Origin of the sequence: Serratia sp. CY74737, from assembly GCF_052166775.1 — a bacterium.
Taxonomy (GTDB): domain Bacteria; phylum Pseudomonadota; class Gammaproteobacteria; order Enterobacterales; family Enterobacteriaceae; genus Serratia; species Serratia ureilytica.
In genome coordinates this window covers 57148-102808 of record NZ_JBJNOF010000019.1, presented here as the reverse complement: position 1 = coordinate 102808, position 45661 = coordinate 57148, and the positions used below count along the sequence as shown (strand labels likewise).

The 45661-nt window shown below is 56.2% G+C and carries 43 protein-coding genes, 1 tRNA gene and 1 pseudogene (1 of these 45 cut by a window edge); 13 read left to right on the top strand and 32 right to left on the bottom strand.

The window, feature by feature from the left end; genetic code table 11:
• The coding region (locus tag ACJ8PE_RS22905; protein WP_442536885.1) for a colicin E3/pyocin S6 family cytotoxin at window positions 1–1848 on the top strand (1848 nt) is incomplete at its 5' end.
• Window positions 1849–1859: 11 nt separating this feature from the next.
• Entirely contained in the window at window positions 1860–2117 is a 258-nt protein-coding gene (locus ACJ8PE_RS22900) for a colicin E3-like toxin immunity protein (protein ID WP_025304809.1), read from the top strand.
• 191 nt (window positions 2118–2308) lie between these two features.
• Here ACJ8PE_RS22900 and ACJ8PE_RS22895 read toward each other — a convergent pair whose 3' ends face one another.
• The 9 genes from ACJ8PE_RS22895 to ACJ8PE_RS22855 form a co-directional block, all read right to left on the bottom strand.
• Window positions 2309–3352 carry a virulence RhuM family protein gene (locus ACJ8PE_RS22895; protein ID WP_442536884.1) on the bottom strand — a complete coding sequence of 348 codons (1044 nt, stop codon included), beginning with the start codon at window positions 3350–3352 and terminating at the stop codon, window positions 2309–2311.
• An 87-nt stretch (window positions 3353–3439) separates the two neighbouring features.
• Window positions 3440–4273: a DUF4942 domain-containing protein gene (locus ACJ8PE_RS22890; RefSeq protein WP_442536883.1), complete on the bottom strand. Its 834-nt coding sequence runs from the start codon at window positions 4271–4273 to the stop codon at window positions 3440–3442.
• 132 nt (window positions 4274–4405) lie between these two features.
• Complete coding sequence (locus tag ACJ8PE_RS22885; protein WP_442536882.1) at window positions 4406–4774, bottom strand: TA system toxin CbtA family protein; 369 nt, start codon at window positions 4772–4774, stop codon at window positions 4406–4408.
• Between the two features lie 61 nt (window positions 4775–4835).
• The gene (locus ACJ8PE_RS22880; RefSeq protein ID WP_308324109.1) at window positions 4836–5171 is read right to left on the bottom strand and encodes a type IV toxin-antitoxin system YeeU family antitoxin; all 336 of its coding nucleotides are present in this window, start codon (window positions 5169–5171) and stop codon (window positions 4836–4838) included.
• Window positions 5172–5182: 11 nt separating this feature from the next.
• A complete protein-coding gene (gene radC / locus ACJ8PE_RS22875; protein WP_442536881.1) occupies window positions 5183–5662 on the bottom strand; it encodes a RadC family protein in 480 nt (159 codons plus the stop codon).
• 181 nt (window positions 5663–5843) lie between these two features.
• Window positions 5844–6491, bottom strand: coding sequence for a hypothetical protein (locus tag ACJ8PE_RS22870; protein WP_442536880.1), 648 nt, complete (start codon window positions 6489–6491; stop codon window positions 5844–5846).
• On the bottom strand, window positions 6492–7046 hold the full coding sequence (locus ACJ8PE_RS22865) for a hypothetical protein (RefSeq protein WP_442536879.1): 555 nt from the start codon (window positions 7044–7046) through the stop codon (window positions 6492–6494).
• Window positions 7047–7293: 247 nt separating this feature from the next.
• Window positions 7294–8178 carry a GTPase family protein gene (locus tag ACJ8PE_RS22860; RefSeq protein WP_442536878.1) on the bottom strand — a complete coding sequence of 295 codons (885 nt, stop codon included), beginning with the start codon at window positions 8176–8178 and terminating at the stop codon, window positions 7294–7296.
• 121 nt (window positions 8179–8299) lie between these two features.
• Window positions 8300–9181 (bottom strand): hypothetical protein, encoded by an 882-nt coding sequence (locus ACJ8PE_RS22855; protein WP_442536877.1) that lies wholly within the window; start codon window positions 9179–9181, stop codon window positions 8300–8302.
• A 386-nt stretch (window positions 9182–9567) separates the two neighbouring features.
• Here ACJ8PE_RS22855 and ACJ8PE_RS22850 point away from each other — a divergent pair, with 386 nt between their 5' ends.
• The 4 genes from ACJ8PE_RS22850 (at window position 9568) to ACJ8PE_RS22835 (ending at window position 11654) form a co-directional block, all read left to right on the top strand.
• On the top strand, window positions 9568–9777 hold the full coding sequence (locus tag ACJ8PE_RS22850; protein WP_442536876.1) for a helix-turn-helix transcriptional regulator: 210 nt from the start codon (window positions 9568–9570) through the stop codon (window positions 9775–9777).
• 657 nt (window positions 9778–10434) lie between these two features.
• The gene (locus tag ACJ8PE_RS22845) at window positions 10435–11055 is read left to right on the top strand and encodes an inovirus Gp2 family protein (protein WP_442536875.1); all 621 of its coding nucleotides are present in this window, start codon (window positions 10435–10437) and stop codon (window positions 11053–11055) included.
• A gap of 37 nt (window positions 11056–11092) precedes the next feature.
• A complete protein-coding gene (locus tag ACJ8PE_RS22840; protein WP_442536874.1) occupies window positions 11093–11260 on the top strand; it encodes a helix-turn-helix transcriptional regulator in 168 nt (55 codons plus the stop codon).
• A gap of 187 nt (window positions 11261–11447) precedes the next feature.
• The gene (locus ACJ8PE_RS22835) at window positions 11448–11654 is read left to right on the top strand and encodes a DUF7828 domain-containing protein (RefSeq protein WP_442536889.1); all 207 of its coding nucleotides are present in this window, start codon (window positions 11448–11450) and stop codon (window positions 11652–11654) included.
• A 76-nt stretch (window positions 11655–11730) separates the two neighbouring features.
• On the opposite strand, the gene ACJ8PE_RS22830 is transcribed toward ACJ8PE_RS22835, so the two are convergent.
• The 12 genes and pseudogenes from ACJ8PE_RS22830 to ACJ8PE_RS22775 all read right to left on the bottom strand — a co-directional run bounded on the left by ACJ8PE_RS22830 (window position 11731) and on the right by ACJ8PE_RS22775 (window position 26242).
• Complete coding sequence (locus ACJ8PE_RS22830) at window positions 11731–12447, bottom strand: M48 family metallopeptidase (RefSeq protein WP_442536873.1); 717 nt, start codon at window positions 12445–12447, stop codon at window positions 11731–11733.
• Window positions 12447–15542: a type I restriction endonuclease subunit R gene (locus tag ACJ8PE_RS22825; protein WP_442536872.1), complete on the bottom strand. Its 3096-nt coding sequence runs from the start codon at window positions 15540–15542 to the stop codon at window positions 12447–12449. The genes ACJ8PE_RS22830 and ACJ8PE_RS22825 overlap by 1 nt, the downstream gene beginning before the upstream one ends.
• A gap of 20 nt (window positions 15543–15562) precedes the next feature.
• Window positions 15563–16630, bottom strand: a complete 1068-nt coding sequence (gene darG / locus ACJ8PE_RS22820; RefSeq protein WP_442536888.1) for a type II toxin-antitoxin system antitoxin DNA ADP-ribosyl glycohydrolase DarG — start codon at window positions 16628–16630, stop codon at window positions 15563–15565.
• Entirely contained in the window at window positions 16627–17283 is a 657-nt protein-coding gene (darT, locus tag ACJ8PE_RS22815) for a type II toxin-antitoxin system toxin DNA ADP-ribosyl transferase DarT (RefSeq protein WP_442536871.1), read from the bottom strand. The genes darG and darT overlap by 4 nt, the downstream gene beginning before the upstream one ends.
• Window positions 17284–17295: 12 nt before the next feature.
• The gene (locus ACJ8PE_RS22810; RefSeq protein WP_442536887.1) at window positions 17296–18657 is read right to left on the bottom strand and encodes a restriction endonuclease subunit S; all 1362 of its coding nucleotides are present in this window, start codon (window positions 18655–18657) and stop codon (window positions 17296–17298) included.
• Window positions 18657–21095, bottom strand: coding sequence for a type I restriction-modification system subunit M (locus ACJ8PE_RS22805; protein WP_442536870.1), 2439 nt, complete (start codon window positions 21093–21095; stop codon window positions 18657–18659). Before ACJ8PE_RS22805 ends, ACJ8PE_RS22810 begins: the two co-directional genes overlap by 1 nt.
• Window positions 21096–21133: 38 nt before the next feature.
• Entirely contained in the window at window positions 21134–21373 is a 240-nt protein-coding gene (locus ACJ8PE_RS22800; RefSeq protein ID WP_442536869.1) for an HTH-like domain-containing protein, read from the bottom strand.
• 185 nt (window positions 21374–21558) lie between these two features.
• A pseudogene (locus ACJ8PE_RS22795) lies at window positions 21559–21795 on the bottom strand (integrase); the annotation flags it as partial.
• A 256-nt stretch (window positions 21796–22051) separates the two neighbouring features.
• Window positions 22052–23266 carry a tyrosine-type recombinase/integrase gene (locus ACJ8PE_RS22790; protein WP_442536886.1) on the bottom strand — a complete coding sequence of 405 codons (1215 nt, stop codon included), beginning with the start codon at window positions 23264–23266 and terminating at the stop codon, window positions 22052–22054.
• Between the two features lie 163 nt (window positions 23267–23429).
• Window positions 23430–23524: transfer RNA gene (locus ACJ8PE_RS22785), tRNA-Sec, on the bottom strand.
• Between the two features lie 99 nt (window positions 23525–23623).
• The gene (locus tag ACJ8PE_RS22780; RefSeq protein ID WP_042783417.1) at window positions 23624–24967 is read right to left on the bottom strand and encodes an esterase-like activity of phytase family protein; all 1344 of its coding nucleotides are present in this window, start codon (window positions 24965–24967) and stop codon (window positions 23624–23626) included.
• Between the two features lie 75 nt (window positions 24968–25042).
• The gene (locus ACJ8PE_RS22775) at window positions 25043–26242 is read right to left on the bottom strand and encodes a cyanate transporter (protein WP_197796203.1); all 1200 of its coding nucleotides are present in this window, start codon (window positions 26240–26242) and stop codon (window positions 25043–25045) included.
• Between the two features lie 126 nt (window positions 26243–26368).
• On the opposite strand from ACJ8PE_RS22775, the gene ACJ8PE_RS22770 reads away from it, so the two are divergent.
• From ACJ8PE_RS22770 to ACJ8PE_RS22755, 4 genes are all read left to right on the top strand, one after another.
• Complete coding sequence (locus tag ACJ8PE_RS22770) at window positions 26369–27223, top strand: LysR family transcriptional regulator (RefSeq protein WP_197760392.1); 855 nt, start codon at window positions 26369–26371, stop codon at window positions 27221–27223.
• 130 nt (window positions 27224–27353) lie between these two features.
• Window positions 27354–28742 carry an amidohydrolase family protein gene (locus tag ACJ8PE_RS22765; protein ID WP_197796766.1) on the top strand — a complete coding sequence of 463 codons (1389 nt, stop codon included), beginning with the start codon at window positions 27354–27356 and terminating at the stop codon, window positions 28740–28742.
• Between the two features lie 100 nt (window positions 28743–28842).
• On the top strand, window positions 28843–29394 hold the full coding sequence (locus ACJ8PE_RS22760; protein WP_197666728.1) for an isochorismatase family protein: 552 nt from the start codon (window positions 28843–28845) through the stop codon (window positions 29392–29394).
• Between the two features lie 2 nt (window positions 29395–29396).
• Window positions 29397–30320: a GlxA family transcriptional regulator gene (locus ACJ8PE_RS22755; RefSeq protein ID WP_101452792.1), complete on the top strand. Its 924-nt coding sequence runs from the start codon at window positions 29397–29399 to the stop codon at window positions 30318–30320.
• Here the strand turns inward: ACJ8PE_RS22755 and ACJ8PE_RS22750 are convergent.
• On the bottom strand, window positions 30315–31307 hold the full coding sequence (locus ACJ8PE_RS22750; protein ID WP_033652295.1) for an acyltransferase: 993 nt from the start codon (window positions 31305–31307) through the stop codon (window positions 30315–30317). The two genes, ACJ8PE_RS22755 and ACJ8PE_RS22750, sit on opposite strands and share 6 nt — an antisense overlap.
• Before the next feature lie 217 nt (window positions 31308–31524).
• On the opposite strand from ACJ8PE_RS22750, the gene ACJ8PE_RS22745 reads away from it, so the two are divergent.
• Window positions 31525–32772 (top strand): MFS transporter, encoded by a 1248-nt coding sequence (locus ACJ8PE_RS22745; RefSeq protein ID WP_033633516.1) that lies wholly within the window; start codon window positions 31525–31527, stop codon window positions 32770–32772.
• Window positions 32773–32952: 180 nt separating this feature from the next.
• On the opposite strand, the gene ACJ8PE_RS22740 is transcribed toward ACJ8PE_RS22745, so the two are convergent.
• From ACJ8PE_RS22740 to fdnG, 10 genes are all read right to left on the bottom strand, one after another.
• Window positions 32953–33228, bottom strand: coding sequence for a type II toxin-antitoxin system RelE/ParE family toxin (locus ACJ8PE_RS22740; protein WP_033636570.1), 276 nt, complete (start codon window positions 33226–33228; stop codon window positions 32953–32955).
• On the bottom strand, window positions 33228–33488 hold the full coding sequence (locus tag ACJ8PE_RS22735) for a CopG family ribbon-helix-helix protein (RefSeq protein WP_033639076.1): 261 nt from the start codon (window positions 33486–33488) through the stop codon (window positions 33228–33230). Before ACJ8PE_RS22735 ends, ACJ8PE_RS22740 begins: the two co-directional genes overlap by 1 nt.
• Window positions 33489–33570: 82 nt before the next feature.
• A complete protein-coding gene (gene selB / locus ACJ8PE_RS22730) occupies window positions 33571–35412 on the bottom strand; it encodes a selenocysteine-specific translation elongation factor (RefSeq protein ID WP_197796770.1) in 1842 nt (613 codons plus the stop codon).
• Window positions 35409–36803, bottom strand: a complete 1395-nt coding sequence (selA, locus tag ACJ8PE_RS22725) for an L-seryl-tRNA(Sec) selenium transferase (protein WP_197760396.1) — start codon at window positions 36801–36803, stop codon at window positions 35409–35411. The genes selB and selA overlap by 4 nt, the downstream gene beginning before the upstream one ends.
• Window positions 36804–36872: 69 nt before the next feature.
• Entirely contained in the window at window positions 36873–37478 is a 606-nt protein-coding gene (locus ACJ8PE_RS22720; RefSeq protein ID WP_033645111.1) for a glutathione S-transferase, read from the bottom strand.
• A gap of 40 nt (window positions 37479–37518) precedes the next feature.
• Complete coding sequence (locus tag ACJ8PE_RS22715; protein WP_033645112.1) at window positions 37519–38169, bottom strand: DcrB-related protein; 651 nt, start codon at window positions 38167–38169, stop codon at window positions 37519–37521.
• Window positions 38170–38283: 114 nt separating this feature from the next.
• Window positions 38284–39213 (bottom strand): formate dehydrogenase accessory protein FdhE, encoded by a 930-nt coding sequence (gene fdhE, locus ACJ8PE_RS22710; RefSeq protein ID WP_033645113.1) that lies wholly within the window; start codon window positions 39211–39213, stop codon window positions 38284–38286.
• The gene (gene fdoI, locus ACJ8PE_RS22705) at window positions 39213–39848 is read right to left on the bottom strand and encodes a formate dehydrogenase cytochrome b556 subunit (protein WP_197792990.1); all 636 of its coding nucleotides are present in this window, start codon (window positions 39846–39848) and stop codon (window positions 39213–39215) included. The genes fdhE and fdoI overlap by 1 nt, the downstream gene beginning before the upstream one ends.
• Window positions 39845–40747 carry a formate dehydrogenase subunit beta gene (gene fdxH / locus ACJ8PE_RS22700; protein WP_004934014.1) on the bottom strand — a complete coding sequence of 301 codons (903 nt, stop codon included), beginning with the start codon at window positions 40745–40747 and terminating at the stop codon, window positions 39845–39847. Before fdxH ends, fdoI begins: the two co-directional genes overlap by 4 nt.
• 12 nt (window positions 40748–40759) lie before the next feature.
• Window positions 40760–43807 carry a formate dehydrogenase-N subunit alpha gene (gene fdnG / locus ACJ8PE_RS22695; RefSeq protein ID WP_197792991.1) on the bottom strand — a complete coding sequence of 1016 codons (3048 nt, stop codon included), beginning with the start codon at window positions 43805–43807 and terminating at the stop codon, window positions 40760–40762.
• 427 nt (window positions 43808–44234) lie between these two features.
• Here fdnG and sodA point away from each other — a divergent pair, with 427 nt between their 5' ends.
• Window positions 44235–44855, top strand: a complete 621-nt coding sequence (gene sodA / locus ACJ8PE_RS22690) for a superoxide dismutase [Mn] (RefSeq protein WP_004934003.1) — start codon at window positions 44235–44237, stop codon at window positions 44853–44855.
• 125 nt (window positions 44856–44980) lie between these two features.
• On the top strand, window positions 44981–45661 hold the 5' end (the start) of the coding sequence (locus ACJ8PE_RS22685; protein WP_047025983.1) for a methyl-accepting chemotaxis protein. 1248 nt of this gene lie beyond the right edge of the window; 681 of the gene's 1929 nt are visible here — the first part of the coding sequence; the start codon lies at window positions 44981–44983; its stop codon lies off the right edge, out of view.

Below are 45661 nucleotides of genomic sequence, written 5' to 3'. Positions count from 1 at the left end.
GGAATTGTACCGGGCATGCCTGATATTCATATTCGCGTCAATGCGCCGGCGCCGCCAACCACGGCGAAACCTGTGGACGGTGTTACCGAGATAAATAATGCTGAAGCCAAACCGTTGCCAGCGACGCAACCGGGTGGCAATACGCACGATGGTATCGTGGTGTTCCCTCCAGGCAGTAATCTGCCGCCGGCTTATGTGGCCGTGGTGGAGATCATTCCGCAAAATGAAGTCAATGCACGCGAAGCCGAACGCAAGGCATTTCTGACTTATCAGGATGCACGCCAACGTCGTGAGTCAGTTCAAACGGATGAGTACCGAAAGTCACACAGTTATCAATGGTTGCTGCCTGAACGGACTATCAACCAGCGACAGATTGAGGAAAAGCAGGCTCAAATCACCCTCAATCAGCGAATTGCTGAACGTCAATCTATCCAGGAAGCCAATGCGCGCGCTCGCCGTCAGGCGGGACGAGCCGAACAATTTCATCGTGACGTGGAAAGAACCAATGGCACCATTGCTGCATTAAACGAAGATCTTTCCCGGCTGCGTAAGGAAGAAAAGGATCTAGCGGCTCAGGTTGCTGAATTTGATCGCATTGCCAAAGACAATATGAGCAAAATTCGCGCACGGCAGCCGACCGATCCGGATATTGCTTCGTTGTCACCGCAAGCGCAAGCGGCGTTCTGGCGCAACCAGGCGAAGAAAGAATTCGTTCTGACGGTTGGCGATGGCGATTTGCCCAAATATCCGCCGGTCATGGGCAGCAAACCCAGTCCGCTGTTTCTGGAGCAGACTGCCTACTTCTGGCGTGAAAGCGGGTTTGCTATCAGCAACTATAATTCGGTGGCGACGACGGAGACACTGGAAGCCGGTATCCGTGGCGCGTTTACCCGGGCCTCGGCGGCGTTGACGAGGACACCTGCGGAAAAACTGTATGCCAACGGGCAGGTCACCACGGCTGAGTTTGCTCAGCTCTCTTTTGTTTTTTCCGAGAGTTTGGACGTGCCGGCATTGACCGTCATGTCATCCCTGGGTGTTGGTCGGTTCGGATTGACGCGAGACGATGTGAGGAATGCGCTCGGCAACTATAATTCGGTGCGGTTACCTTATCGGCTGGTTTCTCGTGAGACGGGGGATGTCGGGGAAGAGAAAATCCACATCAACATCGTTCGCCCTGATGAGCGGAACGTAAAAGGTGCGGTGCCACTAAGGCCACTATCATGGGATGCGGTGAAAAGGGAGTTACGCTTTACCACTGATGACGGTGCTATCTCTCTGACCTGGACACCGGCGAATGACAAGAGCGTATCCGGTTATATTATTACCGTCACGCCGGTTGGTGCGCCTGCAGGCAAGCTTTCGACGGGGGGCAGTGTCGATGTGTCAGGGAAAGGAACGCTGACTGCATTGCCCAATGGTGATGTTCAGCAGATCCATGACTATATTTTGGTTCCACCGGTTGAAAGTGGTCTTGATCCGATTTATGTCATGTTCAACAAACCACGAAAAAAACCGGCCAAGGAGGATAAGCCTGAGCTTGTCAAACCCCGCAAAGGGCTAACAGAATTTGGGCATGATTATCATCGGCCTCCAAAAACAGAGGATATACACGGGCTGGGTGAACTCAAAAAAGGTGAGTCGAAGAATCCAGTTCAGGGGGGAGGAGGCCTTCGAGCACGCTGGTATGGCGACAAGGGCCGTAAATTCTATGAATGGGATTCACGGCACGGCGAGCTGGAGGGATATCGAGCCAGCGACGGTACGCACCTAGGTGCATTTGATCCCACCACCGGCGTACGTACTAAAGAGCCGAGACCTGAACGCAACATTAAAAAGAAATATCTGTAAGGAGAGTTATCATGGGACTAAAATTAAATCTTGTTTGGTTTGAAATTGATTCACGTCAATTTGTAGGGGAAGAATACTCTAAGGACTTTGGGGATGATGGCTCAGTTATCGAAGGCTTAGGGTTGCCATTGGAAGATAATATTAATAATGGTGGGTTCAATGTTGAACGTGGTTGGATTCCATTGCTTCAACCGTATTTCAAGACAAAAATTTCCCCTGAAAAATTTGCCTACCAGATCTCGTTCGATTATCAGGATGGCAATTGGTAATCTGACATTTTACCCATAACAAATAACGCCCAACAATTGCAATATTGTTGGGTTTTTTTGTTATTAAGATCAATCCCCTAAGAATACCGTATAGTGCAGGAGTGACCCTATTGCGATGACGGATTATGTTTAAAAAACATCCTTACCGTACAATAATTTCCGATCTCCAAACTCCCCCCCTTTAAGGGGCTTTATGGACGTTTTTTGGTATCGGTTTTCCACTGCAGTAAACCGGCAATATCCTGTTCCCCCGCCGCTTCTTTTAAGCGGCGCTGCTGCTCGGCATACTGGACGTATTCAGCCTGCGCTTTTTCATCTGCCGCTTTCTTACTGACTGTGCCAGCCCCTTGCAGAACGTCACGGTCGTTAAATTGCAGAAACTGATCCAGCTTTTCCTGCCAATCACGCAGGAACACCTGTTGACGGCGCCGCGCCTGATCTTCAGCGAAATCCAACCACATGTTGACCACGCGATTGAGTTCGCTGACTTCGTCCTGATTGAGGTAATTTTTCGCCACCGTCACGTCGCTTTTGCGTACCTCCTCACCTTTATAGCTGCTCAAACCCATATGGGGCTGGCTGGCGTCAGCCCGCTGATGGATGAGTTCGGCAGCGGTGTGGCCGGTGCAGGCAAAATGCAGCTTGTTTTGGATAGTTTGGAAAAACAACGTTGTCTCTTTAAGTGACGGCTGATAATCGGCAGCTAATGCGAAGATCTCCCTAACCCGCAAGTAAACCCGACGCTCACTGGCACGGATATCACGGATGCGCTCCAGCATCTCATCAAAGTAATCAGGCACAGCGGATGAACCCACGGGCGGATTTTTAAGCCGCTCGTCATCCATCACGAAGCCTTTGATCAGGTATTCCTGGAGCGTTTGGGTCGCCCACTGCCGGAATTGAGTTCCTCGGGGTGAACGAACACGATAACCTACGGCAAGAATAACGGGCAGACTATAGTGCAGGATATTGCGACTTACCTGACGGCCCCCTTCCTGCTGAACCTGTAAGTAAGACTTACAGGTTGCGTTTTGTTCAAGTTCCGCTTCTTCGTAGATCGCTTTGATGTGCTGCGTAATCGCCTGGGGAGTCACTTGATAAAGATTCGCGATGGTCGCCTGGGGCAGCCACAGCGTTTCTTGCTCAAAACGACATTCAACGCGCACTTCGCCGTCATCGCTGGCAAACATAACAAACTCACCTGCCGGTGATTGGGTTAAGTGCTTGTCTGTCATGTCGCCTCCGCTTTAATCTGACTTACCGTGCAGTAAAGCACCTAGTATGCCAGAGATCCATGTAGGAGCTCATTACGCGTATGGCGTTTATTTTGCAGGTAACATGCCTGGATAATGCTTAGCGATAATGTCGTTCATCTTCTCCACCAGATCTAACCGTTTGAACATCAGATGCGCGGTTCCCTTCTGGAAATAACGAATACTGAAGAACTCATCTTCGTAAACGTCTTTTGCCGGGTTGTCCCGAATGTGCGCCATTAACCGGGTACTGATATCACCACGATTGTCAGGAATGGGTTTGCCAGCCAGCAGAAAGAGCATCCGTTCCAAATCTGTCAGTTGGTCACGACGCCAGCCCCAGTTCAGGCTAAAGCCCCAACGATTGTAAGTGACCAGGTTGTTAATGATGATCTTTTTGCCAAAACTGCATGGGCTGTTAGTTTTGTAATCCCATGAGAGTCCTTTGAAGACATTGATCACTCCACGTTCAAAGACTTCACCTTTGCTGTGATGTAATTGTTCAAAGGTTGCCAGAATATTTTCCTCACTGATTTCCGGCAGCTCCCCCTCATCCAGATTTTTATACCACTCATCGCGGGACTGCGCGTCCATCAGAGAAATCATTCCAGACTTCAGCATCAGATCTCGCCAGATACTTCGGTCGATATTACGTGTAATGACCGAAATGGCCGTATCAACCTTTTCAGTCAACCAAGAGTCGTAACAGTGTCCCTGACGCATGGCCCAATCCTTTGCCGTTCCCCCTCCGATACGACTGGTCAGCGCAGATATCTCATCCAACTGGCGGATTAGGGCTGCAATCTGCGCCAGCGCGGTATTACGTCCAGATACGATGCGTTCGATGCTGGTGGAACAAATCAACTCTGTATGGTCAGTTAAAACTTCGGGTTCAATCTGCATATATCTTTCTCCCTAAACGCCAACACCCGCCGGTTCAAGGGCGGGTGTTGGGTAGTGATGGTATTAAAAACATGGTGGGCTGAACTGCACTGGATGCCGGTAATCAGCATGCCAGCAGTAAACTGGTCAGACTCATGTCTGCTTTTCTCCCCGGATAACTGAGGTGATGATCTGGTAACCCATACGGGTCATCAGGCCGGTGGCTCGACGGGCGCGGAGAATATCGATAGCAGTGATAAAGGGCGATTGCTCCTGACAGGAGAACCCCCGGCAATCGATGCGAACCAGGTCGAACTTTTCCACCGTGAAATTCAACGCATCAGCCAGAGAGATCCCGGCGTCAATGTGTTCATGGATAACGGTGTCATCACTGAACTCGGTATCGTTAAGCGCCAAGCCGTAATGCTGTTCCAGCAAATACGTGAGCATGGATTGCCAGACAACAACGGGTGATGGGCAACCGTAGGCCGCCCGTTTCGGGGTGACAGGTAAGGTCTGCATGTCGGTTATCTCGTAGTTAGCTAAATGAAAGGGGGAAATCGATAGATATAAAGGCGTAGATTTATGCCGTTGATTGGGGAGTAGGATAAATGGCGAGATACACATAACCGTGCGATCCCAGACTATCGGCTTCACAGGTCAAGCCATTGCAATACAACGTGACGCAATGCTGATAACGGGGATTGAGCTCACCAGAAAGCAGCATCAGTTCCAAATGGTTGATGAACTGCGGAAAGGCGTTATCTACATCACGCAGCTGCTCGTCGCTGAAGGTACCGCTGATATCGGCACGGTCAGCCAGGAAGTGCAGTCGCCCGCCTTCTTGTACTAGGCGGGCGCCAAACTGCGGAGTGACGTTGCGTTTGAGTCCCCAGGCCGGGGCAATGATTGATGGCATCGTATCGCCCCCTATAACAAGCCGTGTTCAGCAAACGAATACACCGACATGCCGCCGACAATACAGTGATCCAGTACCCTGACCTCAACCAGTGCCAGTGCATCTTTAATCCTGCCGGTGATTTGCCGATCGGCAACACTGGGCTCAGCGTGGCCGGAAGGATGGCAATGCGCGAGAAGTACCGCTGCAGCATTGTGCTTCAGTGCCGCCTTCACGATTTCGCGGGGGTGGACTTCGGTGCTGTTGATACTGCCGGTGAACAACGTTTCGTGGGCCAATAGCCGGTGTTGATTGTCGAGCCAGAGCACCATAAATATTTCACGCTCCAGCCTAGCCATGCGCAATCGAAGCCAATCGCTGACGGTACCAGGTGAAGTGAATGAGGCTCCCGGTTCACGCAAATGGGCCTCCAGCAAGAACAGGGCGCGTTTGATAGTACGTTGTGTACTTAATGGCAGTTCAGTGACTGCCGGGGATAAGGTTAAGTTCATGAGGTTATTCCGTTGTTTTCAGTCGTTCATAGGCATGATGTCACTGCATTCAGGGTTCATTGAGCGGTAGCGCAGGAGACGACTTGAAATAGGTCATCTCAGCGCCTAAAAACCAAAAACCCCGTCGCGATCGGCGACAGGGCTCTAAGTCAGTAGCAAACTGATAGCGGTAATCAATCAGCTAGAGATGATCAACAAGACGCTTGAGTGGTGATAGCTGACTATCGCCTGATTTGATGTCGCATGATGTGGTCTTGGCATTAACCAATGCCTTGCCCAGAGCGGGTGTCAACAATTTCGCCGGGTATTGGAAGCTGTACGCCAGAGGGACATGATCGAAGCTGCTGTCGTTGTGGTAAAAGTGAAAAACAAAGGTCCCTTCCTTACGCTTCTGCATGGCAGAAACCGCCAGTGCCAAATTAGCCGTCAGAAGGCTGTCCATCAACGTATCAGGATGATCGATACTGATGTTCATTTGATGGACCCCGGCCGGGTAATACTGCAGAGTCATTCCCGTTGCCCCCTCGGCCTTATCGCCATAGATATCTTTCAAGTAATACATGATGCCCAGACGTGCTTCATCGGCGTTGCAGGTGAGCCTGAATTTCTCAGTAACCTTTCCCTTCTTCCCCGTGATGATAAATTCATCAACGCCATCCATAATACGGTCATGCTCAACCTGTACGCTGTCAGCCACCACATTCCGGTATTCTATCGGCTTGGGATCGTATGCCGCTGCGCATACGGCCTGGCTCAACAGAGCGCTGACCAACAGGGTAAACATCATTATCATTTTTTTCATGTTCATCATCTCATTGATAAAAATCACTTATTCCTGCTCCGTTAGCGTGACGTAGATATTCCCGCCTGAGCGCACCTCTATCGTCAGCGGCTCTTTTGAGCCGGTATTCAGCAAAGCCTGAGCCTGATAAAAACGCCCTGCCACCTCCTCCTTGATATCTGTGATACGGATACAGTGCTCCTCTATGCCCTGACGCTGCAGGATTTTAGTGACTACCGGGCAAGCGCTTTGCGCCAGCCGTTCGGTACCCGATTGCGTTTTAAAATGATTACCGACCACGGCTGATAACACGGTGCAAATCAGCCATACCTGTAACAAGCGCCAGGGTTTCCCCTGACGCTCGTCACGTTGCCGCAGGTAAACCATCGGTAGCAGGAACCCCCCTAGTGAAGGCGCAGTTTTCTCCTGTTTAAACAGGCTCAATCGGTCGAGGAGTACCCAGACCAGGGAGCAAAGCATATAAAGACCCAGCGCAACTTTCTGTGGGAGGAAGATAGCGGAGAGACCCCAGATAACAGGAAGGCCAATGGATAAACACCAGGCGTAGGTGTCCTGTTTGAGAAACGGATAAGATTTCAACATAGTGAAATAGTCCTTTATTAATAATTAATTAGAAAACAGTGGGATTGAACGACCTCCCCCGCGAGGGGATCGTATCGGGATGTAAAGAGGAGGGATAATCGTTAGTGAAGATCAATAAACCGAAACCGATCGTTGAAAACTATCGCTATTAACGATCATTACAAACAAAACAATAGATAAAAACTATTATAAACCTATGTTTGATCGGCGAAACAGATCGAACGTATGGTAGGTTTTTAAATATGCGTTAAAAGAAACGATGCCAGAGCAATTTGGCCAGCGAGAGCAGTCGATAGCGGATCTGTTTTAACCAATTTCTTAATGTGTGCGACTCCAGAAGGGCTTCCACGCTTTTGTCAAAGATGTCACCTACAACGCGGCTAAAGCCCTCCTGCGCCGTGGTGGTCACCTTCTCTGTCCGATACTCAGGCTCAAACTGACGGGCAACCGCACTGCTGGCTTTGTCGGGTAAAACGGTGATGAGGGTTTCGACCCACCCAGGTATATTGAAACCTTCAGAGGCGGAAACCGCCAAAACAGGATGTACGGGAGAAAATACGGTATTCACTTGGGTCACTTTCTCCTGCAGGTTCTGCTGCTGCCGCAGAGAAGGTTGGCAAGTTGCAATATCCCATTCCCGGCAAGGCTCAATTTTATCGGCCTGGTTGAGGACGAACAGAAACCGGGCGGGATCTGCCCCCTGAGAAACCAACTGCCGATAACACCGGATATCATCATTCCAGGCCCGTTCGTCGGCTTTAAGCACCCAGACAATCAGGTCCAGCCTGCCGGACCACGTCTGATACAGACGCTGGTAAAGACTGTCCAACTCCGGGGTTTCGCCGATGCCCGGAAAATCAACAAGAGTCAGGATATGTGTGCCGTGAGTGACCTGATAGCGCTGAACGGTGCGGGTACAGCCGCTGACGGCATCAACCCTGGCGGGCGGTGGACTGAACAGGGTATTGCACAGGCTGGATTTCCCGGCACCACTTTTACCCATCAGCCCGATGCAGGGTTCATAAGTAATCATCTCATCAAGATGGAAACAAAGGTTTCGGTAAATATCCTCAGGTAATGCTGAAAGAATTTTCTTAAGTAGTAAGGTTTTATCGCGAGAGTTATTTGTCATGATTTACCTTTATTATCAGAAGCATGCAGTTTTATTAGATATAAAAATCAGTCATTTCCCATGGCAGGTTTTAAATATACACTGCAGGCAAGACACAAAGCGATAATATACCTCTGTATTTTTATAGAAATAAAAAGCTTTTCTGTTTTTTGATTTTCATATCTCTGTGGTGGATGTGTATCATAAAATTTAATGAATACGGTTCCGCTCCATAAGTAATTTGTGCAGGTGTGAAATCTTTATACTCAGCCATGGTATAATCAACGTCATAAGGCGACAACCCGACAAAATACCCTCCAGAACGGGAACTGGACGCCTGTTCTATAAAGACAAGTTGTTCATACTTTTTCTTATCCCAGCCATTCACAGCTACATGTCTGAACTGTTTAAATTTTATATTAAAAAAATCAAGCCTGCTCTTCTTCGCATCATCAATGAAAAGAGGCTGCAGATGTAATACGATGCGTGACCGAAATTCCCAAAAACCATTATCATTCATGACATATCTTATTTTCGCATTTTTAACAAACAGATGAAGAATATCTGGTACACCACCTGACCTGCCAACAATTGCAGGAACCTTCTCTGCTATATGGGCTTTAAGCTTAGTCTTTACCAGCTCATTCAGGGCATTGCCTGATTTTCCCATCAGTTTATGTTGTTGCTCAAATTGCGTTACCTCATTAAATGAAAGGATGAAATTATAGTCTGCAAGAGGTAGTTCGCGAGCGTTCAGGACAAGTTGCTGTTCCGCTCCCTGCTGTTTTCTGGTGTTCCGAAGAATACGGGTTATATCCTCCTCGCTGTTATTATTAATGACATTTTTACCCCCCCTTATTTCATCCATAAACTGTGCCGCTTCAGCATTATCCGACAGTGATGCGCTGATAAGGTCCCGGATAAGTCCCGAGCAGGTAAGGCCTCTGCTCAGGGCCAGCTTTTCGATATGTCGGCGGAGTTCGTTTGTTGGCAGATTGACGGTGATGCGGTTCCGGCTTGTCATATATCTTTCTTCTGTGGTGACGGTGTTTTTATCATACTACACCGTTGCAAAGTGCAGCACCTTTCATTCTTAAAATAGTGCTGCACTATTAGTATCATATTGATGTTTAACGTTTCAGTCTGACACTTACCCGGCGAGTCGGACTGGTGGGCGACGCGTTGTCAAAGACGACAGTAGCAAAGCATACACGCCGGGTGCTCACTCCGGGCAGACAGGCCGTGCCTGAAAACATCATCGCGGGATAGTCAGTAATGCCGGGGCGTTAGCATTGTGATGATCAACACCTTAATTACTTTTTTACCAGGTCTTCCATCCACTGAGGAAGGCTGCAACACAATACTGAGAACAGTCATTCCTCCTTCACTTTTAACGTAAAGGAGATTCCCATGAACACACTACCTGCACTGCTGAACGACCAGCTTGTCGATATGGTATTCATCACCACCTACACCAACTGCAGTGATAAATGGTTTTACAAACTTATCAGCGAAGGACGCTTCCCGAAACCTATCAAGCTGGGCCGCAGTTCCCGCTGGCTAAGGAGCGAAGTGGAAACCTGGATGCAGCAGCGTATAACTGACTCGCGTGGTAACTGAGTATGTCTGTAAAAAAGAAAGGATGTACCATCACCAGTGATGGTCTGGCAGAAGCCAAAAATGGATTGAGCAGGAGTGGTTTTATAAGCGCTCCCGGTCTTTCAGAAAACAAGGTTTTATTTTATGTTCTGAATTGATAACCCTGGAGTAAAAGCTAAGCCACGAAAATATATCAGAGTGCCCCCTACAAGGCACTACAAAGTAATTGGCACCAATTCAAATACAGTATATATATTATATAAAATATATAGGAATGGGTAGTCAAAGACAATCAATAAAAGAGTAATAAATTAAATCCAATCATAATCACCATATTGATTATAATATTGCATACCAATTATAATAGACACGGTGAAAATATAATTAACGGGCCACTATAAACACCGTAAACAGTAAAACAACAGCCTACACTTCATAATAAGGCATTAAAGCGTGATGAGCACCAATCACTAAAGCTACCTCTATTCAGTATCAAATAAATATCAACCAGCAAGAGCATTCATTGTCAAATTTCACATTAGCGACAGTTGATACAGATCCTACGGCACCATGCCTTTCGACCTAATGACACCTTAACTCTCATTCGTGCATCCATCACTGCCATTTACTTTGGCAGGGCCTGCGCACGCCTGAAATATGCCCACAGGAGCAATCTTCATGACCAACAGTAAATTCGGCCCCCTGAACTCTGACTATATGAATCGTATGACTGAAATCATCAACAAAGCAACAAAATCCCACGCCAGAACATCCGTTTTCACCTTCGTACTCAGACTGCCTGAGTACCGCGATACAGGTGACAGTATTGCCTGTGCTCCTAATCTGAAGACCGGTTTAATGGAACGCTTCACAGGGGCGCTGAGGGCGCGTATAGCAGCCCATCAGCAACGACGTAAACGGGAAAAGTCCCAAGTATGTCCAACGGATCTGAGATACGTATGGGTACGTGAGGTGGGGAGCAGCGGTAAATCTCACTATCACGCAGCGATATTCGTTAACAAAGATACTTTCAATGGATTAGGGGATTATTCGAAGGAAGAGCATAACCTAGGGAGCTACATCAGCGAGGCCTGGCTAAGTGCATTAGGCCTACTCAATTTCCCTGAGTACAGAACGCTGGTTTCCTTTAACAACACGCCACACTATCTGGAGATTCTTCGGGTGGACCGCTTTGGGCAACAGTACCTAGGATTACGGAGCCACCTGAGCTACTTTGCCAAAGAACACACCAAGGTTTACGACAAAGAAGAACGCTCATTCGGGGGAAGTGTCAGATAACACAGTCACATCCCTGCTAAACGATCAGCTTGTCGATATGGCATTTATCACTGGCTTTACGCAGCTTACAGACCAGTGGTTCTACAAACTGATTGGGGACGGTCTGTTCCCGAAACCCATCAAGCTGGGGCGCAGTTCCCGCTGGAGTAAAATCGAGGTGGAGAGCTGGATGCAGCAGCGTATCGCAGATTCACGCGGGGAATGACGATGTGTTACGCACAACACACATTCCATCTCGCGTTGCTAACCTGTAGTAGTCGTAAACGCAACTGAGTCAACAGCTATCCTCCTGACACGCATTACAACGACTCTCAACGCCTTATCTGAATCCAACCTATCAGATGTTCCGAATCAGTCTCCCCATCAATGGATAGACCACACCTACGTGCTTCCTGGCACCAAGGAGCCTATCTTTTGTACGTCAAATCTTTCTTGCCCTTGAGGGTACCGGTCAGATGACCGGTACCAGAACCGCGGGGAACACACCTTACAACCGTTATACCTGTAACCTCTGCTGTAACAAGCGTCGATACCATCCGAAGTATGGCACTCAACGACCGTGGATTGAATATACTCACAGCAATCCCACGGAGAATTAGCAGCAGCACTGTCCGTCTGTGAAACCTGTGACAGAAATTCAAATAGCAACAAACGCCTGAACTCAGCAAGAACTAATCAATATTCCCACGCCTCAAACGCCAGCGGCATCTTATTTAACAAATCCCGGCGATCGCGCCAGTTGGGGATAAACCGGTCCATATGCAGACGAAAGCGCTCGTTATGATGACGCTCCAGTAGATGAACCAGTTCATGCACCAGGATGTACTCCAAACACTCCGGCGGCTTCTTGACCAATTCCAGATTGAGCCAGACTCGCTTTGTGGTGGTATTACAAGTGCCCCAAAAGGTTTTCATCTTTTTTATGCCCCAGAACGTCGGGGAAACACCGGTTCTGTCCTGCCATTCGGGCAGTAATTTAGCGACCTGCCGTTTCAGCTCATGCCGATAAAAGTCGGTTAATACCAGCACCTTATTTTCATTGCTGGTTCCCGGCTGAACATAAAGCTGGAGTTTATTATTTCCCGCAATTTTGACCTCATGACGCCCCTGACGCTCGATCACAAACAAGCGATATTTACGACCCCAAAGATAGTGGCATTCTCCGCTGACCATCTCCCGCTCGGACTGGCGTGGCTGTCTGGCGAAATCCTGCTGTTGTTTTCGGATCCAGCGAAAGCGGGAAGCGACCGCCATCCGTATCGCCGTTTCTGTCATGTGTTCCGGGGCTGAAACGCGGACTTTGCCATCAGGCGGCAGGACGCTGACATGCAAGTTCTTAATCGCCTTACGATTGATCTGTAAGCGCAGCGTGCCTATCTGCATGACCGGCATCAGTGGTATTCCTTTTGCTTGCGGGCAAGCTCAAGAACGTCATCAATATTGACGTTATAACTGGCGGTTTCTTCGCGCAGTGCACGGGCAAGCTCTCGTTCCTTAAAACGATCGCCAATCCACTCAGCTTTTTTGGTATAGCGGATTGTCGTATCAATACGGGTTGCCAGCACCTCGTCATGACCGAAGTTATCATAAAACGCACGCTTTGCCTGCGTATCCATTGTTTCAGGATAGGATGCTCCGTTGGTTTGTTCTGGGCGGATGACCTGCTTGCTCAAATCCCGGATACGCTCCAGGTACTGCTGATAATCAAGCGCATTCTGGCGGCGAAGGGTAATCAGTTCATCCAGCAAAAGCGACATGCGCCCGTAGTATTTTGGGTTCACCGGGTTTTCATCCACGATGGTTTTACGCACGTTGTTTTCGATGGTTTCCGCCATCGCATCCTGATTGTTGCGGATCTCGTCCGGCAGAGCAGCGGTTGCTGCTGCGCCTTTTTCAACAATCAGCTCAATCAGGCTTAACTCTTCGAAATCCATCAGCACTTCGCTACCGTCGGCGCGAACGTACATATCCAGCAGGTGGCGCATGGCGGGTTCAAAGCGCTTCATGTCCAGCAGATCGCCGCTGGTCAGTTTAATGTCGTAGCGCAGTCTCTCGAATTTAGCGACTTCGGCGCGAATGCTTTCCACTTCCTCATCGGTATACCCCGCTTCCTGCATTTCATTCGCCAGGCTGGCGTAAGCGCGCAGCAGGCGGGCGACATTCTGATAGAACGAAAGGCGCAGCGCCTCTTTTTCGCCTAATATCGTCTGGTTTTCCCCCGACTGACCACAGAAATAGTGCTGATAGTCCTGCAATTCGCGCGGAGCCTTGACAGGTTCACATAGGCTGCGAACTACCTCTAGCGCGCTGTCGAGATCCAGCTTTGCCTGCTCCAGACGATTTTTTAACAGCCCATCAACATCATCGCGATCGTAATCGTCAAACGCACCCGTGGTGTAATCGGTTATCGCTTTATCCAGAGAGCGGAACAGATCTTTATAATCGATAATATAGCCGTATTCTTTATCTTCCCCGTCCAGCCGGTTTACCCGACAAATCGCCTGAAACAGCGTATGGTCTGTCATGGTTTTATCAATATAAAGATAGGTCGCAGACGGTGCATCAAAGCCGGTTAGCAGCTTATCCACCACGATAAGCAGACGCATTTGCCCCGGTTCATTTATAAAGCGTTGCTTAACGTCTCGCTCGAATTCGGCGATACGACCAGCAATCTTCTCTTCGCTTTGTTCAAAATAGTCAGCCAGCATTTTGCGATAGGTCGAGAATTTGTAAAGTTTCTCGGTCAGGCCCGCGCCGGTTTCTTCACCTTTGATACTGGTCGCATCGGGGCGAAAGCTGGTCACAATCGCCACTTTTCCCGCCAGATCGGTCTGGCTGAACATTTCGTAAACCTTACAGGCCTGATACACGCTGCTGCACACCAGCATGGCGTTGCCACGTCCGTCCATCAGGCGCGGGCGGGTGTCCATATCCAGCAGAATATCGTTAACGATCTGCTCCAACCGCGACTTGCTGGACAGCAGTTTCTGCATTGAACCCCATTTCTGCTTAAGCTGGGTTTTGGCTAAATTCGACAGGCCGCGCGTTTTGGCTTCAAACCAGTCATCGACCTTTTTCTCAGACGTCAGATACTGGTCAATATCGCGGGCCTCATAACGCAGATCCAGCACCACGCCGTCGGCCACCGCCTCATCAAACTTGTAGGTATGGATATAAGGGCCGAACACCTCCACCGATTTCTTTTTATCTTTCTTCATCAGCGGCGTCCCGGTAAAACCGATAAACAGGGCTTCCGGCAGAATAGCGGTCATCGCGTTATGCAATTTGCCGGACTGCGTACGGTGGCACTCATCGACGAAGACAAACAGATCGCCTTTGGCGCGAAACGTTTTGGTCAGGGATTGTTGCAACTCGGTGATGAAGTCGTCGGTTGCCGCAGCGTCTTCCGCTTCGCTACGACGACCAAACTTATGCACCAGCGAGCAAATGAGCCACGGGTTAGGATGATTGAGCGTTGCGATAAGATCGTTGCCGCTGGAGGTGCGATAAATCTCTTCATCTACACCCATAAATACGCTTTCGATCTGTTCATCCAGCTCGGTGCGGTCGGTCACAATCAGCACACGTGAATTTGACACGTTTTCACGGATCCACTTCGCCAGCCAGACCATCGTCAGGCTTTTACCCGATCCCTGCGTGTGCCAGATAATCCCGCCTTCACGACGAGCAATATGCTGTTTAGCCGCCTCGACGCCGAAGAACTGATTATGGCGACAGAGTTTTTTCACTCCAACGTCAAAGGCTATGTAGTTATGGACGATATCCAGCAGCCTTGACTTGTTGCAAAGACGGCTTAAATGAAAGTCGAGTTTATGCGTATATGCATCGGTATGCTCTTCTTTCCATTCCAAATAATATTTTTCCGGCGTTTCGATGGTGCCGTAACGCAGCCCCTGCGTATCGTTACCCGCCATCACCAATTGCATGGTGGTAAAGAAATTGCGGATAAAGGTTTTCTTCTGATTGTCGAGATTCTGCCGGATGCCTTCGCTAACGTGGACTGACGAGCGTTTAAGTTCAATCACGCCCAGCGCGATGCCGTTAACGTACAGCACCAGGTCCGGGCGCTTGCTGTATTCACCTTTTACCGTCACCTCGTCGGCGATGGCGAAATCATTGGCTTCAGGATTTGCCCAGTCAATCAGCCACACGGTCTGATTCTGCTCGCCCGCGCCTTCCTTTTCCTTTACGCCGTAACGCAGCAGGCGATAGACCTCTTTATTGGCGTAATACAGCTTCTTGCCTTCGCCCAGCGCGGCGGCGGAATCCAGTTGCCGAAGCACGCGTGTAATCAGCGTATCGCTGACGCCACGCCGTTTCAGCCATGCGCTCAGTATGTCCGTGTCGATATTGCTGTCACCGGCATATCCAGCGCTCCGCCTCAAATAGCGGTATCCTAAATCCTTAACAAAAAACTGAATCAGACGCTGCTGTGTGGCGCGTTCGCGCTGGCCTATGGTACTCAAAGGGCGCTCTCCCTAAATGTTCAGCAATGGAACTCCATCACGCGGTTTATGGCGAATTGAAGATGATTATCATCAAACAGCTTCATCTTACGGCTGGCCCAGCGTTCACCCGCAGGCCACTGGTGCAGCCCCTCTTTTACGGAATCCAGCGTGGGCAGGCATTCTCCTCGGGTCAGCAGCCAGTCAACAGTCGCCAGCAGCTCCAGACCAAACGGTGATTCAAAGCCGTCAATCAACTGACTGACCTGCTCAAGTGCCGGTAGCCACTCTTTGGCCTCGTTGTTCAGCCAGAGGTTGACGTGTTCTTTTTCCCGATCGTTAAACCAGATCACGTCCAGCGGCTGGCTGTCCGGGATGCGTTTCTCGGCTTTCAGATAGGTGCCGTCCAGCGCGTTAAGCAGATGGTTCAGGTTGGGGGAGAAGGGACCATAATTGTGCGCCTCAAAGCGCAGCTTTAGCACGTCCTCCTGCTGGTGCAGTTCAATAGCGCGTTGTAACAGCCATGCCAGTTTCTGGATTTCCAACAGGCTGCACTCCATGCCCAGCACCCAGTAGCGGCGCACTAGTTCAGCAATCATCGCTCTGGCGGGTGTGAGCTTTTTTACGCCGGTGCTTTTGGAGACGTTCTGGTATTTTTCGGTAGGCTCAAAAATCAGGATTTCAGTGCCCGTAAGATCGCCCAGCGCAGATTCAATCCGCGCCCGAACGTCCGGCCAGTTCAGGCCGCCGTTGCCTGCGCCCAGCGGGGGAATGGCGATGGACTGCACTTTCTCTTCGATCAAAAAGCGGCGCAGGTCCTGCAAACCGTCTTCAATCCACTCCATGCGGGAGTCGGCGCGCCAGTGCTGCTTGGTAGGGAAGTTGACGATCCAGCGCGGCCCCATCAGTTCGCCGGTTTCGGTGATAAACATTTTGCCGGTCGTCAGTTGCTTCTGTTTGCAGGCGAGGGCATAGGCTTTCATATTATCGGGGAAGCGCTCTTTGAACATCAGCGCGATGCCTTTACCCATGACACCGACGGTATTAACCGTATTCACCAGTGCTTCCACGGGCGCGTCCAGTAAATTGCCTTGTGTATATGTCATCATGAGAAGTACCACCCGGCCCGTGCGTGAACGGGCATTGACAGATTGCGTTGCGACAGCCACTGCTCTAATTGTAACCTGACGCCATCGTTGTAACAAATCATCCCGCCCAGCAGTGAGATTGGGCAGTGCTTCCAGATTAATGCCTCAGCTTGATAGCGTTCAAACTTGCCAAGATCATCCTGATCGCGACGGAAATCCCGTGCTTGTAAGATTGGCCAGTCGATCCGATGCAGATTGTTTAGATCGGTATAGTAATTCGCCAGATTATAGTAGGCGTGGCTGTCGGTAAACACGAAGGGAATTTTCTGCGCCGCCACGTGTCGCAGGCTGCTGACCAGAATAACGATTTCCTCATTGGGGCGCTGCTTAATGCCGCCACGCCCGCTGCGAATATTCATCAGCATCGGCGAGAAAGGAGTAAAGTAAAACGGCACATAGTCATGCAGCGTCCCGCCCGTCGCGGCAGGCACCGGATGCCCGGCGCGTTTGTCGATAAGCTCAGGGTTGCCGATATTGATCCAGCTTGCAGCCTGCACCGGGCTGTTGCCGCAGTGCAGGCCGTGGTCCAGTATCCACGGGATATTGTCCCGATGGACAATGCGCCAAATCAGGGCTTTTTCCGGGTTGAGATTTGTGCTGTAATCATAAGCCATGTGCGTTCCCTTCTATACTAAGCGGGTTTTCCCGGTTAACAGTTCCTGCATCATCCCCTGTTTAAGCTGACGGGTTTTGTCCAAACGCTGTTGCAGGGTCTGAATTTCTTTGTCCATCTTGGAGAGGATGGCAGCGATGGCGGTTTGTTCTTCAGGATGTGGTGCATAATATCCAAAGTGTACAAAGTCTTTTTGGTACAAATGCACAATTGTTGAACCCGCAGTAATTCCGTTTATAAAATCATCAAATATTCTTGAAGTTAGAATAAAAAATAAATACTCAGGAACTATTTTGTCGTTCTTAGGCCTTATTAGAAACACCCCACTATTAAGTGTTGCGGGTAAAGGTAAAGTATTAATATATCCAGCCTTACCAATTGTTCCATCTTTGGTAATAAGGACATCATTAACTTTTAATTGGATATTGCTATCTTGTTTATAACGCCATTCGCTTACGAAACAACAGGAATTCCAATCAACGAGACCTGCATTAAAGTCTGTTCCAGTAACCAGATAGTATGTACCAGAACTTAAATATTCTTTTGTAGTAAGTGCTTGCCAACCTATTCTAGCTCTCAAAGAGCAATCCTTTCCGATATTAATATAGTTCCAATCCTCAGGAATCTCCCCCAACTCACTATTTTTATGACCCTTAACAATACCATCATCCCGCAATGCAAACTGCGGCAAGCGGATTTTTCCTGTCAATAGTTGCTGCATGGTTGCTGTTTTGATAGCTTGTTTTTTTGCGATTAGCTTCTCTAGTTTAAGAAGAAAATCATCACAATCCGATAGCGTATCTGCTATTTTTTTCTGCTCTTGCTCATTTGGAAAAGGTACAGGAATAAGTCTAATCAAATCGGTATTAAGATTAGGTTGTCCATTCCCCGTTGCAATATTGTCGTGAAGACTTTTTGTTATTGTATTAATATAATGGATCAAAAATGATTTATTGCCGATTCGTTGATTAATAATCGCAGCAACACCATCATTTGCACAGCACTTCATACCTAAGAGTTTTGCAACACCAAGTGTTGCGCCACTATTAGAAATAATAAGAGTACCTTTTTCTAAGGTCCGACTATGCTTAGAACCTAATTCGGTTAACATTGAGGATGTCGTCATAACGACCTGTTGAGCATCCGGAATTGTCGTCAATGAAGCAACCGTAAGCCAAGGGATAAAATCACCCTCAAAATATTTAGGATCACCTGCTGGGCGAGGAGATCCCCCCCGAACAATATCGCCAAGTTCTCCAAGGTATTTGCAATCCCAATCCTCAGGAATAACCCCCACCTCAGTCATTTTAAACCCTGCAGGCACATTTTCCTCCGTGGTACCCGACTGCTGCTCACTCACCATTAAATCCACCATCACCACACCAGCCCCATCGCCCGCAAATGCCCGGCCACCTTCTCGCTCAACGCTTCAACAGAGGCTTCCAGCGCCGGTAACGGCTCGGCATAGCGCTCTTCCAACTCCTTCACGCGCTCCGCCAGTTGCTGAGTGATGCGCTCAATCTCCGCCTTAATCCCGGCCTGCAACGTCGCCAGCCATTTGTCCTCTACCACCAGCGCTTTGATCGCCGCGTCATCCAGCGTGGGATAATGTTTATACACTGCGCGATCCAGCGCTTCCTGCGCAATTTTCAGCGTTTTTTTCGCATTCGCCTCTGCTTTAATCAGCGCCAGGCAGCGAGTCAGCGCCGCCAGCTCATCGGGGTCGGCGGTGGTTTTCTTCAGTTGAGTCAGGCGGGCATTGACCAGCTTTTGCGTCACCTTATCCTTATCGTTCTTCGCCTCGGCCAGCAGATCGTCTTCCCCGGCCTGCTCCTCGACATACTCGGCTAACTGACGGCTGGCTTCTTCACTGCGTTCCTGTGCGCGGTTCAGCGCATCCAGCAGATCCGGGAAACAGCGAATTTCCACCAGTGAACGGGGCAGCACGTCGGCCTTGTAGCGCCGCTTGTCAAACTCAAAATCGTGCGCTTCTTTCCAAACGTTTTTGCCGTCCTTGCCTTTCACCGGCTGGAGTTCGCGAATTTGCGCGGCGGCTTGCCAGCCCTCCTGCGTGATCACATAGACATCGTCCTGCATGGCATCGGCCCAGTAGTCCATCAGGATCTGGTACACACTGTATTTATTCAGCAACTCACTGTTGGCATACTGCGCCAGCAGCATCTCGCTGATATCGTGGATCAGTTCCTTCGGTTTATCGCCTTTGCCAATATCTGCCAACGCCGCCTCTTTCACCCACGCCTTAAATGGCAGCAGGCTGCGGGTGGCAAAATCCTTAAATTCCTGATGCGCCAGAATGGTCGGTTTAACCTGCTGGGCTTCGACCTGCGCCTGACAGTAGCCGGGGCGATCGTCAGCAAACAACACGTCGCGCAGGGCAGGGAAAACTCGCCAGTAATCCTGTAAAGCATCAACATCGCGCGCCGGAATACCCCCCTGTAAGTGCGCGGCCAGATCGTGCAGATCTTCCGGTTCGCCGCCGTCGATATAGCGGGGGATATTCAGGTTGTAATCATTCCCGGCGATGTCGCTTAACGGCACCATCCTACTGTAGCCTGGCACCGTGCGCTGATGGTTAAACACGTCCACGATGCGGTGAATATCCCGGCTGCGCAAGCGGTTCTTATTGCCGTCCTTGATAAAACCCCGGCTGGCGTCGATCATAAAAATGCCTTTGCGGCTGTGGGCGTGTTCCTTATCAATTACGATAATGCACGCCGGGATGCTGGTGCCGTAAAACAGGTTGGCCGGTAAGCCGATAATGCCCTTGATATAGCCCTGCTTGATCAGGTTTTCACGGATATTCGCCTCGGCGTTGCCGCGGAACAGCACGCCATGCGGCAGGATCACCGCCCCTTTGCCGGTGCTTTTCAGGCTCTTGATGATGTGCAGCAGAAAAGCATAATCCCCGTTCTTCTCCGGTGGAACGCCCCAGACGAAGCGCTCAAACGGATCTTTTTTCGGATCAAGTCCGCTGGTCCAGTTTTTATTAGAAAATGGCGGGTTGGCTACGGCGAAATCAAAGGCTTTCAGCTTGCCGTTGGCTTCTTTCCATTGCGGATCGCTCAGGGTATTGCCCTGCCAGATTTTCGCGGTGGCATTGTTGTGCAGGATCATGTTCATACGCGCCAGTGCACTGGTGGCGTTGTCCATCTCCTGCCCGAAGATCGACAGACCGCGTCGCGTTTCGTCGCTGACTTTGAGCAGCAGCGAGCCGGAACCGCAGGTGGGGTCATACACCGTGGCATCCTGCGGCGTATCGGGCGTAATGCCGATCACCTTCGCCAGAATGCGCGACACCTCTGCCGGAGTATAAAATTGTCCCTTGCTTTTACCGGATTCGGTGGCGAAGTGGCGCATCAGGTACTCATAGGCATCGCCCAGCAGATCATCGCCATCGGCCCGGTTGCCGGACAGATCCAGCCCCTCGAATATACCGACCAGCTTCGTTAGGCGGTCAATCATCTCCTTGCCTTTACCAAGCTTGTCTTCGTCGTTAAAGTCGGCCTCGTCAATAACGCCTTTCAAATCGTTTTCTTCCGCCAGCTTGCGGATGATTTTGTTAATTTTATCGCCGATTTCTTTATCGTTCTTCAGCGCGACCATATCGTCAAAGCTGGCCCCTTTCGGGATGACGATCAATCCGTAAGGGTCGCCTTTATATTTGTCGGACACATACTTCATAAATAGCAGGGTCAGCACATAGTCTTTGTACTGGCTGGCGTCCATCCCGCCGCGCAGTTCGTCGCAGCTTGCCCACAGGGAGGAATAGAGTTCGGTTTTTTTGATAGCCATTAAATATCTCGTTTCGCGCGATGATGTACCGTAAGCAGTTACAGCAGATCGGTGTTCAGACCGGCGGCTTTCAGCCGACGGGTTAAGTTACGCATTTTGCTGAATTCGGTGCCAAAGCTCTGGCTCAGACCGGTACCTTCGCAAAAGGCTTTTGCTGTAATGTGTTCCAGTTCGTCGGCATATTTGATCATTTGCAGATGTAGCTCGGCGGTATACTGGTTACGCGGCGCGCTGGACAGCGCCTGCTGGATACTGTGATAAATCTCATTTTCGTTCATAAAGACGGGTAACCGTAGATGCACTTGATAATTTAGCTAAATTAGCTAAATGTGACATCAGGTTCAAGAATTACGGCGATCGGCGGTGCTGTTTGCATAGTTTATGAGCGAAGGAAATTTCCTGCAGTAAATTAACCCTCGCGATATTTCTTACCAGTACCTGCAAAATCAGGTAGTTGCTTCTTCTATCGGAGTGGGCTATTGATTTTTGCATAATCAAAAGGAACGATAATCTTCTCCCGATTCGCATCCAGAAAATCAGCCCACCACTGCAGCATTAGCCTCCGCTCATCCAAATGCTCCGCCTTATGAAGGTAAGACGCACGCACAGAGTTACGTTCCTGGTGGCTCATCTGCCGCTCTACTGCATCCTTCGACCACATCCCCGACTCGATCAATGAACTACATGCCATGGTTCTGAAATCCGGCCAAAAACCTTGGCGTTGACAATTCGTCACCTAATTTCAACCTAGGTATGATAGTCCATCATACGCATTACTTTATTGACGGTGTTCGCGATCATCGGTTCCGGCCGGGATACGGTCCCCAACCCAGAGCAAATATTCCATTATCTCACCGAAACAAAAAAACAAGTGGCGGCTGAAACCAACAGTGCCAACACTTTCGCTAGCACCGCCGATCTATTTTATTGATATGATTATGAAAAATTAAGTTAGCTTAAGCACGACATCCAAATTCCCCATGAACCACATTCCCACCGCGCTGAAGGTTGTCCATATAGTCGGCATACCACTGCAGCATTTCGCGCCGTCCATCCAGGTACTTAGCGTGGTTGTAAGTGCCACGTATACTGTTCTTATCCACGTGAGCAAGCTGCGTCTCAATCCAAGCCGAGTTATAGCCTTGCTCATGCAAGATGGTGCTCATCGTGTGGCGGAAACCGTGCCCCGTCAGCCGTCCCTTGTAACCCAGTAGCTCGATAACCTGATTCACGCTTTCCTTGCTGATTGGCTTACGGTGATCGTTTCTCCCAATGAATACCAAGGGATAAGCACCCGTAATTGGCTTAAGAGAACCGAACAGATCGACAACTTGCGTTGATAGAGGGACGACGTGTGGTCGCTTCATTTTCATCACTTCCGGCGGTATGTTCCACATGCCTTTATCGAGATCGATATCCTGCCAGCGTGCAAATCTCAGTTCTTGGGTTCTGACGCCCGTCAGCATGATAATGCGGGTAGCCGTTTTGGTGATGATGCTACCGGTATAGCCCGCTAGATCGTTGAGAAAATAAGGTAACTCCTGAGCCGTCAGGAAAGGGAAGTGTTGTTTCTTCGGCGGGGTTAGGGCTGAGGCCAGATCGGGTGCAGGGTTATACTCGGCCCGACCGGTGATAATGGCATAACGGAACACCTCGCCACAGCGCTGGCGTACTTTGCGCATCTTCTCCAACGCACCGCGTTTTTCCATACGCTTCAGTGTTTCCAATAGCTCCATCGGTTTGATTTCTGCAATAGGTCGCTTACCGATAAAGGGGAAAATATCCTTCTCGAAGGTATCAATAATTTCATCACGATAGCGCAGTGACCAACGATCAGCCTTGGATTTATGCCACTCTCTGGCAATTGCCTCGAAGGTATTCTCGATAGAGAGTTTCTGAGCCAATTTCCCGGCTTTCTTTACTTCCCCTGGATCACCACCGGTAGCGAGTACCCTCTTTGCTTTTTCTCTTTCATCTCGTGCAACCGCCAACGAAATAATGGGGTAAACGCCAAAGGAGAGACGCTTCTCTTTACCGTTGATGCGGTATTTCATGCGCCAATAGCGAGAGCCATTAGGTGCAACTTCCAGATACAGACCGCCACCATCAGAGAGCTTATAAGGTTTCTCTTTTGGCTTGGCGGTATCTACTTGCCGTGCTGTTAACTTCATTGGGGGCATCTCCAAAATAGCATCCATTCCATGCCCCCCATTATGCCCCCAAAATCGCATTAATTCCAGTTGACGCCGGTTGACACCCGTGGATAGTAATGGTTTGTTTTTCTAGGTTTGATAAGGGATTTATGGAGTTTAGGAGACTTCAGGAGAACTCGATTGGCGGAAGATCACAGGAGTCGAACCTGCCCAGGACCGCTGGCGGCCCCAACCGGATTTGAAGTCCGGCCGCCCCACCGGGGACGAGGATCTTCCTTGGAGAAGAGAAGAAGCAAGGCGCTGATTATAGCGCAGTTTGTTCGCTGCGCTAAGCGGGAATATGGCGGCCGCCGGTGATTCGGCGGCCGGGGAGCGCTACTTCAGGAAATCCTTCACGTCCAGCAGGATGAACTCGTTGTCATCCGCCATATTGGGCTGGCGGCTGGAGGAGAACGGGAAGTTGTTGTCGTTGCCGACGATGATGTGGTTGGCGTCCACCACGTCCACGTTTTCGATGGTGAAGAACGGGAAGGTCAGCACGCCGTCGTTCAGCGGCTTGCGCGCCAGCTTGTTCGGATCCTGAATGTTCATCAGGTCGATATAGCCCAGTTTTTCGACCGGTTTGCCGACGTTGGCGTCCGAGAAAGCGATTTTATACACTCGCTTGAACTTGGCCACCTGGCTGAAGCAGTTGTCGGTTGGCGCGCCGGCGGCGCAGGCTTTATCCGGCGTGCCTTCGCCGTTGTCGCGCTCGATCACCAGCCCGTGGGTGGCGTCGATCATGTTGAAGTCGCCGATGGCATTCTGGTTGTCTTCCAGTACGTACTGCCAGCTGCGGCCGGTCCATGCCTGCTGTTTGACGTCGAACTCCAGCACCCGCAGGTAGCGTTTGCCGCCGACGTTCTCGAACTGTTCGCCATCCCACAGCGCCCCTTCCAGCAGCGGGTACAGCTTGCTGCCGTCCGGCGAGGCGGCCATGCCTTCAAAGCCTTTGGAACGCGCCACCTGAAAGTTCTGCTTGCCGTCCGGCGCGCCCGGCAGGGTTAGCGTCGGGTTGTCCGGCGATTTCACCACCTTGCCGTCCACTTTGGTGTCGAACACCGCCAGCACCTTGCCGTTCAGGTCGGCCTTGATCAGGTAAGGCCCGAACTCTTCACCGATCCATAAGGCATCGTCGGCAAACTGGAAGCTTTCCGGATCGAAATCGCTGCCGGTCAGATAGCGCTGCTCGGTGCTCTCGTTGATGATGTGGAACGGCACCTTTTTATCCGGATCGTGCAGGAACACCGTCTTCAGCGGCGCGACCGTGCCGTCTTTGAAATCGATCTTGTAGTGGTTGAGATACAGCATGGCGTCCGGGGAGTTGGCCTTGCTGCCGAAACCATTGTCGGTCAGCACCCAGTAAGTGCCGTCGGGCATGTGTTTGATGCCGGAGTGGCCCTGCAGCGGCTGGCCGTTGATCGGCAGGCCGATCCCGGTCAGGCGATCGGCGGATTTACCCGCCACACTGCCCAACTCGGTGACGCGTTTGCCGCTGGTGTATTTGCCGCTCTGCTGCAGATCGCTCGGCGCGTCCTTCGGTGTGGAAACGGCGGATTTCACCGGCAGCAGCGCATGTCCCGCCAACGTCGCCGGCACCGGCTGCGCGTCGGCCCACAGGTTGGCGCTCAGCGCCATGCAGCCGACCAGCAGCGCCAGCCGGGTTTTGGTGTTGTGCATGTCATTGTCCCTTTTCGTTGTTATCGCCCAGAAGTAAAAGCAACGTCACTATAGGGAGCGGCAATGACAGAAATATTATTCGGCGAACGCCCGCCGGTAGCTGTGCGGATGGAAGCGCCAGGTGATGGCGATCAACACCACCACCAGCAGCGCGTGGATCTGCCAGTCCAGCACGAAGCCACCGCTGTAGTCGCGCAGCAGGCCAGAGAGGTAAGGCGTGAAGCCCGCCAGCAGGAAACCGACGCCCTGCATGAAGGCCACCAGTCGCCCGGCCGCCGCCGGCTGGTGCAAGTGATCGAGCGCCAGCACCAGACACAGCGGGAACGCGCCGCCCAGCCCCAGCCCGGAAAGCAACACCCACAGCCACGGCAGCGTCTGCGGCAGATAAATCAGGCCGATAAAGCCGATCAGTTGCATCATCAGCGCCAGCAACAACAGCGGCCGCCGGTCATGATTGCGCGCCAGCGCCGGCAACAGCAGCGCGCCCATCACCTGGCCGAAGGTCATCAGCGCCAGCAGCGAACCGCTGGCCTGCGGCTGCCAGCCGAGCTGCATGTAATACGGCGGCAACCAGGCGATCAGGCTGGTATAACCGCCGTTGATCAGGCCAAAGTAGGCGCCGAGCAGCCAGGCGCGCCGGCTGCGCAGCAGGCTTGGCCCGCAGTTTTCGCCCGCCGCGCCCAGGCGAGACAGCCCGCGGCTGACCGGCCACCAGGCCAGCAGCGCCACCAGGGCCGGCAACGCCCACCAGGCCAGTGCGCTGTGCCAGTCGTGCCCTACGCTCATCAGCCACGGCGTGATCGCCGCCCCCAACCCGCCACCGCCCATCAGCGCCGCCGACCACAACCCCGCCACCAGCGCCATGCTTTTGAGGAAGTGATGCTTGATGATGCTGGGCATCACCGCCTGGATCACCCCAATGCCGAGCCCGCCCAGCACCGCGCTCATCAGCAGTTGCACGCTGCCGGGGGCCAGTTCGCGCCAAAGCGCGCCCAGCCCGATCGCCAGCAGGCTCAACGCCACGGCGCTGCGTTCGCTGAACAGTCGGTTGATGGCGCCGCCCGCCAGCGCCATCAGGCCCATCATCAGCACCGGCAGCGTGGTCAACAGCGCCGCGCCGCCAAAACTCAGCCCGGTAGCCTGGCGCAACGTCGGCAGCAACGGGCCAATCGAGGTCAACAGCGGCCGCATGTTCAGGCCGATCAACACCAGCGCCAGCAGCAGAGGATTGAGCCAACGGCGCGGAGAAGGTGAATTAACAGAATGATTTAACAAGGTATATTCCTGGTACTGCGAAATGAAGAGTGCGGCGTCACAGCGCGATCGCCGCAGCGTTGCGTTACTGTAGGCAACGCCGCTAGTATTGGGAAATTAAATAATAAAATAGCCAACAGTGGGAAAATGAATCGCTACCCGATGTTCAATCCGCAGCTGCTGCTCAGCTTCGTCGCCGTGTGCGACAGCAACAGCTTCACCCGCGCCGCAGAGCGGGTGTTTTTGTCGCAGTCCACCGTCAGCCAGCAGGTGCGCCGGCTGGAAGAGATGCTGGGCAAGCCGCTGTTTGAGCGTTCCTCGCATCAGGTGCTGCTGACCGAAGAAGGCGTCAAGCTGTTGAGCTACGCGCGCCGCATTATCGCGCTGAATGAAGAAGCCCACGATGCGCTGACCGGCATCTGGCGCGACGGCGTGCTGCGGATCGGCATGCCGGAGGATTTCGCCGTGCCCACCACCGGGCTGCTGGCCGACTTCAGCCGCGAGCACCCGCACCTGCGGCTGGACGTCGCCAGCGGCCTGAGCGCCGATCTGCACAACGCCTACGCGCGTGAAGAGCTGGATCTGATCCTGGTGAAGCAGCGCCGCCGGCAACCGCCGCGCGCCGCGCGGCCGGAACCGCTGCTGTGGCTGGACAGCCTGGCCTTCCCGGCCATCGAGCAATCGCCGGTGCCGCTGGCGGTATTTCCACTGAACGGCCTGTACCGCGACGAGCTGTGCCAGGCGCTCGACAACCTCGGCAAACGCTGGCGCATCGGCTACAGCAGCGCCAGCCTGGCGGCGCTGACCGCCGCTTCGGCCGCCGGGCTGGGCGTCACCCTGCTGCCGGCCGGCTGCCGTTTGCCGACGCACCGGGTACTGGGCGCGGCCGAAGGATTGCCGCCGATAGACAGCTTCGAACTGGCGCTCTACTACCGCGACGGCGCCCCCGCCGCCACGCTGGCGCTGGCCCAGCGGCTGGCGGCGTTTTGCGGGTTGATATAAATGCCGGTGGACGCCAGTCATTACCAAATCGAATAGTCACTAGTGGCAAATGTCGCTGCCAACCGGCCGGTTCCTCTCCTAAATTGGGGGATGTTTTCACCCACCTCACCTCTGGATTAAGGAACCGAACGTGGAAAACCCTCAACAACCGGGCCGCAGAGCCTTCCTCAGCCAAACCGGCAAACTCACCACCGCTTGCGCAGTGATCGGCCTGACCGGCGGCATGGCGCAGGCCGCTTCGCCTGGCGGCGAGCCGTGTGCGCCAACGCCGATGACCCTGACCGATCGCCACTACTGCCTGAGCGAGGTGCGGCTGGAAGACGGCTTTGAATACGACGGCGAAACGGTGATCGGCACCCGCACCGCGCTGTACACCCTGGAGATCAAAGACGGCAAGATCGCCACCATTCACGCCGCCAACGCCGCGTTGCCCGCCGGCGTTCCCCGCTATAAGGCGCAGGGCCGGCTGCTGCTGCCGGCGTTTCGCGATATGCACATCCACCTGGATAAAACCTTCTACAGCGGCCCGTGGCAGGCGCCGCGCCCGCGCCAGGGCAAGACCATCATGGACATGATCGCGCTGGAGCAGACGCTGATCCCGACACTGCTGCCCACCTCGCAGCAACGGGCGGAAAACCTGATCGCCTTGCTGCAGTCCAAAGGCAGCACCGTGGCGCGCAGCCACTGCAATATCGATCCGGTCAGCGGCCTGAAAAGCCTGGAGCACCTGCAGCGCGCGCTGGAAAACCACCGGGCGAACTTCAGCTGTGAAATCGTCGCTTTCCCGCAGCACGGGCTGCTGCACTCCAGGGTCGACGCGCTGATGCGCGAAGCGATGCAGATGGGCGTGCAGTACATCGGCGGGCTGGATCCGACCAACGTCGACGGCGCGATGGAGAAATCGCTCGACGCCATGTTCCAGATCGCCCTCGATACTGGCAAAGGCGTGGATATCCACCTGCATGAAACCAGCCCGGCCGGGGTCGCTGCCATCAACTACATGATCGCCACCGTGGAGAAAAACCCGGCGCTGCGCGGCAAGGTCACCATCAGCCACGCTTTCGCCCTGACCACGTTGACGCCGGGCGAACTGGCGGAAACCGCCACCCGGCTGGCGGCGCAGCAGATCACCATCGCCTCCACGGTGCCGATCGGCGGCCTGATGATGCCGCTGCCACAGCTCAGTGAGAAAGGGGTGTTCGTGATGACCGGCACCGACAGCGTGATCGACCACTGGTCGCCGTTCGGCACCGGCGACATCCTGGAGAAGGCCAATCTGTATGCCCAGCTGTACCGCGGTTCCGACGAGTATCACCTGTCGCGCGCCATGGCCATCTCCACCGGCGGCGTGCTGCCGCTGGACGATAAGGGGCAGCGCGCCTGGCCGAAAGCCGGCGATGCCGCCGAGTTCGTGCTGGTCAACGCCAGCTGTTCCGCCGAGGCGGTCGCCCGTCTGCCGGCGCGCAGCGCCACCTTCCATCAGGGGCGCCTGGTCGCCGGCCAGGTGAACAAAGCCTAAGGTCGGTCCGTTGTTGTCATCATGATGGCCGTTTTTGGCCTTCTGCCAGAGTAAGGCGCGGCGCAAGATGGTCGCTACACACACTGGCGGAGGGCCGAAAATGTCACAGAGCGCGTTATTGATCATCGATGTCCAACAATCATTCCAGCACCGTCCATTCTGGCAGGAGGACGATCTGCCGGCGTTTCAACAGGCGCTGACCCGCCTGATTGCGGGCTGCCGACAGCGCGGCGCGGCGCTGGTCGACGTGCTGCACGTTTCGCCGCAAGGGCCGTTCTCACTGGCTTCGGGCCATGTGCAGCGCCTGCCGTTCCTCACCCACCAGGCGGATATCACCGTACACAAGCATGTGCACAATGCGCTGACCGAATCCGGCCTCGACGCCTGGCTGCGCGAGCGGGACATCAACCACCTGATCGTCTCCGGCATCCGCACCGAGCAGTGCTGCGAAACCACCACCCGGGTGGCGTCCGATCTCGGTTATCGGGTGACTTTCGTCACTGAGGCGACGTTAACCTTCCCGATGCGCCATCCCGGCGGCGAAGTCTTTACCCCCGCGCAGTTGAAGCGGCATACTGAAACCGTACTGGTCGATCGTTTCGCCCGCATCGCCAGCGTGGATGAGGCGCTGGCGCAACTCGCACAGGAGTAATCATGTCGCAGGCCGTCTATTTTCTGCTGTTGCCCAACGTGCTGTCGCTGGACGTCAGCGGCCCGGCGGAAACCCTGCGCCTCGCCGGGCAGTTCAGCCTGCGTTACCTCAGCCCGGCGCCGCAGATCGTCTGCTCCATCGGCATGACGCTGAGCGGCCTGCAGCCGTTGCCCGAGCGCCTGGAAGACGGCGCCATCCTGGTGCTGCCGGGCGTCGGCGATTCGCAGCGCTATTTCGCCGGAGAGGAGGCCGAGCAGGCGCGCCGCTGGCTGGCGACGCTGCGGCCCGATCTGCAACGGCAGCGCATCACCCTGGTGTGCATCTGTTCCGGCGCGCTGCTGGCGGCGCAGGCCGGGCTGCTCGACGGCTATCAGTGCACCACCCACCACGACGTCATCGAACGTATCCGCCTGCAGGCGCCGGCGGCGCAGGTGAAAGAGAACCGCATCTTCGTCGAAGACCGCGGCGTCTACACCAGCGCGGGCATCACCACCGGCATCGATTTGGCGCTGCACTTGGTCCACCGCCACTGCGGCTCCGGCCGGGCGCGCGACGTCGCACGCGACATGGTGGTTTATTTCCGCCGCGCCGGCGACGATCCGCAGCTGTCGCCCTGGCTGCGTTACCGCAACCACCTGCACCCGGCGGTGCACCGCGCGCAGGACGTGATGGCCGCCGAGCCGGAGGCCGACTGGTCGGTGCCGCAGATAGCGGAGAAGGCGCACGTCAGCAGCCGCCATCTGGCGCGGCTGTTTCGCAACCACGTCGGCATCAGCGTGCGGGAGTATCATGAGCAGCTGCGGCTGGCGGTGGCGCAACAGCGCCTGCAACAAGGGTATGGCTTGGAGAAGGCCGCGCTGGCAGCTGGGTTTTCTTCCGGGCGGCAGCTGCGCCGCGCCCAGCAGCGCCAGCGCTCGCCGCTATGACACCAGCCGGCGGGTATCCAGCCGCTGCAGGCCGACAGACAGCAGCAGGCTGCCCCCCAGCGCCACGCCGAACACCCAGAAGATATCCAGCAGCGGGTGGCCGGTGAAATCAAGGTGCCGATTGCGCATCACGTTGACGATAAGGGCGTGAAAACCGTAAATCGCCAGCGAATGACGGGAAAATACGCTCAGCCAGCCGATCGGCTGCGGCAGACAGTGTTTCACCCACACCAGCAGCGCCACCGCCGCCATAAACACCAGCGGGCCGCTGTAGATGTAGTAGGTATCGGCGAAGTTGCCGTTGATGAACAGCTGATGTTTGGTGCCGCGCGCGATCAGCGCCACGCACAGCGCAAATCCCAACGCCGCCAACCAGCCCACGGCGCGCCCGCGCGCCTCCATCATGCCAATCGCCCGTCCGGCCAACGCATACAGCAGGTAGTAGAAGGTATCGCCGTAGATATACAGGTTAACCGGCAGCAGATGCGCGTTGCCGAAGGTCAGCTTGTCGGTATTCGGGTTGGCGATCGCCGCCAACACCACCAGCGCGGCGGCCAGGTAGCGGCGCGATACCGGTTTGACGCTAATCAGCGGCGACAGCAGGTAAATCACCGCGATGGCGTAGAAAAACCACAGATGATAGAACACCGGCTTTTGCAGGATGCCGCGCAGCGACGGCCAGAAACCGATCTTGGTGAAAGCCGCGATATAGATCAGCGCAATGGCGCTGTAGAACAGAATGCAGCAGAGGATGCGGGTGAAATGCCGCCGGCCGGCGCTCTTTTCGCCGAAGAACAGGTAGCCGGAAATCATGAAGAACAGCGGCACCGACACGCGCGACAGTGAGTTCAGCACGTTGGCGATGTCCCAGTTGTGCAACCCTATCGCCGCGCCGTTGGTGACGTAATAGGTGGTGGCGTGGATCATCACCACCATCATGCACGCCATCGCCCGCAGGTTGTCTATCCAGCCGATTTTCTCGCTCAAACGCTCGCCCGATCTTGTGTCATATTGATATGTTAAGAAGAGGTTATCGGGCACGGCGTTCGGCGACAACCCAAAAGCGAAATATCAGAATGCACTTAAACAACACCTTATGATTGCGAAGGTGAACAATTGGCGGCAAAATAGCCGCCATAACTCGCTCAGTTTGCGCTTCCCGCCCTGGCAGTTCCTTTTTCTCTTTTACTATCAGTACAATAATATGAAAACGACATTACCACCTGCGGCACGTTTGGGCCGGCAGGCGCTTTTATTCCCTCTTTGTCTGGTGCTGTTCGAGTTCGCCACCTATATCGGCAACGATATGATTCAGCCCGGCATGCTGGCCGTCGTGGCGGATTTCAACGCCGGCGAAGAGTGGGTGCCCACCTCGATGACCGCCTATCTGGCCGGCGGCATCTTCCTGCAGTGGCTGCTCGGGCCGCTGTCGGATCGCCGCGGCCGTCGCCCGGTGATGCTGGCCGGGGTGGCGTTCTTTATCGTCTCCTGCCTGGCGATCCTGCTGGTCACCACCATCGAGCAGTTCATCGCCATGCGTTTCCTGCAGGGCATCGGCCTGTGCTTTATCGGCGCGGTCGGCTACGCCACGATTCAGGAGTCGTTCGAAGAGGCGGTGTGCATCAAAATCACCGCCCTGATGGCTAACGTGGCGCTGATCGCCCCGCTGCTGGGGCCGCTGGCCGGTGCGGCGCTGATCCACGTCGCACCGTGGCAAAGCATGTTCGTGCTGTTTGCGGCGCTGGCGGCCATCGCCTTCTACGGCCTGTGGAAAGCCATGCCGGAGACCGCCACGCTGCAGGGCGAGGCGTTCTCCGCCGCCAACCTGTGGCGCGACTACCGCCAGGTGCTGGGCAACCGCCGCTTCCTGTGCGGCGCCCTGGCGATCGGTTTCGCCAGCCTGCCGCTGCTGGCCTGGATCGCCCAGTCGCCGGTGATCCTGATCAGCGGGGAGTCGTTGTCGACGCTGGATTACGGCCTGCTGCAAATCCCGGTGTTCGGCGCGCTGATCCTCGGCAACCTGACGCTGGCGCGCCTGACCGGCAAAAACAGCGTGGAGCGCCTGATCAAGCTGGGCGCGGGCCCGATGCTGTTAGGGCTGCTGATCGCCGCGCTGGCGACTCAGTTCTCCAGCCACGCCTACCTGTGGATGACCGCCGGCCTGAGCCTGTACGCCTTCGGCATCGGCCTCGCCAACGCCGGGCTGTACCGCCTGACGCTGTTCTCCAGCAACGTCAGCAAAGGCACCGTGTCCGCCACCATGGGCATGCTGAGCATGATGGTGTTCACCGTCGGCATCGAGCTGGCCAAGGTCGCCTACGTCTGGGGCGGCAGCGGGCTGTTCAACCTGTTCAACCTCATCAGCGGCCTGTGCTGGCTGACGTTGGTGGCGCTGTTCCTCGCCAAACGCCGCAACGGCGACCCCACGCCGCAGCCGAACGGCGCGGCATAAGCGCGACGATAAAACGCCGGTCCGGTTTCCCGACCGGCGTTTTTTATGCGACTTCAGCCGAGCAGCCCCCCCAGCGCATACCCCGCTCCCACCACCGCTACCGCCAACAACAGCAACGCCGACAGGACGGAGATCGCCCGTCGGGCACGGCGTCAGGTTTATCGGGTAGGGGAATTCGGCCTATCGCTCTTCGCGGGTATGCCAAATACGCAGAACATAAATCGTTGCCGGCTGCACCTGGTAACGTATCTCATAACGGCCGACCAGAATACGCCTCACTTCCTGCGGTAAAAACTCGTCCAGTCTTTCACCCAGGCGAGGATTATCGAGCAACGCTTTAGGCGCGGCGACCAAGGCCTTCACCGAATTCGCTGCCGCAGTGCGGTTAGCCAAGGCAAGAAACTCAAACAAACGCGCCAAATCCGATAGCGCCTTACTCGTCCATTTTAACTCCATCAGCGCGGTACCGGCAGCGGCTCGTCACTGTCCAGGCTGGCCGCCCAGGCTTCTACCGACTCATGATCGATAACGTTTTGCTGTTCGACATCGGCCAGCGCCGCCAGCGTTAACCGACGGCGCTCTTCCTCTTGCTCAAGCCAGGCGGCGAGGGCTTGCTTCACTATCCATCCCCGTGAGCGTTCAAGTTTGGCGGCCATTTCATCCACCTTTTCAGCCAAAGGCAGCGGGACATGAGCGGTGATGACTTTCGTATTCATCGTCTTGCTCCTCAGTACAATCAATATCAATCAAAGTGATTAAAGCTGATTATACCGCCATCAGAGAACAAAAAACACGCAATCAGTTGCCGAACAGCCCGCCGTCGCGCAGCAGATGCTCGTTGCCCTTGCGGCGGGTAAAGCCGCTGCGATCGAAGAACTCCAGCACCTGGATCGCCAGCTTGCGCCCGACGCCGAGCCGATCGCGGAAATCGGCGGCGTTGGCGCCCCCGCGCTCCGCATCCAGCTCGCGGATCAGCGCCGCGAACTGATCGATGCGTCGGCTGAGGTAGTAGCGATCCACCACCACCGCCGTCACATGGCCCAGCTGAGCCGCCTTGCGCAGCAGCGCGCGCACCCGGCTTTCCTCTTCGCCCAGCTCGCTCGCCAGATCGCGCACCCACCACGGCTCGTCGCCGAACAGCGGCTCGATGCGCGCCCACAGCGGCGCCTCGTCGGCGCTGAACGCCAGGCCGTGTTCCGGCAGATGCAGCCAGCCGCGCGTATTGCGCAGCGCGCCGGCCTTCAGCAGCCGATCGATCATCATAAACACCAGCGTTTCCGGCTGCTGAGGCAGGGCCATGCGCCGCAGGCGGGCGCGCCCTAAGCCCAGCTGATCGGCGTGCTGTTGGTGATACTCCGCCAGCACCTGCAGCAGGCGGCTTTCCGCCTGTTGCACCTGATCCTGCGCCAGCGCCCGGTCACCGACGATCAGCAGATCGCGGTTCGCCAGCAGTGCCGCCAGGCCGTCGTCGGTCAACTGACGCGCCCAGGCAAACGCCGCCAGCGACAGCGCGCCGTGCGGCAGCTCAAGCGCCAGCGCCTGCGCATCGTCTTGCGCCTGCGCCAGGGCCTGCAGCCAGGCCAGGTAGTCCGGCTGGCGCTTGCCGCGCTTGGGCGCATTCAGCCTGAGTACCCGGGCCGCGCCCAGCGTTTGCCGCGCGCCGATATCGCGCAGCACCAGCCGATCGTTCTCCGCCAGCCACAGCGGACGATCGAGGATCAGTTCCGCCAGCCCGTCGTTCAGCAGCGAAATGCGCCCGGTGATGTGGCTGGCGGCATGGTGCAGATGCAGCGGCTGCCAATGGCGGATCGGCCGATCCGTCTCAAGCGCCACCAGAATGCGTTCCGCCGCCTCCGGCGGGCGCTGCGCCAGCAGCCATTCGCCGCGCGCGATCCGGTCTTTATCGACATCGCCGCTGATGTTAAGCGCGATGCGTTGCCCGGCCTGCGCCTGTTCCACGGTCTGATTCTGGGCATGCAGGCCGCGCACCCGCACCGGCGCGTCGGCGCCGGTCAGCCACAGCGTATCCCCCACCTTCACCCGGCCGCCGAGCGCGGTGCCGGTCACCACCAGCCCCGCTCCTTTGACGCTGAACGCACGGTCTACCGCCAGACGAAAACGGCGCGTCAGCGCATGCTCGCCGGGCGACAGCGCCAGCAAATGCGCGCGCAGCGCCTCGATACCCTCGCCCACCGCCGCCGCGGTGACAAACAGCGGCGCATCGGGCCAGCCCTGGCGCGCCAGCTCGTCGCGCACCTGAACGCGCACCTCATCGACACGCGCCGCCTCCACCCGGTCGGCCTTGGTCAGCGCCACCGTCAGCGCCGGGCGCCCGCTTAGGCGCAGGATCGCCAGATGCTCTCGGGTCTGCGCCATCACACCATCGTCGCAGGCCACCACCAGCAGCGCATGGTCAATGCCGCCGACGCCCGCCAGCATATTGGCGAGGAATTTTTCGTGGCCGGGCACATCGATAAAGCCCAGCACCCGGCCGTCCGGCTGCGGCCAGTAGGCGTAGCCCAGATCGATGGTCATGCCGCGGCGCTTTTCTTCCGGCAGGCGATCCGCGTTGATCCCGGAGATCGCCTGCAGCAGAGTGGTTTTGCCATGATCGACATGGCCAGCGGTGGCGATGATCATGATGCGCTCAACGCGTCGATCAGCGCCCCTTCCTGTTCCAGACAGCGCAGATCCAGCCACAGCCGGCCGTCGCCGAGGCGGCCGATCACCGGCTGCGGCAGGCGGCGCCAGCGTTCAGCCAGCGCTTCCAGCGTGGCGCCGCGGCCGTCGCGCGGCGTGAAGGTCAGCGCATAGCTGGGCAGGCGATCCACCGGCAGCGAACCGCTGCCAATCTGCGACCAGCACGGTTCGGCGCGCAGCGCGAAATCGGCGGTGAACCGTGGCGTCAGCGCCGTCAGCAGCCGCTCGGCCGCCTGTTGCATCTCCTGCTGCGGGCGGGTCAGCAGCCGCAGCGTCGGCAGTTGCTCAGCCAGTTTTTCCGGCTGCAAATAAAGCCGCAGCGTGGCCTCCAGGGCCGCCAGCGTCAGCTTGCCGACGCGCAGCGCGCGCTTGAGCGGGTGCTGCTGCAGGCGCGCGATCAGCGCCTTTTTGCCGACGATGATGCCGGCTTGCGGGCCGCCCAGCAGCTTATCGCCGGAGAACGTCACCAGATCGACGCCGGCGGCCAGCAACCGCTGCGGCATCGGTTCGGCGGGCAGGCCGTACAGCGCCATATCGATCAGCGAGCCGCTGCCCAGATCGGTGGCGGTCGGCACGCCCTGTTCGGCCCCGAGCTGCGCCAGTTCGGCCTCATCGACCGCAGCGGTAAAGCCCTGAATGCTGTAGTTGCTGGTGTGCACTTTCATCAACAGGCCGGTCTGCTCGTTGATGGCCTGGCGGTAATCCTTCAGATGGGTGCGGTTGGTGGTGCCGACCTCAACCAATTGACAGCCGGCCTGGCGCATCACGTCGGGAATGCGGAACGCGCCGCCGATCTCCACCAGCTCGCCGCGCGACACCACCACCTCTTTGCCGGGGGCGATCGCCGCCAGCATCAGCAGCACCGCCGCCGCGTTGTTATTGACGATGCAGGCGTCTTCCGCGCCGGTCAGCCGGCACAGCAGACTCGCCACCGCCCGATCGCGATGGCCGCGCCCGGCGCCGTCCAGATCGTACTCCAGCGTCACCGCCTCCCCCATCACCGCGCTTACCGCGTCCTGCACCGGCTGCGCCAGCAGGGCGCGCCCGAGGTTGGTATGTAGCACGGTGCCGCTGAGGTTGAACACCGGCAGCAAAGCCGGGCGTTGCTGCCGGGCCAGCTCGGCCCGCAGCGCCTGCGGCCAGTCGCCGCACCAGGCCGGTAAACGTTGCTGCTGTTTTATCGCGTCGCGCGCCTCGGCCTGCAGCTGGCGCAGCAGTTCGCCGATCAGCGTCTGGCCATGCTGCGCCACCAGCGGTTCAATCGCGGGTTCACGCAGCAGGCTGTCGATGGCGGGCAGTTGGCTGTAAAGAAGGTGGGATTCAGTGCTCATGGTCGCTCGGTTTTCAGTTTAGACGTATCGGCATAGCAAAACCCCGCCGCGGCGGGGAGAAAAGAACGTTCAGGGCGGCGCCGTGCGGGCGAAACTTTCGCGGGCGAACAGGCGTTCGGCCAGCTTGACCAGCGCCGGACGTTGGACGCACCAGTTGGGCAGGATGCGGCGGAAATTCAGGTAGCCCAGCGCGCAGCCGGTGGCGATATCCGCCAGCGTCAGCCGCTCGGCATTGAGCCACGTTTTTTCCTGCGCCAACGCCTCCAGCGCATCCAGACCGTGCGTCAGTTTGTCACGCTGGCGCAGCATCCAGTTTTCGTCCTGCTTTTCCGGCGCGCGCCGGCTTTCGCGGTACAGCGTCGCCGCCGCTTCGGTCACGCCGTCCGCCAGCGCCGCCACCTGGCGGACGCGCAGCGCCACGGCACGATCGGCCGGCAAAAACGCCGGCTCCACCGTCAGCAGTTCGAGGTATTCGGCCACGATCGGCGAGTCGTAAAACACCTCGCCGTCATCGGCGATCAGCACCGGCACTTTGCCAAGCGGGTTCTGCTCCTTCACCCGGCTGCCGGGCTCATACGGCGGATCGTTGACGAATTCAAACGCGATCCCCTTCTCCAGCAGCATCACGGAAATCTTGCGCACAAAGGGGCTGGTGTAACTGCCGATAAGCTTCATCCGGTCTCCTCCGCTTCGTCCTGGCCGCGGCGCAATGCCCTTACTTCACCGCCAGAGTATCGATAATCCGCTGCACCAGCGCCTGATGCACTTCCGGCGTTTTGGCCGGCGACAGCATTTGCAGCGTTACCACCCGTTTGTTGAACACCGTCAACACCAGGGTGGACACCACCTTTTGGCCGTTGACGGTCTGCTCGGTATCCACCCGGCGAAACTTCTGTTTGCCGACGGTGAAGTTCTCTTCTTTGGTGGTCTGGATATTCTGATAGCGCTCGGCCAGCACCGTGATGGCGCTCTGCGTCAGCTCTTTCAGCATTTTGTCGCTGGTATTGATCTTCATGCCGTCCGGCGGGATCACTTCGGACGAAACCGCGCTCTGGCGCGACTTGCCGTCGAGGAAGCGCTGGATGGTGGAGGTGCTGTCATTGACGATGCCGCTGTTCAGCGTTTGATCGCTAAAGCCCGGCGGCAACTCGAAGGTGATCTTGCCCTTCTGCAGCGACACGTTCAGCCCCGGCGGCGCGGGTGGGGCCTCTACCGGCGCAGGCGGCGGCGGTGGCGCGGGCTGCGTCACGGTCGGCTTGGTGTCCGGTGGCGGCACCGCCGGTTTGGTGTCGTCCTTGTTGTCGCAGGCCGCCAGTCCGATCGCCAGCACGGCGACCGCGGTCAGTTTTGCCAGGGTGTTTAACATCGTGGTTCCTTTCGCTTGGCGCGTCATGGCCTAAACGTAGCAACTCGCCCGGGCGAATGCCAGAAGCCCGTTCTGAAATTGCTTGTCCGGCCCCGCGCGAACGGGGCCGGGCGGTTACTCCGCCGGGAACAGGAACGGATTGATGCTGCTGCGGCCGAAGCCTTCCTCTTCCATGCGGGCGTCCAGCACCAGCGAAGCCAGATCGTCGGCCACCGCTTCGACCTGCGGGTCTTTTTCCTGATAGAGGATCTTCAGGTAAGTGCCGCAGTCGCCGCAGCTTTCCGCCTTCACCGCCGCCTGTTCGCTGTCCAGCGACCAGTAGTTGAGATCGCGGGTCTGCTCGCAGTTGCTGCACTTCACCCGCACCACGTGCCATTCGCTTTCGCACAGGTTGCAGTGCAGGTAGCGCAGGCCGTTAACGGTACCGATATGCACCATGCTGGAAACCGGGATGCTGCCGCACACCGGGCAGAACTGGCGCTGCTCGCCGTATTCGGCGCGCGCCTTGCCGGGGATCAGGCTGGCCATCTGCGCCCAATAGAGCGACAGTGCGGCCCAGAGGAACGGCGCCTTCTCGCTGCCCACCTTGCCGAACTCGCGGTTGAGCAAGGCGTCGGCCATCAGCTCCAGCTCGTGCGCCGAGGCCTTCTCCAGGTTGTCCAGCACCACCAGAATGTGTTCCGGCGCCTGCGGACGCAGCTCGGCGATCAGCGATGTCAACAGCTTGCGCCAGTGCTCGCTGCGCGGGAACACGCTCAGATCGAGCGGCGGTTTGCCGCTGGCGGCGCCCTGCACCAACGCTTCACTCAGATCGAGCTGCAGCGGGTTATCGTGCAACGCATGCTGCTGCGCCTGCGCCAGCTCGGCGGCAAAGTTCAGGTAGTCACCCAGCGGGTTGTCGACCGCCAGCTGACGCAGACGATCGGCGCGGCGGCTGTACAGGCTTTTCAGGTTGGCGAAAAGTAACGGCGGGATGTTCTCCGCCGTTGTGGACTTCTCACGCTGTGCCCCTAACTGCTCTTTAGGAACGATGCGGATACTCATCAGGGTTTATCTTCCTGTCGTTTCTCGCGGACCTCACGGTACCAGCGCGGATGATGTTTCTTGGCCCAGGCCGCCGGCACCCAGCCTTCCACCATCGCGGTAATGGTGCCTTTTACCCACAATGCGGCGTAAATGTGCACCATAATCACGATGATAAGGCCGACCGCGGCCAGCGAATGCACCAGCAGCGCGATGCGGATCAGCGGGATGGAGAACGACGGCGCAAAATACGGCCGCCAGATCACCACGCCGCTGGCCAGCAGCAGCACCAGGCTGATAATCGCCGCCCAGAACACGCACTTCTGACCGAAATTATAGCGCCCGGTGTCACCCACTTCCTCGTTCATGGCGATTTTGTGGATGTTCTTGGCCCAGACGATATCTTCCCGGTTGATCAGGTTATGCTTCCAGTAGCGCAGGAACATCAGCAGGAACGCGACGAACATGATGACCCCGACAAACGGGTGCAGAATGCGCGCCAGCTGCGGCGTCCCGAAGATGTTCATCAGCCAGTTGAAGGAGGGGAAGAAGAACCCCAGCCCGCTGATGGCGGCGAACACGAAGCAGAACGCCACTATCCAGTGGTTGATACGCTCCGGCGCGCTGTAACGCTGAATGGGCTTTTCCTTTCTCATTTGCGCGTCTCCTCGTCATGCGACTCGTCGTGCTCGTCCTCATCCTCGACGCGGTTAGGCCCGACGCCGACATAGTGGAACACGCTGGCCGCGAAGGTGGCGGCAAAGCCGATGGCCGCCAGGGGTTTCCACACGCCCTTCCAGAAGGTCACCGCCGGGCTGATGCTCGGGTTGTCCGGCAAACCGTGGTACAGCTGCGGTTTGTCGGCGTGGTGCAACACGTACATCACGTGCGTGCCGCCCACCCCTGCCGGATCGTACAGACCGGCGTTCTGGTAGCCGCGGGTGTTCAGCTCGCTGACGCGATCCGCCGCCACCTGCTTCATCGCTTCCTTGGTGCCGAAGTGAATGGCGCCGGTCGGGCAGGTTTTCACGCAGGCCGGTTCTTGGCCGACGTCCACGCGGTCGACGCACAGGGTGCACTTGTACACCCGGTTGTCGTCCTTGTTCATGCGCGGCACGTCGAACGGGCAGCCGGCGATGCAGTAGCCGCAGCCGATGCAGTGCTCGGACTGGAAGTCGACGATGCCGTTGGCGTACTGAATGATCGCGCCTTCCGACGGGCAGGCCTTCAGGCAGCCCGGATCGGCGCAGTGCATGCAGCCATCCTTGCGGATCAGCCATTCCAGCTTGCCGTTTTCCTCCACCTCGGAGAAGCGCATCACCGTCCACGACTTGGCGGTCAGATCGGCGGGGTTATCGTACACCCCGACGTTGTGCCCCACTTCGTCGCGGATGTCGTTCCATTCGGAACAGGCCACCTGACAGGCCTTGCAGCCGATACAGGTGGTGACATCGATCAGTTTGGCCACTTCTTCCTGGTGGTCACGGGCGCGCGGCGCCGGCGTGAAGCCATTGGTGGCGGATTTACGAATGATGTCTTGAGATTGCATGGCCATAATTCGTCTCCGTTACACCTTTTCCACGTTGACCAGGAACGCCTTGAACTCCGGCGTTTGCGTATTGGCGTCGCCGACGAACGGCGTCAGCGTGTTGGCGATAAAGCCTTTCTTCGCCACCCCTTCGTAACCCCAGTGAATCGGGATGCCGATGGTGTCGACTTCCTGGCCGTGCACCTGCAGCGTACGAATTCGCTTGGTCACCACCGCCTTGGCCTTGATGTAGCCGCGGTTGGAACTGACCTTCACGGTATCGCCCTGCTTGATGCCCTTCTTCTCCGCCAGCTTTTCGCCGATCTCCACGAACTGTTCCGGCTGGGCGATGGCGTTCAGCCGCGCGTGCTTGGTCCAGTAGTGGAAGTGCTCGGTCAGACGATAGGTGGTGCCGACGTAAGGGAACTTGTCGGATTTGCCCATCGCCGCCAGATCGTCCTTGAACACGCGCGCCGCCGGGTTGGACACCACGTTCGGGTGCAGCGGGTTGGTGCCGAGCGGCGTTTCGAACGGCTCGTAGTGTTCAGGGAACGGCCCTTCCGCCATTTTGTCGGTGGCGAACAGGCGGCCCATGCCTTCCGGCTGCATGATGAACGGCCCGACATCGCTGCCCGGCGCGGCGGTGCTGTAGTCCGGGATATCGGCCCCGACCCACTTGGCGCCGTCCCACTCCAGCAGCTGGCGTTTCGGATCCCACGGTTTACCCTGCGGATCCGCCGAGGCGCGGTTGTACAGAATGCGGCGGTTGAGCGGCCATGCCCAGGCCCAGCCCAGCGTGTTGCCGAGGCCGGACGGATCGGCGTTATCGCGCCGCGCCATCTGGTTGCCGGCCGGCGTCCAGCTGCCGGCGAAGATCCAGCAACCGCTGGCGGTGGTGCCGTCGTCTCGCAGCTGCGCGAACGAGCTGAGCAGCTCGCCTTTTTTCACCACCACTTTGCCGTCGGCATCCAGCAGATCCGCCAGCGCCTTACCGTTGTTCTCCTGCGCCACCTCTTCCGGCGCCGGATTGTCCGGCGTCAGGTAGTCCCAGCGCATGTTCAGCACCTGTTCCGGCACCGCGCCGCCGTCGCGCGCATACATCTCGCGCAGGCGGCTGAAGATGCCCGCCAGGATCTCGCCGTCGTTCAGCGCTTCACCCGGGGCGTCCGCGCCTTTCCAGTGCCATTGCAGCCAGCGGCCGGAGTTGACGATCGAGCCGTTCTCTTCGGCGAAGCAGGTGGACGGCAGGCGGAACACTTCGGTCTGGATCTGCGAGGAATCCACCTCGTTGAACTCGCCGTGGTTCTGCCAGAAGTTGGAGGTCTCGGTGTTCAACGGATCGATGGTCACCAGGAACTTCAGCTTGGACAGCGAAGCCACTACCTTGTTTTTGTTCGGGAACGACGCCACCGGGTTAAAGCCCTGGCAGAAGTAGCCGTTGACCTTGCCCTGCGCCATCATCTCGAAGTACTGCAGCACGTCGTAGCCCTTGTCCCACTTCGGCAACCAGTCAAAGCCCCAGCTGTTGTCCTTCTGCGCCTTGTCGCCGTAGAAGGTCTTCATCATGCTGACGAAGAATTTCGGGTAGTTGCCCCAGTAGTTCACCTGGCCCGGCAGCAGCGCCTTCGGCGTGTTGGCCTTCAGGTAGGTCTCGAGATCGGTCTGTTTCTCCGACGGCAGCGTCAGGTAGCCCGGCAGGCTCTGCGACAGCAGGCCGAGATCGGTCAGCCCCTGGATGTTGGAGTGGCCGCGCAGCGCGTTGACGCCGCCGCCCGCCATGCCCATGTTGCCGAGCAGCAGCTGGATCATCGCCATGGTGCGGATGTTCTGCGCGCCGACCGAGTGCTGAGTCCAGCCCAGGGCGTACAGGAACGAAGCGGTCTTATCCGCGACGCAGGTTTCGGCGATGTATTCGCACACCTTGAGGAAATCGTCCTTCGGCGTGCCGCAGATGTTGGTCACCACGTCAGGCGTGTAGCGGCTCACGTGCTGCTTCAGCAGGTTCCACACGCAGCGTGGATCCTGCAACGTGACGTCGCGCTTGGCGAAGCCGTTCTCGTCGAACTGGTAGTTCCAGGTGGTTTTGTCGTACTTGCGGTTTTCCGCGTCGTAGCCGCTGAACAAGCCGTCTTCGAAGGCAAAGTCTTCCCGCACCAGCAGGCTGGCGTTGGTGTAGGCCTCGACGTACTCGCGGTTAAACTTGTTGTTGGTCATCAGATACAGCAACACGCCCGACAGGAAAGCGATGTCGGTCCCGGAGCGGATCGGCGTGTAGAAGTCCGCCACCGATGCGGTTCGGGTAAAGCGCGGATCGATCACGATCAGCTTGGCATTGTTGTGTATTTTGGCTTCCATCGCCCAGCGGAACCCCACCGGATGCGCTTCCGCCGCATTACCGCCCATGACGATAATCAAATTCGCGTTCTTGATATCAACCCAGTGGTTGGTCATCGCACCGCGACCAAATGTTGGAGCAAGACTTGCTACCGTTGGTCCGTGTCAGACACGCGCCTGGTTGTCTACGGCAAGCATGCCGAGAGCGCGACTAAATTTTTGCGACAGAAAACCGGTTTCGTTGCTGGCGGCCGAGGCGCACAGCATGCCGGTGGTCAGCCAACGGTTGACGGTAACGCCCTGGTCGTTGGTTTGGATGAAGTTGGCGTCACGGTCTTCTTTCACCAGCTTGGCGATGCGGGTAAAGGCGTCGTCCCAGCTGATGCGCTGCCATTTGTCCGACCCCGGCGCCCGGTATTCCGGGTACTTGAGGCGGCTTTCGCTGTGGATAAAGTCAACCAGGCCGGCGCCTTTCGGGCAAAGCGCGCCGCGGTTTACCGGGTGATCCGGATCCCCTTCGATATGGAAAATGCTTTCTTTGGCGTTTTTGGCGCCATCACCAAGGCTGTACATCAACAGCCCACAGCCGACGGAACAATACGTACAGGTATTACGGGTCTCGCGGGCGCGCAGCAGTTTGTACTGCCGGGTTTCCGCCAACGCCACTTCGGGGGCAAAGCCCAGCGCGGCCACCGTCGTTCCTGCCATACCGCCAGCGCAGATCTTAAAGAACTGCCTTCTGCTGACCTGCATGGGGGTCTCCTTTACTCTCGATTGTCACATTGTTCAAATGGCGCTCCTCGCCAAAACGGCGGAGCGCTAATGTCACTGTTGTTATGCTGATACGCGACGCGGCGATATTACCACAGCGTGCTTGTGGTTGTTACACACTCGTGCTCATTCAGTGAACGCATTGGCACATTTCGATACATTTCGGCGTCGCAGCAGGCTCGGCGCTCTCTACAGTATAGAGAGTAACCAACGCATCGGCGCCAAGGCATGAAGAGGCGCTCAAGGCCTCTTTTCTATCAGTATGTTAACGCAGCGACTTGTTCATTAACCACACAGTCAGCAGGGCATTGATAATCATTTTCAATATCATTTAATTAACTATAATGATCCGACTGCTTACGCGGTGCTCGCCCTTTGCGCCGCCCATACACCACTGGAGATGATGATTATGAGTTATTCACTGCCATCCCTGCCGTACGCTTACGACGCACTGGAACCGCATTTCGACAAGCAGACGATGGAAATCCATCACACCAAACACCATCAGACCTACGTCAACAACGCCAACACCGTGCTGGAAGCCTACCCTGAGCTGGCCAAATACAGCGTTGAAGAGCTGATCCAGGATCTGGATAAAGTGCCTGCCGACAAACGCACTTTCATGCGCAACAACGCCGGCGGCCACGCCAACCACAGCTTCTTCTGGAAAAACCTGAAAACCGGCACCACGCTGGGCGGCGATCTGAAAGCGGCCATCGAGCGCGATTTCGGCAGCGTTGAGAAATTCCAGGAAGAGTTCGAGAAAGCCGCAGCCACCCGCTTCGGTTCCGGTTGGGCCTGGCTGGTGCTGAAAGACGGCAAACTGGCCGTGGTGTCTACCGCTAACCAGGACAGCCCGCTGATGGGCGAAGCCGTCGCCGGCGCTTCCGGTTTCCCAATCATCGGTCTGGACGTGTGGGAACACGCTTACTACCTGAAATATCAGAACAAACGCCCTGACTACATCAAGGCGTTCTGGAACGTGGTCAACTGGGACGAAGCGGCCGCACGCTTCGCCGCGAAGAAGTAATTCGCCCCCGTTGATGAAGATGCCCGCCACCGGCGGGTATTTTTTTGCCTGAAATCCGCTAAAGTTTGACCACTTCTTGCCGATGGTTTGTTCAATTGACGTTCGCCCGGAGAAGGAAAAACGCTATGGCGGCATTGCAAGCATTGGCAGGAAAGTTCACCCATCTCACCGTAGGTAAAAAGCTCGGCCTCGGCTTCGCGCTGTTGCTGCTGTTGGCGGTCGTCATCGCCGGCACCGGGGCGCAATACCTGCACATCATCGAATCCCGCGCCGATCGCATCGACTTCAGCAACCGGCTGAACGAGGAGATCAACCAGGCCAAATACAACCGCGCCATGTACGGCCAGACCTACCAGCCGGAGTATCTGCAGAACAACCGCGCCAATATCGATAACGCCGTCAAACTGATAGACCAGGGCCAGGCGTTGGACTGGGACGCCCAAAGCCGCAAGGATCTGCAGCGTCTGGTGACGCTGATTGGGGAATATCAGCAACAGCAAAAAATCTTTGAGCAGGCGGTCTCGGCGAAAGACGCGGTGCGCCAGAGCTGGAACATGTCGGAAGTGCAGGCCAGCCTGAGCCAGGTGGAGCGCCAGCTCACCAACGGCGATCTGCAGTTGGCCTTCATCCAGCTGAACCAGAAGCTGACCCAGGTGCGCTACGGCGCGCGCGGTCTGCTGCTGAGCCTGAACAAGGAAACCGAAGCGCCGCTGATGGCGGCCATCGACGACGCGCGCGACGCGGCCAACGCCTTGAGCCGCCGGGTCAGCGACGCGCAGCGCCCGCAGCTGCAACCGCTGCTGGCC

Coding starts and splice junctions, on each gene's coding strand:
- ACJ8PE_RS22890 (WP_442536883.1), bottom strand. CDS start 4,273: ATGCAGATTGAACCCGAAGTTTTAACTGACCATACAGAGTTGATTTGT.
- ACJ8PE_RS22885 (WP_442536882.1), bottom strand. CDS start 4,774: ATGCAGACCTTACCTGTCACCCCGAAACGGGCGGCCTACGGTTGCCCA.
- ACJ8PE_RS22740 (WP_033636570.1), bottom strand. CDS start 33,228: ATGGAGTTAAAATGGACGAGTAAGGCGCTATCGGATTTGGCGCGTTTG.
- ACJ8PE_RS22755 (WP_101452792.1), top strand. CDS start 29,397: ATGTCGCAGGCCGTCTATTTTCTGCTGTTGCCCAACGTGCTGTCGCTG.
- fdhE (WP_033645113.1), bottom strand. CDS start 39,213: ATGAGTATCCGCATCGTTCCTAAAGAGCAGTTAGGGGCACAGCGTGAG.
- ACJ8PE_RS22720 (WP_033645111.1), bottom strand. CDS start 37,478: ATGAAGCTTATCGGCAGTTACACCAGCCCCTTTGTGCGCAAGATTTCC.
- fdxH (WP_004934014.1), bottom strand. CDS start 40,747: ATGGCCATGCAATCTCAAGACATCATTCGTAAATCCGCCACCAATGGC.
- ACJ8PE_RS22780 (WP_042783417.1), bottom strand. CDS start 24,967: ATGCACAACACCAAAACCCGGCTGGCGCTGCTGGTCGGCTGCATGGCG.
- ACJ8PE_RS22770 (WP_197760392.1), top strand. CDS start 26,369: ATGAATCGCTACCCGATGTTCAATCCGCAGCTGCTGCTCAGCTTCGTC.
- ACJ8PE_RS22860 (WP_442536878.1), bottom strand. CDS start 8,178: ATGACAAATAACTCTCGCGATAAAACCTTACTACTTAAGAAAATTCTT.
- ACJ8PE_RS22810 (WP_442536887.1), bottom strand. CDS start 18,657: ATGGTGGATTTAATGGTGAGTGAGCAGCAGTCGGGTACCACGGAGGAA.
- ACJ8PE_RS22855 (WP_442536877.1), bottom strand. CDS start 9,181: ATGACAAGCCGGAACCGCATCACCGTCAATCTGCCAACAAACGAACTC.
- ACJ8PE_RS22865 (WP_442536879.1), bottom strand. CDS start 7,046: ATGTTGAAATCTTATCCGTTTCTCAAACAGGACACCTACGCCTGGTGT.
- ACJ8PE_RS22880 (WP_308324109.1), bottom strand. CDS start 5,171: ATGCCATCAATCATTGCCCCGGCCTGGGGACTCAAACGCAACGTCACT.
- radC (WP_442536881.1), bottom strand. CDS start 5,662: ATGAACTTAACCTTATCCCCGGCAGTCACTGAACTGCCATTAAGTACA.
- ACJ8PE_RS22895 (WP_442536884.1), bottom strand. CDS start 3,352: ATGACAGACAAGCACTTAACCCAATCACCGGCAGGTGAGTTTGTTATG.
- fdoI (WP_197792990.1), bottom strand. CDS start 39,848: ATGAGAAAGGAAAAGCCCATTCAGCGTTACAGCGCGCCGGAGCGTATC.
- ACJ8PE_RS22900 (WP_025304809.1), top strand. CDS start 1,860: ATGGGACTAAAATTAAATCTTGTTTGGTTTGAAATTGATTCACGTCAA.
- selB (WP_197796770.1), bottom strand. CDS start 35,412: ATGATCATCGCCACCGCTGGCCATGTCGATCATGGCAAAACCACTCTG.
- ACJ8PE_RS22850 (WP_442536876.1), top strand. CDS start 9,568: ATGAACACACTACCTGCACTGCTGAACGACCAGCTTGTCGATATGGTA.
- darG (WP_442536888.1), bottom strand. CDS start 16,630: ATGATGACATATACACAAGGCAATTTACTGGACGCGCCCGTGGAAGCA.
- ACJ8PE_RS22790 (WP_442536886.1), bottom strand. CDS start 23,266: ATGAAGTTAACAGCACGGCAAGTAGATACCGCCAAGCCAAAAGAGAAA.
- selA (WP_197760396.1), bottom strand. CDS start 36,803: ATGAGCACTGAATCCCACCTTCTTTACAGCCAACTGCCCGCCATCGAC.
- ACJ8PE_RS22845 (WP_442536875.1), top strand. CDS start 10,435: ATGACCAACAGTAAATTCGGCCCCCTGAACTCTGACTATATGAATCGT.
- ACJ8PE_RS22760 (WP_197666728.1), top strand. CDS start 28,843: ATGTCACAGAGCGCGTTATTGATCATCGATGTCCAACAATCATTCCAG.
- ACJ8PE_RS22840 (WP_442536874.1), top strand. CDS start 11,093: ATGGCATTTATCACTGGCTTTACGCAGCTTACAGACCAGTGGTTCTAC.
- ACJ8PE_RS22800 (WP_442536869.1), bottom strand. CDS start 21,373: ATGAACGAAAATGAGATTTATCACAGTATCCAGCAGGCGCTGTCCAGC.
- sodA (WP_004934003.1), top strand. CDS start 44,235: ATGAGTTATTCACTGCCATCCCTGCCGTACGCTTACGACGCACTGGAA.
- darT (WP_442536871.1), bottom strand. CDS start 17,283: ATGGCTTATGATTACAGCACAAATCTCAACCCGGAAAAAGCCCTGATT.
- ACJ8PE_RS22745 (WP_033633516.1), top strand. CDS start 31,525: ATGAAAACGACATTACCACCTGCGGCACGTTTGGGCCGGCAGGCGCTT.
- ACJ8PE_RS22830 (WP_442536873.1), bottom strand. CDS start 12,447: ATGCCGGTCATGCAGATAGGCACGCTGCGCTTACAGATCAATCGTAAG.
- ACJ8PE_RS22735 (WP_033639076.1), bottom strand. CDS start 33,488: ATGAATACGAAAGTCATCACCGCTCATGTCCCGCTGCCTTTGGCTGAA.
- ACJ8PE_RS22805 (WP_442536870.1), bottom strand. CDS start 21,095: ATGGCTATCAAAAAAACCGAACTCTATTCCTCCCTGTGGGCAAGCTGC.
- ACJ8PE_RS22715 (WP_033645112.1), bottom strand. CDS start 38,169: ATGTTAAACACCCTGGCAAAACTGACCGCGGTCGCCGTGCTGGCGATC.